Annotated in this window: 45 protein-coding genes and 1 rRNA gene; 22 read left to right on the forward strand and 24 right to left on the reverse strand. The window is 71.5% G+C overall.

Going from position 1 to position 57,671, the window contains the following annotated elements; genetic code table 11:
* Positions 1-88, forward strand: a 5S ribosomal RNA gene (gene rrf, locus ACIBK1_RS27470); the annotation flags it as partial.
* Positions 89-420: 332 nt separating this feature from the next.
* Here the strand turns inward: rrf and ACIBK1_RS27475 are convergent.
* Together ACIBK1_RS27475 and ACIBK1_RS27480 are read right to left on the reverse strand one after the other, a co-directional pair.
* The gene (locus ACIBK1_RS27475; protein WP_396738609.1) at positions 421-2,832 is read right to left on the reverse strand and encodes an ABC transporter permease; all 2,412 of its coding nucleotides are present in this window, start codon (positions 2,830-2,832) and stop codon (positions 421-423) included.
* Positions 2,832-3,551: an ABC transporter ATP-binding protein gene (locus ACIBK1_RS27480; protein ID WP_396738611.1), complete on the reverse strand. Its 720-nt coding sequence runs from the start codon at positions 3,549-3,551 to the stop codon at positions 2,832-2,834. Before ACIBK1_RS27480 ends, ACIBK1_RS27475 begins: the two co-directional genes overlap by 1 nt.
* Before the next feature lie 87 nt (positions 3,552-3,638).
* Here ACIBK1_RS27480 and ACIBK1_RS27485 point away from each other — a divergent pair, with 87 nt between their 5' ends.
* The 3 genes from ACIBK1_RS27485 to ACIBK1_RS27495 are packed head-to-tail and all read left to right on the forward strand — an operon-like array spanning position 3,639 to position 6,174.
* Entirely contained in the window at positions 3,639-4,334 is a 696-nt protein-coding gene (locus ACIBK1_RS27485; protein ID WP_357322176.1) for a response regulator transcription factor, read from the forward strand.
* A gap of 10 nt (positions 4,335-4,344) precedes the next feature.
* Positions 4,345-5,457, forward strand: coding sequence for a sensor histidine kinase (locus ACIBK1_RS27490; protein ID WP_396738613.1), 1,113 nt, complete (start codon positions 4,345-4,347; stop codon positions 5,455-5,457).
* A 51-nt stretch (positions 5,458-5,508) separates the two neighbouring features.
* Complete coding sequence (locus ACIBK1_RS27495) at positions 5,509-6,174, forward strand: formylglycine-generating enzyme family protein (protein ID WP_051762705.1); 666 nt, start codon at positions 5,509-5,511, stop codon at positions 6,172-6,174.
* 83 nt (positions 6,175-6,257) lie between these two features.
* Here the strand turns inward: ACIBK1_RS27495 and ACIBK1_RS27500 are convergent, their stop codons facing one another.
* The gene (locus tag ACIBK1_RS27500; RefSeq protein WP_030512013.1) at positions 6,258-6,731 is read right to left on the reverse strand and encodes an Lrp/AsnC family transcriptional regulator; all 474 of its coding nucleotides are present in this window, start codon (positions 6,729-6,731) and stop codon (positions 6,258-6,260) included.
* Between the two features lie 131 nt (positions 6,732-6,862).
* Between ACIBK1_RS27500 and ACIBK1_RS27505 the strand changes: the two genes are divergently transcribed.
* On the forward strand, positions 6,863-7,753 hold the full coding sequence (locus ACIBK1_RS27505; protein ID WP_030512012.1) for a phenylalanine 4-monooxygenase: 891 nt from the start codon (positions 6,863-6,865) through the stop codon (positions 7,751-7,753).
* A gap of 42 nt (positions 7,754-7,795) precedes the next feature.
* Here ACIBK1_RS27505 and ACIBK1_RS27510 read toward each other — a convergent pair whose 3' ends face one another.
* The 4 genes from ACIBK1_RS27510 to ACIBK1_RS27525 form a co-directional block, all read right to left on the reverse strand.
* Complete coding sequence (locus ACIBK1_RS27510) at positions 7,796-9,265, reverse strand: phosphodiester glycosidase family protein (RefSeq protein WP_030512011.1); 1,470 nt, start codon at positions 9,263-9,265, stop codon at positions 7,796-7,798.
* A gap of 132 nt (positions 9,266-9,397) precedes the next feature.
* The gene (locus ACIBK1_RS27515; RefSeq protein WP_076441269.1) at positions 9,398-9,601 is read right to left on the reverse strand and encodes a hypothetical protein; all 204 of its coding nucleotides are present in this window, start codon (positions 9,599-9,601) and stop codon (positions 9,398-9,400) included.
* Between the two features lie 236 nt (positions 9,602-9,837).
* Complete coding sequence (locus tag ACIBK1_RS27520) at positions 9,838-11,448, reverse strand: PucR family transcriptional regulator (protein ID WP_030512010.1); 1,611 nt, start codon at positions 11,446-11,448, stop codon at positions 9,838-9,840.
* Between the two features lie 63 nt (positions 11,449-11,511).
* Entirely contained in the window at positions 11,512-12,234 is a 723-nt protein-coding gene (locus tag ACIBK1_RS27525; RefSeq protein ID WP_030512009.1) for a TetR/AcrR family transcriptional regulator C-terminal domain-containing protein, read from the reverse strand.
* Between the two features lie 83 nt (positions 12,235-12,317).
* Between ACIBK1_RS27525 and ACIBK1_RS27530 the strand changes: the two genes are divergently transcribed.
* From ACIBK1_RS27530 to ACIBK1_RS27545, 4 genes are all read left to right on the forward strand, one after another.
* Entirely contained in the window at positions 12,318-13,787 is a 1,470-nt protein-coding gene (locus ACIBK1_RS27530; RefSeq protein ID WP_396738616.1) for an MFS transporter, read from the forward strand.
* Between the two features lie 69 nt (positions 13,788-13,856).
* Complete coding sequence (locus tag ACIBK1_RS27535) at positions 13,857-15,152, forward strand: aspartate aminotransferase family protein (protein ID WP_076441275.1); 1,296 nt, start codon at positions 13,857-13,859, stop codon at positions 15,150-15,152.
* The gene (locus ACIBK1_RS27540; protein ID WP_396738618.1) at positions 15,139-16,632 is read left to right on the forward strand and encodes a CoA-acylating methylmalonate-semialdehyde dehydrogenase; all 1,494 of its coding nucleotides are present in this window, start codon (positions 15,139-15,141) and stop codon (positions 16,630-16,632) included. The genes ACIBK1_RS27535 and ACIBK1_RS27540 overlap by 14 nt, the downstream gene beginning before the upstream one ends.
* 79 nt (positions 16,633-16,711) lie before the next feature.
* A complete protein-coding gene (locus ACIBK1_RS27545; protein WP_396738620.1) occupies positions 16,712-17,908 on the forward strand; it encodes an extracellular solute-binding protein in 1,197 nt (398 codons plus the stop codon).
* Positions 17,909-17,956: 48 nt separating this feature from the next.
* On the opposite strand, the gene ACIBK1_RS27550 is transcribed toward ACIBK1_RS27545, so the two are convergent.
* The gene (locus ACIBK1_RS27550; protein WP_396738622.1) at positions 17,957-18,583 is read right to left on the reverse strand and encodes a hypothetical protein; all 627 of its coding nucleotides are present in this window, start codon (positions 18,581-18,583) and stop codon (positions 17,957-17,959) included.
* 86 nt (positions 18,584-18,669) lie between these two features.
* On the opposite strand from ACIBK1_RS27550, the gene ACIBK1_RS27555 reads away from it, so the two are divergent.
* A complete protein-coding gene (locus tag ACIBK1_RS27555) occupies positions 18,670-19,260 on the forward strand; it encodes a TetR/AcrR family transcriptional regulator (RefSeq protein ID WP_030512003.1) in 591 nt (196 codons plus the stop codon).
* Positions 19,261-19,679: 419 nt separating this feature from the next.
* Positions 19,680-22,550 (forward strand): lectin, encoded by a 2,871-nt coding sequence (locus ACIBK1_RS27560; protein ID WP_396738624.1) that lies wholly within the window; start codon positions 19,680-19,682, stop codon positions 22,548-22,550.
* Between the two features lie 158 nt (positions 22,551-22,708).
* On the opposite strand, the gene ACIBK1_RS27565 is transcribed toward ACIBK1_RS27560, so the two are convergent.
* Both ACIBK1_RS27565 and gabT read right to left on the reverse strand, forming a co-directional pair.
* Positions 22,709-22,957: a hypothetical protein gene (locus ACIBK1_RS27565; RefSeq protein ID WP_030512001.1), complete on the reverse strand. Its 249-nt coding sequence runs from the start codon at positions 22,955-22,957 to the stop codon at positions 22,709-22,711.
* Positions 22,958-23,118: 161 nt separating this feature from the next.
* Positions 23,119-24,477 carry a 4-aminobutyrate--2-oxoglutarate transaminase gene (gene gabT, locus ACIBK1_RS27570; RefSeq protein ID WP_030512000.1) on the reverse strand — a complete coding sequence of 453 codons (1,359 nt, stop codon included), beginning with the start codon at positions 24,475-24,477 and terminating at the stop codon, positions 23,119-23,121.
* A gap of 129 nt (positions 24,478-24,606) precedes the next feature.
* On the opposite strand from gabT, the gene ACIBK1_RS27575 reads away from it, so the two are divergent.
* Positions 24,607-26,397 (forward strand): PucR family transcriptional regulator, encoded by a 1,791-nt coding sequence (locus ACIBK1_RS27575; RefSeq protein ID WP_396738626.1) that lies wholly within the window; start codon positions 24,607-24,609, stop codon positions 26,395-26,397.
* Between the two features lie 28 nt (positions 26,398-26,425).
* On the opposite strand, the gene ACIBK1_RS27580 is transcribed toward ACIBK1_RS27575, so the two are convergent.
* Positions 26,426-27,055 carry a TetR/AcrR family transcriptional regulator gene (locus tag ACIBK1_RS27580; RefSeq protein ID WP_396726699.1) on the reverse strand — a complete coding sequence of 210 codons (630 nt, stop codon included), beginning with the start codon at positions 27,053-27,055 and terminating at the stop codon, positions 26,426-26,428.
* Positions 27,056-27,273: 218 nt separating this feature from the next.
* Here ACIBK1_RS27580 and ACIBK1_RS27585 point away from each other — a divergent pair, with 218 nt between their 5' ends.
* Positions 27,274-28,719: an aldehyde dehydrogenase family protein gene (locus ACIBK1_RS27585; protein WP_030511997.1), complete on the forward strand. Its 1,446-nt coding sequence runs from the start codon at positions 27,274-27,276 to the stop codon at positions 28,717-28,719.
* A gap of 24 nt (positions 28,720-28,743) precedes the next feature.
* Here the strand turns inward: ACIBK1_RS27585 and ACIBK1_RS27590 are convergent, their stop codons facing one another.
* Complete coding sequence (locus ACIBK1_RS27590; RefSeq protein ID WP_396738628.1) at positions 28,744-30,099, reverse strand: S41 family peptidase; 1,356 nt, start codon at positions 30,097-30,099, stop codon at positions 28,744-28,746.
* Between the two features lie 87 nt (positions 30,100-30,186).
* Here ACIBK1_RS27590 and ACIBK1_RS27595 point away from each other — a divergent pair, with 87 nt between their 5' ends.
* The gene (locus ACIBK1_RS27595; protein WP_030511995.1) at positions 30,187-30,840 is read left to right on the forward strand and encodes a response regulator transcription factor; all 654 of its coding nucleotides are present in this window, start codon (positions 30,187-30,189) and stop codon (positions 30,838-30,840) included.
* Positions 30,837-31,931: a HAMP domain-containing sensor histidine kinase gene (locus tag ACIBK1_RS27600; protein ID WP_396738630.1), complete on the forward strand. Its 1,095-nt coding sequence runs from the start codon at positions 30,837-30,839 to the stop codon at positions 31,929-31,931. Before ACIBK1_RS27595 ends, ACIBK1_RS27600 begins: the two co-directional genes overlap by 4 nt.
* Here the strand turns inward: ACIBK1_RS27600 and ACIBK1_RS27605 are convergent.
* A complete protein-coding gene (locus ACIBK1_RS27605) occupies positions 31,928-32,500 on the reverse strand; it encodes a TetR/AcrR family transcriptional regulator (RefSeq protein WP_396738632.1) in 573 nt (190 codons plus the stop codon). The genes ACIBK1_RS27600 and ACIBK1_RS27605 overlap by 4 nt on opposite strands.
* A 95-nt stretch (positions 32,501-32,595) precedes the next feature.
* On the opposite strand from ACIBK1_RS27605, the gene ACIBK1_RS27610 reads away from it, so the two are divergent.
* Both ACIBK1_RS27610 and ppk2 read left to right on the forward strand, forming a co-directional pair.
* A complete protein-coding gene (locus ACIBK1_RS27610; RefSeq protein ID WP_396738634.1) occupies positions 32,596-33,561 on the forward strand; it encodes an aldo/keto reductase in 966 nt (321 codons plus the stop codon).
* Between the two features lie 92 nt (positions 33,562-33,653).
* Entirely contained in the window at positions 33,654-34,592 is a 939-nt protein-coding gene (ppk2, locus tag ACIBK1_RS27615; protein WP_081904006.1) for a polyphosphate kinase 2, read from the forward strand.
* A 52-nt stretch (positions 34,593-34,644) separates the two neighbouring features.
* On the opposite strand, the gene ACIBK1_RS27620 is transcribed toward ppk2, so the two are convergent.
* Both ACIBK1_RS27620 and ACIBK1_RS27625 read right to left on the reverse strand, forming a co-directional pair.
* Positions 34,645-35,760 (reverse strand): trypsin-like serine peptidase, encoded by a 1,116-nt coding sequence (locus ACIBK1_RS27620; protein ID WP_030511990.1) that lies wholly within the window; start codon positions 35,758-35,760, stop codon positions 34,645-34,647.
* 51 nt (positions 35,761-35,811) lie between these two features.
* Positions 35,812-36,981: a trypsin-like serine peptidase gene (locus tag ACIBK1_RS27625; protein ID WP_030511989.1), complete on the reverse strand. Its 1,170-nt coding sequence runs from the start codon at positions 36,979-36,981 to the stop codon at positions 35,812-35,814.
* 224 nt (positions 36,982-37,205) lie between these two features.
* Between ACIBK1_RS27625 and dxr the strand changes: the two genes are divergently transcribed.
* Positions 37,206-38,393, forward strand: a complete 1,188-nt coding sequence (gene dxr / locus ACIBK1_RS27630) for a 1-deoxy-D-xylulose-5-phosphate reductoisomerase (protein ID WP_030511988.1) — start codon at positions 37,206-37,208, stop codon at positions 38,391-38,393.
* Between the two features lie 48 nt (positions 38,394-38,441).
* Here dxr and ACIBK1_RS27635 read toward each other — a convergent pair whose 3' ends face one another.
* Positions 38,442-39,602 carry a lytic polysaccharide monooxygenase gene (locus ACIBK1_RS27635; RefSeq protein WP_208865592.1) on the reverse strand — a complete coding sequence of 387 codons (1,161 nt, stop codon included), beginning with the start codon at positions 39,600-39,602 and terminating at the stop codon, positions 38,442-38,444.
* Between the two features lie 336 nt (positions 39,603-39,938).
* Between ACIBK1_RS27635 and ispG the strand changes: the two genes are divergently transcribed.
* The 3 genes from ispG (at position 39,939) to ACIBK1_RS27650 (ending at position 43,808) form a co-directional block, all read left to right on the forward strand.
* Positions 39,939-41,105 (forward strand): flavodoxin-dependent (E)-4-hydroxy-3-methylbut-2-enyl-diphosphate synthase, encoded by a 1,167-nt coding sequence (gene ispG, locus ACIBK1_RS27640; protein ID WP_030511986.1) that lies wholly within the window; start codon positions 39,939-39,941, stop codon positions 41,103-41,105.
* A gap of 124 nt (positions 41,106-41,229) precedes the next feature.
* Entirely contained in the window at positions 41,230-42,909 is a 1,680-nt protein-coding gene (locus ACIBK1_RS27645) for an alpha/beta hydrolase (protein ID WP_081904009.1), read from the forward strand.
* Between the two features lie 56 nt (positions 42,910-42,965).
* Positions 42,966-43,808: a GNAT family N-acetyltransferase gene (locus ACIBK1_RS27650; protein WP_030511984.1), complete on the forward strand. Its 843-nt coding sequence runs from the start codon at positions 42,966-42,968 to the stop codon at positions 43,806-43,808.
* Here ACIBK1_RS27650 and ACIBK1_RS27655 read toward each other — a convergent pair.
* The 6 genes from ACIBK1_RS27655 to ACIBK1_RS27680 form a co-directional block, all read right to left on the reverse strand.
* Positions 43,789-44,220: a DUF3037 domain-containing protein gene (locus tag ACIBK1_RS27655; RefSeq protein ID WP_051762697.1), complete on the reverse strand. Its 432-nt coding sequence runs from the start codon at positions 44,218-44,220 to the stop codon at positions 43,789-43,791. The two genes, ACIBK1_RS27650 and ACIBK1_RS27655, sit on opposite strands and share 20 nt — an antisense overlap.
* Positions 44,217-45,056, reverse strand: a complete 840-nt coding sequence (locus ACIBK1_RS27660; protein WP_030511982.1) for a HipA family kinase — start codon at positions 45,054-45,056, stop codon at positions 44,217-44,219. The genes ACIBK1_RS27655 and ACIBK1_RS27660 overlap by 4 nt, the downstream gene beginning before the upstream one ends.
* 67 nt (positions 45,057-45,123) lie before the next feature.
* A complete protein-coding gene (locus ACIBK1_RS27665) occupies positions 45,124-46,446 on the reverse strand; it encodes an alkyl sulfatase dimerization domain-containing protein (protein WP_051762695.1) in 1,323 nt (440 codons plus the stop codon).
* A gap of 258 nt (positions 46,447-46,704) precedes the next feature.
* Positions 46,705-49,254: a DUF222 domain-containing protein gene (locus ACIBK1_RS27670; RefSeq protein WP_396738639.1), complete on the reverse strand. Its 2,550-nt coding sequence runs from the start codon at positions 49,252-49,254 to the stop codon at positions 46,705-46,707.
* A gap of 338 nt (positions 49,255-49,592) precedes the next feature.
* Positions 49,593-52,199 (reverse strand): AAA family ATPase, encoded by a 2,607-nt coding sequence (locus ACIBK1_RS27675; protein ID WP_396738641.1) that lies wholly within the window; start codon positions 52,197-52,199, stop codon positions 49,593-49,595.
* Positions 52,200-52,318: 119 nt separating this feature from the next.
* Entirely contained in the window at positions 52,319-52,858 is a 540-nt protein-coding gene (locus ACIBK1_RS27680) for a TetR/AcrR family transcriptional regulator (RefSeq protein WP_076441052.1), read from the reverse strand.
* A gap of 80 nt (positions 52,859-52,938) precedes the next feature.
* Between ACIBK1_RS27680 and ACIBK1_RS27685 the strand changes: the two genes are divergently transcribed.
* Positions 52,939-53,577: an MMPL family transporter gene (locus tag ACIBK1_RS27685; RefSeq protein ID WP_396738643.1), complete on the forward strand. Its 639-nt coding sequence runs from the start codon at positions 52,939-52,941 to the stop codon at positions 53,575-53,577.
* 26 nt (positions 53,578-53,603) lie between these two features.
* Here ACIBK1_RS27685 and ACIBK1_RS27690 read toward each other — a convergent pair whose 3' ends face one another.
* Together ACIBK1_RS27690 and ACIBK1_RS27695 are read right to left on the reverse strand one after the other, a co-directional pair.
* Entirely contained in the window at positions 53,604-54,938 is a 1,335-nt protein-coding gene (locus ACIBK1_RS27690; protein WP_396738645.1) for a cellulose binding domain-containing protein, read from the reverse strand.
* A gap of 391 nt (positions 54,939-55,329) precedes the next feature.
* Positions 55,330-57,594: a serine/threonine-protein kinase gene (locus ACIBK1_RS27695; RefSeq protein WP_396738647.1), complete on the reverse strand. Its 2,265-nt coding sequence runs from the start codon at positions 57,592-57,594 to the stop codon at positions 55,330-55,332.
* Positions 57,595-57,671 lie beyond the last annotated feature (77 nt).

The raw sequence follows: 57,671 nt of genomic DNA on the forward strand, positions 1-57,671 counted from the left end.
CGGTTACATTCCGAACCCGGAAGTTAAGCCTGCCAGCGCCGATGGTACTGCACCGGGGACGGTGTGGGAGAGTAGGACGCCGCCGGACAATCTTTGGTATGTGGGAGGGCCATCCTTTGTGGGTGGCCCTTCCGCATTTCCGGGGGTGTTTCTTTTCTCTGGGTTCCCGTGGTGGGTGTTTCGCTGGCGGGTTTTTTTCCCGCGCCTGCTGGGGTGGGTGGCGTTTGGTGGGTGGTGCCCCGGTCGTGTTGGCCGGGGCTTTCGCATGTCCAGGGCCCGTTTTGCGGGGTGTCGGCGGCGTTGCTGAGGTGTGCTGAGGTGTTCCGGGACGCCGCGGGGAATGGTGCGGGAGGACCGGAGCTTCCAGCCGGCGCAGTGACGTCCCGACCCTAACCACCGGGCAGACGCTTGACGAGGTCATCAAGGCAGGGACAGCCCTGCGGCTGGAGTCACCCGGGCGGCTCGGCGCGCCGGGAGGACAGCGGCGAGGAGTCCGGCAAGGGCGGCGACAAGGACGACGATGCCGAGGGACAACCACGGGACGTGCGTGGTGGCGTCGCTGAGAGCCCGCTTCACGATCGTCTCGTAGCCGACCCAGGCGAACCCGACGCCGATTACGGTGCCGAGCAGGGTGGCCGCCACTGACAGCAGCACCGCCTCGATCGCCAGCATCCGCCGTAGCTGTCTGCGGGTGAGCCCGAGTGCGCGCAGCATCGCGTGTTCGCGGGCGCGTTCGAGCACGGAGAGCCCCAGGGTGTTGGCGATCCCGATCAGGGCGATCACGACGGCGATGCCGAGCAGGCCGAGCGCCGACCAGGTGTAGATTCCCAGCTGCTGGTCCAGCGACTGCCAGGTCCGCAACCCGCTCTCGGTGGTCGCGCCGACCGGATCCGCCAGCTCGTCCAGGGCGACACCGACCCGAGCCGGGTCGGCTCCGGAGGAGGCGCGAATCCAGATGACACGAGGTTCGGCGGCGTCGGTGAGCGTCGCCAGCGTCTCCGGCGCGACCACACCGGCTGGGCCCCAGCCGGTGCCGACGGCGACCTGTAACCGGGCTCGCCGGTCGCCGACGCGAACGGTGACCCGGTCGCCTGCCCGAAGACTCAGGTTCTTGCCGAAGGCCTCGGAGTCGATTCTGATCTTTCCCGGTTCGACCCGGGCGAACGCCCCGCCGTCGCGGGCCACCTGTGCCGCGGCCGGTGCGGCGACGACCGGGATCGGGTTGTCGAGTCCGGCCACTCGGGCCACGGCGCCGTCGACGGCAATGGCCTGGTCCACACCGGGAGTGTGACGTACTCGTTCGAGGAGGTCGGTGGTGACCGGCTCCTTAGGCGAGGTGAGCGTGACATCGACGGGGTGGTCCCTGCCGATCTGCTCGTCCAGCGACGAACGCCACGTGGCCATCCCGGTGAGCACGGCGGTCGTCAGGGTGATGCCGACCAGCAGGGAGGCAGTGGTGGTGGCGGTCCGCCGCGGATTGCGCACGGCGTTCTTGGTCGCCAGCGTCCCGGCGGGACCGAGCAACGCGCCGATGATCCGAACCAGGCGGGGAACGAGCACCGGTCCGAAGATGAGCACGCCGGCGAACACCGCTCCGCCGCCTGCCACCATGACCGGCGTACTGCCCAGGGCCATCGCCACCCCGAGCAGGACCAGCCCGACGACCAGGAGGATCGCGGCGAGTGCCGGCCGCACCAGGCCGGTGGCCGTCCGCACGTCGACCGGAGCATCCGGGCGCAGCGCCGCCAGAGGGCTCACCCGCACCACCCGCCGGGTCGGCAACCAGGACGCGACCATGGTGACCACCAGACCGATGGCGAACCCCCCGAGCAGCCAGGGCGTGGGCAGTGCGGCGGCGCCCATCGGAATGGCGGGCGTGAAGGCGTTGATCAGGGCGACCAGGCCGTACCCGAGACCGATACCGATCAGTGTCCCGGCCAGCGACGCGAGCACCCCGACGACGGCCGCCTCGCGGCGTACTGAACGCACCACCTGCCGCCGGGTCGAGCCGATGCAGCGCAGCAGTGCGAAGTCGCGGAGGCGTTGCGCGAACAGGATGGAGAACGTGTTCGCGATGACCAGGACCGAGACGAAGATCGCGATGCCGGCGGACAACAGCAGCATCACCGACAGGCTGTCCACCCGGTTCTGGACATAGGTCAGCCGCTCCGCGGCGAACCCGTCCGGCGACTGCGCCTTGGCGCCTTCCGGGAGCCGGCCCACCTCCCCGCGCACCGCCACCGCGCTCACGTGGAGGTGGTCGCGCCACTGCAGCAGCTGCGTCCAGGTGACGTACATCGAGGCCTGGGCCGGAGGCGAGGGCGACTCCACGAGACCGACCACTCGTACGTCGCGAGCGGCGGCGCCCTCGCCGATCCGAACCCGGTCGCCGACCTCGACATTCTCGGCCAGCGCGAAATACACGTCCGCCACCGCCTCGCCCATCGCTGCCGGGAAGCGGCCCGAGCTGCGCTTCTGCCAGCGCCATTCCTCCGAGGTGGCGATCGGCCCGACGGTCGTTTCGGAGAGCCGCCGGCCGTTCGCGCGGGCCGGCAGCGTCGCCCGGCCTGTCGCGGCCGCGTTCTCACCGTGTTGCTCGGTGTAGGCGATCGCGGTCTTCGGGTCCAGCTCGTTCGATGGCCACCCCGCCGCCGAGACCACGTGGTCGGCATTGCGGTACGGCGCCCCCAGGCCGTCCATGAGTCCGCTGTGTGCCCCGGACGTGAGCACGCCGACCACGACGACGAAGGCGACCGCGACGGCGACCGCGACGGCCGCTGCCACGTACCTGCGGATGTAGGTGCGCAGCGACGCGAGGAAGACGGTACGCATCAGACGATCCGCCCGTCCTGCATGGTGACCACGTAGTCGGCGTACGCCGCCGCGTCCCGCTCGTGCGTGACCATCACGACGGTCTGGCCGAGCTCGCGCGCCGACCGGCGCAGGTGATTAAGCACCTCCGCCGACGTGGTGCTGTCCAGGTTTCCGGTGGGCTCGTCGGCGAACAGCAGGTCCGGCTGGGTGATCAGGGCCCTGGCGATCGCGACCCGCTGCTGCTGACCGCCGGACAGCTCCGCGGGCCGGTGGCCGAGCCTGCCGGCCACGCCGAGGATGTCGGCGAGCATGTGCGCCCGCTCCCGTGCCGCGTCGTCGACCCGGCGACCGCCCAGTTCGAGCGGGAGCATGACATTCTCGCCCGCGGTGAGCATCGGCAGCAGGTTGAACGACTGGAACACGAAGCCGATGTGCTCGCGGCGGAAGACCGTGAGCGCGTCGTCGTCGAGAGATCCGAGGTCGGTGCCGGCCACGGTGACGGTGCCGCCGCTGGGCTGGTCGAGTCCGGCCAGGCAGTGCATCAGCGTGGACTTGCCCGACCCGCTCGGCCCCATGATCGCGATGAACCTGCCTCGCGGGAGGTCGAGGTCGGTGCCCCTCAGTGCATGCACCTCGGCGTCGCCTTGGCCGTAGGTCTTGGTCAGGTTCCGCGCGCTGGCGGCCACGGTGCCCTGAGTGGCTTGCCCGCTGGTGGCCGTCATGGGGCTGTAGGTCATGCCTGCAGTCAAGGCATCGTGGGGTTGCCGGCGCGTATGCGGTTTTCGATATGCCGAGGATATGTTCCGGCTCGTAGCCTCGAGAGCATGCGTGTGTTGATCGTCGAGGACGAGCCCTACCTGGCAGAAGCCGTCCGCGACGGCCTGCGCCTGGAAGCGATCGCCGCCGACATCGCCGGTGACGGCGACACCGCTCTCGAACTGCTGACCGTCAACGCCTACGACATCGCCGTCCTCGACCGCGATGTCCCCGGCCCCTCCGGGGACGAGATAGCCAAGCGCATCGTCGCCTCCGGCAGCGGCATGCCCATCCTCATGCTCACCGCCGCCGACCGGCTCGACGACAAGGCCTCCGGGTTCGGGCTCGGCGCCGACGACTACCTCACGAAGCCCTTCGCACTCAAAGAACTCGTGCTCCGTCTCAGAGCACTCGACCGCAGGCGTGCCCACAACAGACCACCCGTACGCGAGATGGCAGGGCTGCGTCTGGATCCGTTCCGCCGTGAGGTCTTCCGCGACGGCCGCTTCGTCGCGCTCACCCGGAAACAGTTCGCCGTGCTCGAAGTCCTCGTGGCCGCCGACGGCGGTGTCGTCAGCGCCGAAGAACTCTTGGAGCGGGCATGGGACGAGAACGCCGACCCTTTCACGAACGCTGTGCGCATCACTGTCTCGGCACTGCGTAAACGGCTCGGCGAACCCGGGATCATCGCCACCGTGCCCGGCGTCGGCTACCGCATCCACACGAAACCCGACGCCGGGCGTGAGGAACGGGACCGTGGATAGGGCGCCTGGGTTGAGCGTTCGCATCAAACTCACCCTCAGCTACGCCGGGTTCCTCATGCTTGCCGGCGCCTTGCTGCTCGCTGCCGTGTGGATGTTCCTGCTGCGCTACGTACCCGACGGTTGGCCCGGCCTTCTCGGCGTAACACCCAACCGGTACCTCCTCCTGGTCACCTTCGCGCCGGCCGCGGCCATCGTGTTGGCGTTCCTGCTGGTGTTCGGCCTCGTGGGAGGGTGGATTCTCGCCGGCCGCATGCTCGCTCCGCTGACCCGCATCACGGACGCGACACGCGTGGCCGCGAGCGGGTCGCTCTCCCACCGCATCCACTTGGAAGGCCGCAGGGACGAGTTCCGCGAACTCGCCGACGCCTTCGACGCCATGCTCGCGCGGCTCGAAGCACACGTCGCCGAGCAACAGAGATTCGCGGCCAACGCCTCGCACGAATTGCGCACCCCGCTGGCGATCTCGCAGTCACTTCTCGACGTGGCCCGCAGCGATCCGGAACACGATCACGGCGAACTCGTCGGCCGCCTTCACGCCGTCAACGCTCGAGCGATCGCCCTCACGGAGGCGCTACTCCTGCTCAGCCGCCCTCACCAGGAGTCCGTCGCCCGAGAGCCCGTCGACCTGTCCCTACTCGGGGAAGAGGCCGCCGAGACACTGCTCCCGCTCGCCGAGAAGCGCGGTGTCACGATCGAGACCTCCGGTGAGATCACCATGGTCGGCGGATCGCATGCGCTCCTGCTGCAGATGACGACGAACCTCCTGCACAATGCGATCGTGCACAACCTGCCCGAACGGGGCAGCGTGCGGCTCACGACCAGCGTCCGCCCCGAGACCGCGGTGCTCACCGTCGAAAACAGCGGCGAGAGACTGTCTCCAGACTTGGTCTCGACGCTCACCGAACCGTTCCAGCGGGGCACCGGAAGAGTACGCGACGACCACACAGGCGTCGGTCTCGGCCTGGCGATCGTCAAGAGGATCACCCAGGTACACGGCGGATCCCTCACCGTCGTCCCCCGCCCCGCGGGCGGACTCCGTGTCGTCGTCGAGCTGCCCGCACCACCATCGAATGCGGGCGAACAGTCAGGCACGCGAATTGACACCGGTCAGCAGCGGGGATAGGACCTGACGGTGAGCCGTGGATCGACGCCGCCCGAGGTGACCGCTGAGCGAATGGTCCGGGTCCCCGCAGGGAGGATTCTCCTTCGGGACGAGGGGACGCAGACGAACTGGGTGGCGGAGGTCGAGGAGTTCCTGCTCGCGCCCTATCCGGTGACCGCCGAGCTGTATCGATGCATCACGAACGAGACTCCGTCGAACTCAGGGGAGCCGCTGACGCCGGTGACCGAGGTCTCGTGGAACGACGCCGTTCGGTTCTGCAACCTCCTCTCGGAGACGGCGGGGATGACTCCGTGCTACTCGATCGGGGGAGACGTCAACGCCCAGGACGTGATCTGCGACTGGGATGCCGACGGCTACCGGCTGCCGTCCGAGGCGGAGTGGGAGTACGCGTGCCGGGCCGGAACGACCGGCGTGCGGTACGGGGAGCTTGACGAGATCGCCTGGTATCGGGAGAACTCGGGCGGGCGGGTGCACGACGTCGGGTCCAAGGAGCCGAACGCGTGGGGCCTGTACGACATGATCGGAAACGTGTGGGAATGGTGCTGGGACGTCTACGACGCCACGGTGTACGGCCCCTACCGCGTGTTCCGCGGGGGAGGAGCGCATGACCTGCCTCGGGGATGCCGGGCGTCGTGCCGCCGCAAGAGCCACCCGACGTTCCGCATCGACGACCTCGGCTTCCGCCTCGCCCGATCGGTCCGAAGCCCATCTGTCTGAACCGCTCTGTCTGAGCTGACTCTGGCTGAACCGGCTCCGTCCGAATCTGCTCTGTCTCGCTGCGCTCCGCCGGAGCGCGGCCGTTACGCCGGGGGCGGCGTGACCGCGGCCTTCAGCAGGGGCTCGATGCGGAAGGGGATCTGGGTCGACAGGGCGATCGTGGTGTCGGTCCGCTGGATGGCGGGCGAGGCGAGGATCCGGGCGATGATCTCCTGAAGGTGCGGGGTGCTGCGCGCGGCCACGCGGCACAGCAGGTCGGCCTGGCCGCTGGTGCCGTACACCTCGAGGATCTCCGGGACGTCGGTCAGCCACTGCACGGCCTCGGTCAGCCGGCCCTGGGCGATCTGCAGGGACGCGAAGGCGAGGATCGGGTAGCCGATCTGCTCCGTCCCGATCGTCGGGCCGAAGTCGCTGATGACGCCGCGCGCGGTGAGCTTGTCGAGCCGCGCCTGCACCGTGCCGCGGGCCACGCCGAGGAGGCGGGCCAGTTCGGTGAGCCCGATTCGGGGGTGGGCCCGCATGGTGGTCAGCAGGCGGCTGTCGAGCGCGTCGAGCATGCGCCGAGGGTACGCCTCGACTGAGCGGATCGACCAGTGTTACCCACCACAAACGCACCGTTTTGAGTGTTTCGCACACCTCGACTGGTCACTCTTGCCAGCCAAACGATTACTTGCTGTCCTATGGGAGTATGTTCGAAGAAGCGCAGTATTTCGCCCCGGTGGCGACGGCGGATGACGGGTCCGTCGTCGTCGAGTTGGCCACGAGCCACCCCGGTTTCGCGGACGCCGTCTACCGCCAGCGGCGCAACGCGATCGCGGCGCTGGCGCTCGGTCACACCCCCGGTGATCCCATCCCCATGGCCGAGTACACCGACGAGGAGCACCACGTGTGGGCGCTCGTCACCAAGGAACTGGCGGTCAAGCACCAGAAGTACGCGGTGCGCGAGTTCCTCGACGCGGCCAAGCGGCTCGGCCTGCCGGAGGACCGCATTCCGCAACTCCAGGAGGTCGGCGACCTCCTTGAACCGCTGACCGGGTTCCGCTACCTGCCGGCGGCCGGGCTGGTTCCGCTCCGTGAGTTCTACGGCGTCCTGGCGGACGGCCTGTTCCACTCCACCCAGTACATCCGGCACCATTCCGTGCCCTTCTACACCCCCGAGCCGGATGTCATCCACGAGGTGATCGGGCACGCGAACACCCTGGCCTCGCCCCGCTTCGCCGCGCTGTACCGGGCCGCGGGCCGGGCGGCGCGTCGGATGGAGACCGACGAGGCGCTGGAGTTCGTGTCCAAGGTGTTCTGGTTCACCATGGAGTTCGGCGTCATGCGGGAGGACGGCGAACTCAGGGCGTACGGCGCGGGGATCCTCAGCTCGTACGGCGAGATCGAGGAGTTCCGCGGGATGGACATCCGCCCGCTCGACCTCGCCGCGATGGGGACCACCCACTACGACATCACGAAATACCAGGAGGTGCTCTTCGAGGCGGCCTCGTTCGACCACCTCGAAGACACGGTCGGGACGTTCTGGGACACCTGCGACGACAACACGATCGCCCGTCTGCTCGCTACGTCCTCGGCGTGAGCAGACCCGGGAGCAGGCTCGTTAGCAGGCCCGGGAGCAGGTTCAGCGCGCGCCGACGATCAGCAGGGCGTCGCCGACTCCCCGCTCGGCGCCGTCGGACGGACGGTTGACCACCTTCTTGCCGATGACCATGGTGGTCGACCCGCCGCCGTCCAGGTTGATCGCGTCGCGCGCGCCGAGCCAGCGCATGAGCTCGGCGGCCTCGAAGAACGAGGCGCCGATCGTGCTGCCCGGCGCGCGGCCGTCGACGACCGCGATGAGGAGCTTGCCGTCGCGGGTGACGCCCGCGAGCGTGCGCGGGTGGCGCCGCAGGATCATGTTGGTGTTGGCCATGCCGTCCCGCGCCGCGGTGATGGAGGTCCTGCCGTTCCGGACCAGGCCGATCGCGCCGCCGATGATGTTGGTCTCCGGGGTCAGCGGGATCGCCTTGTTCGTCCGCAGGTCGGTGACCCGGGTCGTGACCGTGATGGTCGTGCCTTCGCCCGCGTGCTGCGCCAGCCAGCCGGCGGCGGCTCCGACGCCGTGCAGCACACGGGTGCCGGGCTTCACGGGACCGCCGGACCCGCGGACGGCGGTCACCCTGCCGGCGGCGTCGAGGACCACCTCGGTCCCGTCGTCCTGCGGGGTGTCCCGTCCGAGTTCCTCGGTGTACATGACCAGTTCGTCCGGCTTCGGCACGCGGTTGAGGCCGGTCACCTCGGCCGTGGCCCCGTCGGCGGCCCGGGCGGCGACCGAGGACGACAGCTCGGTGACGCGGGCCGTACGGCCCCGCAGGACCAGGCCCACGCGGCCGGCGACGGCCTCGCTGAGCAGCTTGCCGCCGACGACGGAGATGCCGGTGGGATCGCCGCGGAAGGCCGGCAGTGTGTGGATGTCGAAGAAGCCGCCGTTCACGGCGGCGAGCGCCTTGGCGGCGGAGGCCATGGCCGAGACCTTCTCCCGCGTGGCGACGCTCGTGCCCAGGGACGCCCGGTAGGAGCCGCGGAACGTGCGCGGGTCGACGACGATGACCCGCACGCTCCACGGGCCGGTGGTGACGAAGCCGTCGTCGCCCTGGAAGTCGACCTTCGCGCTCACCCCGGCGTCCTTGAGCTGCTTGACGACCTCGGCGGCCTCGGCCTTCCGGTCGAGCGGCCAGCTGCCCACCCGCACCATGAAGTAGTCGCCGGCGGGGTGGTCCGCGACGGCGGGCCGGGTGAACTTCACGATGACGGGTTCGAGACCGGCCATCTGTACGGCCGTCGCCTGGGCCTGCGCGTTGGCCTCCGACATGAAGTCCTTGCCCTTGACGACGACGCTGACTGTGTATCCGTCCTGCGGCGTGCCGTGGTGGAGGGTGAAGTAACCGACTCCGGGGGCCAGGCTCTTGGCCGCCGACTTCGGGATCCCGGGCTCGCCGAGCGGGAAGCTCGTCGTCGGCAGCCCAGCGACGGGCTCGGCGGCGGCCGGAACCGAAGGGATGGTCGTCGTCAGGGCCAGTACGGCGGCCCCGACGACAAGGCGGCGTCTCATGCGATTACTCCCCATTGCTGATCCTTGCGGGACCATCGTGGCGACAATCACCAATCGAGACGAGCGAAACGCGGCAAAGCGCATGAAATTCCCAACAACAAACGGGCACTAGGGGACATAGGCCCATAAATGTCAGGGAGTGGCGGAGTCGATCTCCCGGGCCCGCTGGACGAACTCCTGCGCGGACCGGGCCTCGATGTGGACGAGCAGCCCGTCGCGCCGCCGGGACATGCCCCAGTAGTGGGCGGTGGCCTCGCCCCACCAGATGGTCCATTTGGGGAAACGCGCGGACAGAGCCCGAACCACGACCGTCGGGCTGATTTTGGGTTCGCTCATCGTGGGCACGTTTTGAGGTAAGCACGATTCAGGCAGTGAGCGCGAGTATACGAAGAGTAGTCAGGTGCGATAGGACTTACACCCGGGACGACATACCTACCTTCCGGGTGTCGGCATCTCCGCAAGGAGCCGCCCATCGAGCCCTGTAACGGTCAAATCGTCTGCTCAGGTCATCGTCTCCGCCGCGACGAGCGCGTTGACGACGGCCTCCCGGCCGGAACGACGGCCCTTCTCGATCAGGTGGTCTCGCGGCGGAAGGTCTCCAGGGCCAGCAGCGCGACGTGCAGCGACAGGCACGACTCGACGTCGTCGAGGTCGGTGTCGAGGACCCGCTCCAGCCGCCGCAGGCGGTCGTAGAACGCGGGCCGGGACAGGTGGGCCTTCTGCGCGGCCACCGCCTTGTTGCGTCCCGCGTCGAGATAGATGCGCAGGATCCTGGTCAGGTCGCCGTGCCGCTGGGCGTCGTAGGCCAGCAGGGGACCCAGCTCGCGCTCGGCGAAGGTCTGCAGCCGGGCGTCGTCGCGGAGCAGGTGCAGCAGGCCGCGCAGCCGCAGGTCGGGCAGGCGGTAGAACGGCCGCCCGTCGGGCTGGCGCACCGCGACCTCCGCCACCTGCTCGGCCTCCAGGAAGCCGCGCCGTACGTCCTTGATCGACTCCACGACCGAGCCGGCCGCCAGCACGAACGGCGTGGCGAAGTTCGCCCGCAGGCGTTCGGCCAGCGCGCCGAGCGCGGTCTCGGCGGTCATGCGGGGCGGCAGCGGCAGCAGCACTCCGACGCGGCTCTGGTCCAGCGCCCCGACCAGGGCGGGCAGCTTGGCCTCGCGGCAGGCGGCGGCGCCGGCCTCGGCGAGCTCGCCCAGCCTGGCCTGCTCGCCCAGCGCGGTGCCGGCGGGCGCGGTCAGCCGGATGACGGCGCCGACGAGCCTGCGGCCGGTGAGCGGGACCCCGACGGCGCGGGCGCGGGCGGCGGCCTCGTCGGGGTCGGCGTACGCGTGGGTGAGAATGCCGGTCAGTATGGTCCCGTGCGCCTGCCGTTCCAGGGACTCCTGGTGCCGCTCCAGCAGGCGGCCCAGCGCGAGCGTGGTCGCCGCGCGTTCGGCGAGCACGATGTCACGAGGGCTGGGCTGGCCGTCGCACAACAGGATGAGCCGTCCCCAGTCCTGTCCGCGGGCGCCGACCATGGTCACCAGCCAGCCGGCCGCGGCGTCGTACGCGGTCCGCTCGGAGGGCATGACCGCGCGCGACCTGGTCTCCCAGTTGGCCAGCACGCTCCCGGTGTCGCCCCCGGCCGCGTCGCACGCCAGGACCTGGTGGGCGAGGTTCTCCAGCAGCACCGGGTGGCCGGAGAAGCGGGCGACCTGGTTGAGCACCTCGGCCGGGGACGCGCCCTCGACCGACAGCTCGGTGAACACCTCGTGCAGCTGCTCGGAGGCCCGCAGCTCCTGGAGCTGGATGTCGATGATGCGCGCGTGGACCGACTCGGTGATCTGGACGAAGGGCGTCTCACGGGAGAGCGTGATCAGCGGCAGCCCGTGCTCCTCCGCGGCCTTGACCACCGCTCTCGGCAGCTCGCGGACGAACCGCCGGCCGAGCTCGACGATCAGGCCCGAGGCGCCGACGGCGGCCAGCTCGCCGATGTAGTCGGCCAGCTTGTCGGGCTCGCTCGGCAGCGCCACCCCGGTCGTGAGGACCAGCTCGCCGCCGCGTAACAGATGGGCGATGTCGTGGACCTCGCCCACGTGGACCCACCGGACCCGGGTGTCCAGCCGGTCGTCGCCCGCCACCACCCGGGGGCTGCCGCGCCGGACGGTGTCCAGTGCGAGCACGTCCGCGACCGTGGGGAGCATGTTTCAGAGGCTACCTGATCATTATGTAAGGATGACCCCCCACTGGCTGACAGTGTGGAGGTCTCAACCGGGCACTCCGCGTATGCGTGTGCCGAGACCGTCGAGGAGGGCCATCAGCCCGAACTCGAAGGCGAGCCGCCGGGCCACGAGCGGGTCGAAGTCCTGCTGGGCGTAGGACTGGTAGCGCTCCAGCAGGTTGGGCCGGTCGGAGGCCAGCTTGGTCATGACCGGGTCCACCGCGGCCTGCAGCTCCGTCATGCTCGTGCCGCTCGCCTTCAGCGAGCTGATGAAGGCGACCTCGGGGATCGTGGCGCCCAGCGTGTACGACACGACGGCCGTCATGGCGTAGTCCACGTCGATGCCCTCGAACCCCGCGCGGACGAAGGCGCCCATCAGCCGGTCGGACGCGGTGAGCGCGTTCGGCCCGAGCGCGGGGACCACGCCGATGAGGCTCGCGCTCCAGGGATGGTCGAAGACCGCCTGGCGCATGGCGTAGGCGAAGACGCTCGCCGCCTCCCGCCAGCCGGCCGCCTCGGGCACCACGACGCCCGAGTAGACCTCGTCCATCACGAGCTCGATCAGCTCGTCCTTGTTGGCCACGTGCCAGTAGAGGCTGGTCGCCCCCGCGCCGAGCCGGGCGCCGAGCTTGCGCATGCTGAGCGCGTCGAGGCCTTCGGCGTCGAGCAGCTCCACGGCCGCCCGGACGATCTGGTCGCGGCTGAGGCCCTGCTCGCGCCCTCCCTTGCGCGCGCGGGTCCAGACCGAGGAGAACGGCTTCGCTGACACGGCCTCACAATATTCGCTCGCACGGTGTTCGATTGAGTCGTACAGTGTCCGACACTACTCGCACACTGTTCGAGGTGACCTTCATGTCCCATCCCCGACGCTGGTGGATCCTCGGCGTCCTCTGCCTGAGCCTGCTGACCCTGGTCGTGGACAACACCGTCCTGAACCTGGCCATCCCGTCTCTCATGCGCGACCTCGGCGCCACGCCGTCCGACGTGCAGTGGGTCATCGACGCCTACGTCCTGGTCTTCGCGGGACTGCTGCTCACCGCGGGCAGCCTGTCCGACCGGTACGGCAGGCGGCGCATGCTCGTGATCGGCCTGGCGTTCTTCGGCAGCGCCTCGCTGGTGGCCACGCTCGCCACCGAGCCCTGGCAGCTCATCGCGGCCCGCGCGCTGATGGGCGTCGGCGGCTCCTGCGTGATGCCGTCGACCCTGTCGATCCTGATCACCGTGTTCGACGAGAGCGAGCGGCGCAAGGCCATCGCCGCGTGGAGCTCGGTCGCCATGGTCGGCGTCATCGCCGGCCCGACGGTCGGCGGGTTCCTGCTCCAGCACTACTACTGGGGGTCGGTCTTCCTGCTCAACGTGCCGATCGCGGTGCTGGCGATCGTCGCGGCCTTCGCGCTCATGCCGGAGACGTACGGCGAGACGCGGCGGGCCGACCCGCTCGGGGTGATCCTGTCCACGGCCGGGATGGGCGGGCTGGTCTGGGCCGTCATCTCGGCGCCCGGCGGGCACTTCAACCCTCTCGCGGTGGCGCTCTCGGCGGCCGCACTGCTGGCGTTCGTGCTGTGGGAGCGCCGCACCCCCCACTCGATGCTGCCGCTCGGCCTGTTCCGGGACCGGTCGTTCAGCGGGGCGTGCTTCTCCATCGTGCTGCTGTCGTTCGGCGCGGGCGCGCTCATGCTGGCCATCACGCAGTATCTGCAGTTCGTCCTGGGCTACGACCCGCTGAAGGCCGGGTTCGCCCTGCTGCCCTACGTGGTGGCGGCGATGGTGTTCAACGGCCTGGGCGCGTCGCTCGGCAAGAAGGTGAGCAACCGCGTGCTCATCGTCTCCGGCCTGGTCGTGATGGCCGCCGGATTCGTCCTGCTGTCCACGCTCACCGGCGGATACGGCACGCTGATCGCCGGTCTGATGGTCATGGGCGTGGGCGGCGGCCTGGCCGGCCCCGCGGCGTACGCGACGCTGATGGGCGCGGTGCCGCCCGAGCGCGCCGGGGTCGGCTCCGCGCTCAACGACACCGTGCAGCAGGTCGGCATGGCGCTGAGCGTGGCCGTCCTCGGCAGCGTGCTCGCCGCCGCGTACACCGCGGCCATGCCGGAGTCGGCGCCGCCGGCGGCCCGCGAGTCGATCGGCGTCGCGGTGACCCTGGGCGACCCCGTCGTGGCCGCCGCCGGACGCGAGGCGTTCGTGTCGGCGATGTCCGTCGGCTCGTGGGTGGGCGCGGGCTGCTCGCTCGCGGCGGCCCTGGTCGCGCTGCTGGTCCTGCGGCGCAAGGCCGCAGCGCCGGCTCCCGGGCAGGAATCCGCAGAGCCCAGCACTGTGTAACTGGCGTTCGAGGTATCCCATACAGGCTGACAGGTGAGTCGGTCGCCCGTCAGCCGGGATACTCGGAGCATGTCGGACCTTCTCGCACGCCATCGCGCGGTCATGCCGAACTGGATGGCCCTCTATTACAACGAGCCGATCGAAATCGTCGGCGGCAAGGGGAACCGCGTCGTCGACGCGAACGGGAAGAGCTATCTGGACTTCTTCGCCGGGATCCTCACCAACATGATCGGGTACGACGTGCCCGAGGTGCGCGACGCCGTCGAGCGCCAGCTCGCCACCGGCGTCGTCCACACCTCGACGCTGTACCTCATCCGCAGCCAGGTCGAGCTGGCCGAGAAGATCGCCCGCCTGTCGGGCATCCCGGACGCCAAGGTCTTCTTCACCAACTCCGGCACCGAGGCCAACGAGACGGCCCTGCTGCTGGCCACCTACGCCCGCGGGTCCGACCAGGTGCTCGCCATGCGGCAGAGCTACCACGGCCGGTCGTTCGGCGCGATCAGCGTGACCTCCAACCGGTCGTGGAAGAACAACTCGCTGTCGCCGCTCAACGTGCACTTCCTGCACGGCGCCGACCGGCACCTGACGCAGTTCCGCGGCATGTCGGACGCCGATTACATCGCGGCCTGCGTGGACGACCTACGCCATGTGCTCGCCACGGCCGTCAGCAAGGACGTCGCCGCCCTGATCGCCGAGCCGATCCAGGGCGTGGGCGGCTTCACCATGGCCCCCGACGGGCTGTTCGCCGCCTACAAGGAGGTCCTCGACGAGGAGGGCATCCTGTTCGTCTCCGACGAGGTGCAGACCGGTTGGGGCCGTACGGGCTCGGCGTTCTTCGGGATCCAGAACCACGGCGTGACGCCCGACATGATGACCTTCGCCAAGGGGCTCGGCAACGGCTTCGCCGTCGGCGGGATCGTGGCGCGCGGCGACCTCATGGACGGCCCGCACGCCGTGGGACTGTCCACCTTCGGCGGCAACCCGATCTCGATGGCGGCGGCCAACGCGACGCTCGACTACGTGCTCGACCACGACCTGCAGGCCAACGCGGCGCGCACCGGCGAGATCATCATCTCCGGGCTGCGCGAGGCCGCCGGGCGGCTGCCCGTCGTGGGGGAGGTGCGGGGCAAGGGCCTGATGTTCGCGATCGAGCTGGTCGATCCCGCCACCGGCGCGCCCGCCCCCGCGCTGGCCGCCCGCTTCATGGAGGAGACCAAGAGGCTCGGCCTGCTCGCGGGCAAGGGCGGGCTGTACGGCAGCACGCTGCGCATGGCTCCGCCGCTCACGCTCACCGAGGACGAGGCCCGCGAGGGCCTGGGCATCCTCGTCACCGCTCTGGAGGCCGTCAACGATGAAGCACGTTAACCACTGGATCGGCGGCGAGATCGTCGAGGGCGCCGGCCGTACAGCCGAGGTGTTCGACCCGGCGACCGGCGAGGTGAGCGGGCAGGTGTCGCTCGCCACGGCCGAGGAGGTCGACGCGGCGGTCGAGGCCGCCGCGCGGGCATACCCCGCCTGGCGCGACGCCTCGCTGGTGAAGCGCGCCGCGGTCCTGTTCCGGTTCCGCGAGCTGCTCGACGCGCACCGCGACGACCTGGCCGCGCTGATCACGGCCGAGCACGGCAAGGTGCACTCCGACGCGCTGGGGGAGGTGGCCCGCGGCCTGGAGGTCGTGGAGTTCGCCTGCGGCATCCCCCACCTGCTCAAGGGCGGCTATTCGGAGAACGTCTCGACCCGGGTCGACTCCTACTCGATCCGCCAGCCGCTCGGCGTGGTGGCGGGCATCACGCCGTTCAACTTCCCGGCGATGGTGCCGATGTGGATGTTCCCGGTGGCGATCGCCTGCGGGAACACATTCGTGCTCAAGCCCTCCGAGCGTGACCCCTCCGCCTCCCTGCTCCTCGCCGAGCTGTGGCAGCGGGCCGGCCTGCCGGACGGCGTGTTCAACGTGGTGCAGGGCGACAAGGCGGCGGTGGACCGGCTGCTGGAGCACCCGTCCGTACGGGCCGTGTCGTTCGTCGGCTCCACGCCGATCGCGCGGTACGTGTACGAGACCGGCACGGCTCACGGCAAGCGGGTGCAGGCGCTCGGCGGGGCCAAGAACCACATGCTCGTGCTGCCCGACGCCGACCTCGACCTGGTCGCCGACTCGGCCGTCTCGGCGGGCTTCGGCTCGGCGGGGGAGCGGTGCATGGCGATCTCCGTGGTGCTCGCGGTCGACCCGATCGGCGACGAGCTGGTCGAGAAGATCGTGTCGCGGGTGCGGGAGCTCCAGATCGGTCCCGGAGACGACCCCGAGTCGCAGATGGGCCCGCTCGTCACCGCCGCCCACCGCGACAAGGTGGCGTTCTACCTCGACCTCGGCGTCGAGGAGGGGGCCAAGCTCGTGGTCGACGGCAGGGAGACCCCCGTGCGCGGCGGCCGGGAGAAGGGCTTCTGGCTCGGCCCGACCGTCCTCGACCACGTGCCGCCGAACTCCCGCGTCCACCGCGAGGAGATCTTCGGCCCGGTGCTGTCGATCGTGCGCGTCCGCTCGTACGAGGAGGGCCTGGAGCTGATCAACACCGGCGAGTACGGCAACGGCACGGCGATCTTCACCAACGACGGCGGCGCCGCCCGGCGCTTCCAGAACGAGGTGGAGGTCGGCATGGTCGGCGTCAACGTGCCGATCCCGGTGCCGATGGCCTTCTACAGCTTCGGCGGCTGGAAGGCCTCGCTGTTCGGCGACACCCACGTGCACGGCACCGAGGGGGTCCACTTCTACACCAGGGGCAAGGTCGTCACCTCGCGGTGGCTCGATCCCTCCCACGGCGGCGTGAACCTGGGCTTCCCGACCAACGCCTGACGGCGCAGGCGACGCCCCGAGCCGGCGGGGCCCAGTAGGCTCGGGGCGTCCGTCTTTTGTCAGGGCAGGGGGGTCGTGCGTGCGCCGTACACACCTGGTCGCGACGGTCGCGGCCGTGGGACTGCTCGCCGCCGCCTGCGCCGGCCGGCCCGCGCCCGCGACCGAGGTGGCCGCGCCGGGCGCCGTCGCGGCCGCCGCGACGACGTCCGCGGGCCCCAGCCCGTCGTCCCCCTCCTCGTCCGGCCCCACGCCCAGCCCGCTCGCGTCTGCCGGGCGCGGCGAGGGGACGGTCAGCGTGGTCGCGATCGACGGGTACGCCGAGTGGGGCGGCGTCGATCCCAAGGTCAAGTGGGTCGGCACGTTCGAGAAGGAGACCGGCTGCAAGGTCAGCCTGCGCTACTACGACCCGCGCCAGGAGGAGCGGCCGGGCGACTTCCCGCCGTCGTCGTTCGATGTGATCTCCGCGACGCCCGAGGTGGGCGGCCGGCTGATGGACGAGGGCAAGGCCGCCCCGCTCAACACCGGTCTGCTGGACGGCTACGACAAGATCCCCAAGCGGCTGCGCACGCTGCCGTCGGTCACCCGGGACGAGCAGGTCTACGGCGTGCCGTACGTGTGGGCGACCAACGAGATCCTCTACGACGCCGGCAAGGTCAGCCCCGACGGGCCGGAGTCGCTCTTCACCGACGAGGGGCCCGTGATGCTCCGGGACCGTCCGCTGTCGCTGGCCGACGCCGCGCTGGTGCTCAAGGCACAGGGCACGGACGTCGGCGAGGACATCAAGGACCCCTTCGACCTCACCGACGCCCAGCTCGACGCGGCTGCCGAGCTGTTCACGTCCGGCGACGACGGCCGCCGCGTCTTCTGGCGTGATCCCGTCGAGGTCGTCCAGGGCTTCGCGACCGGGTCCGTACGGCTCGCGCAGGCCACGCCGTACCACCTGGACGTGCTCAGGCGCGGGAACAAGCAGGTCAGAGCGCTGACGGACCGGCCGGTGACCGGATGGGCCGACGCGTGGATGATGTCGGCCGAGGCCCCGCATCCGTCGTGCGCGTACAAGTGGCTCGACTTCACGATGTCGGCGGACGTGCAGCGCAAGGTGTCCGCCTGGATGGGGCTTGCCCCGGCCAACCCGGAGGGGTGCACCGGCGCGGCCCGCCGGATCTGCGCGGACTACCGCGTCGGCACCTCCCAGGCGTTCCGGGGCGTCTACTTCGCGGTCCGCCCCAAGGACTACGACAAGTGGGCGGAGCGCTGGTCGCGCGTCGTGTCCTGACCCCTTGGGTGTCCTGATCCGGGTGTCCTGATCCGGCGAGGGCTACGGTCACTTCTGCTCGCCGGTGCCGTGCGAAACCCGGTCGGGGTGGGACCCGCGGGCATGGGGTGCTCGGGCATCCAGCGGCGGGCGGGCATCCAGCGGCGCGCGGGTGGGGAAGACCGTGCAGGCGAGCGGCCAGAACACCAGCCAGACCACCATGGCGAACGTCAGGCGGCCGGCCCATTCCAGGAGCGCCGCCGCGCGGTCGGAGTCGCCGACGACCACGACGCCGGCCAGCAGCAGGCCGCAGGCGACGGCCCAGCCGATCACGCCCTTGCCCCAGGCGCGCCATTCGTATCGGGCCCGCTCCCGGCCGTAACGCCTGCGCCGGTCAGGCGGCGGCCCTCCGGCGTAGCGGTGGGCGAACCTGACGTCGGCCCACCGCACCATGTCGTGGCCGAAGGCGACGGTGAAGCCCAGGTAGGCAGCGGCCAGCCCGTGCGTGAACTCCGCCCGGCCGCCGTCGCGGAGGTCGGCCACACTCGCGACGAGGAGGACCAGGTCGACCAGGGGGACGGCGAGCAGCAGCAGGCCGCCGAGCCGGCGCCTGCGCAGGAGATAACGCACGGCGAGCCCCGCGCCCAGCAGCACCCAGAACGCGACCTCGCAGGCGACGATCAGTCCGAACAGCATCCGGCCTCCTTTTTCGCACGGCGTGCTACAAACCTTTCTCGCCCATTGTGCTATAAAAAGCGCGCGGACGCGTGGTTGGAGGAGCTGTGCCGAAGATCGTGGACCACGGGGTGCGGCGCGAGGAGATCGCCGAGGCGTTGTGGCGGGTCGTGCGCAGGGACGGCGTGGCCGCCGCCACCGTCCGCAGCATCGCGGCGGAGGCCGGCTGGTCGCCGAGCGCGCTGCGGCACTACTTCTCCACCCAGGCGGAGCTGCTCGCCTTCGCGATGGAGCACGTCATCGCGCGGGCCCGCGCGCGTATCGAGACCACCGTCTACGACGGACCCGTCCGCGTCGCCGTACGCCGCCTGCTGGAGGAACTGCTGCCGATGGACGCGGAACGGCGCGCGGAGGCCGAGGTCTGGCTGCAGCTGGCCGCGCGCGCCCAGGGCGACCCGGCCGCCACCGACTGGTTGCGCCGCGCGGACGACGGGGTGGGGGAGGCGACGACCCTGGCCGTCCGCGCGCTCGCGGAGGAGGGGGAGCTCGCGGCCCATCGGGACGCCGAGTTCGAGGCGGCGCGGCTGCACGCCCTCATCGACGGTCTGACCGTGCACGTCCTGGCCCGGCCGGAGTCGATGTCTCCGGAGCGCATGAGCGCCGTGCTGGCCGCCCACCTGGACGATCTGGCGACCTGAGGAGGCGCACCAGGCCTTCCGTCGCGGCGCACCGTGCCTCCTGCTTTAGGCCACTATCGGCTGAAACTTTCCAGCTCTTACATCCCAGGTTTTCCGCCTTCTGGCGGAGCCGCCGCACCGTGAATTCCGTCCCCACCTGGCGATTCAACTGCGGCTTCTGCTCACTGTGCGGCGGCGATCCCAGGGTCTTCCACGGCGCACTGATCGGGTCTATTGACGGAGATCGTTGCGCTGAATAGCTTCCCGAGCAGGAAACGATCGGCATCGGTATCGGCAGCATCCCGGAAGTCACGGTGGGCCGCCTGAGGCGCAGTCCACCTCGGGCGCGTCATGTTAACGCTCACAAAACGAGGCGACGACACCGCTTGGCCGCCCCCGCGGTCACGCTCGGACCTTCAGGAGGATCGTTGCATTCCCCCATGCGCGTAAGCACGAAGGCGTGGCCGGCCGCGATGGCCGCCGCGATGGTGACGATGCTCGTGGCGGCGCTGGCATGGTCGGCGCCGGCGGAGGCGGCGGTGTCGTCGTTGGTCAGCGCCGCCTCGGGCCGGTGTCTGGACGTGGCGGGAAACAGCGACGCGCCGGGCACCGCCCTGCAGATCTGGGACTGCAACGGGCAGGCCAACCAGGCGTTCGAGTTCACCTCGGCCGGTGAGCTGCGGACGTTCACCGGCACACAATGTGTGGACGCCTACGGCGGAGGGACCTCGCCGGGCACGAAGGTGATCATCTGGTCGTGCAGCGGGCAGAACAACCAGAAGTGGCGGCAGAACGCCGACGGGTCGGTCACCGGCGTGCAGTCGGGTCTGTGCCTGGATGTGAACGGCAACGGCACGGCCAACGGGACCGCGGTCATCCTGTGGACCTGCAGCGGCCAGGCCAACCAGAGGTGGAGCACCGCCGGAGGCAGTCCCAGCCCGACGCCGTCCGCCTCCCCCACCCCGTCGCCGTCGCCGTCGCCGTCGCCTTCGCCGTCGAGCAGCCCGCCGACCGGTTCGAGCTCACGGCAGAAGGTCGACTTCGACCGGGGGTGGAAGTTCATCCGTTCGGATGTGACAGGGGCGCAGAACACCGGCTTCGACGATTCGCGATGGGTCCCCGTGGCGTTGCCGCACGACTTCGACGCCCCGTACAACGTGGGTGGCTCCACCGGCGGGCAGAACTTCTACGTGGGTGCGGGCTGGTATCGCAAGCACTTCACCGTTCCCTCGTCCTGGGGTGGCAAGCGCGTCGAGCTCGAGTTCGAGGGCGCGTTCTCGGTCACCGATGTGTGGGTCAACGGAACCAAGACAGGCACGCATCGGGGCGGCTATACGGGGTTCGCCTTCGACATCACCAACGCGATCCGGACCGGCGACAACGTGATAGCGGTGCGCGTGGACAACCGCTGGCAGCCGGACCTCGCCCCTCGGACGGGCGACCACCAGTTCAGCGGCGGCCTCTACCGTGACGTCTACCTGAACGTCACCGACAACGTCCACGTCACCTGGTACGGCACCTTCGTCACCACCCCGGCGCTCACCAACCCGGCCTGGGACACCGGCAACTCCGCGTACTACCGGAACATCGACCTGTCGCAGTATCCGAGCGAGACCGACCTGCGCGCGAACATCGCCGCCCGCCGTTCCAACGTCAGAGCGCAGACGGAGGTCCGCAACGACGGTTCCTCCGCGGTCGACGTGTACGCACGCCAGGAGGTGCGCAAGCAGGGATCGGCCGGCGTGCTGGCGACGTTCGACTCGCCCGTGCGGACGCTCGGCGCGGCGGCCACGACGACGCTCGACGCGCTGAGCGGATCCCTGGCGAACACCTCCGCCATGCTGCAGGGTCTCGACCTCTGGGCGCCGGACAACCCCGCGCTCTACACCGTGACCACATCGTTGGTGGTCGACCGCACCCCGGACGGGGCCGTCCACGACGGGGTCGTCGTCGACAGCTACGACACCACGTTCGGCTTCCGGAGCGCACAGTGGAAGGTGGACGGCTTCTATCTCAACGGTGTCAAGACGCTGCTCGTCGGGGCGGACGTGCACCAGGACCACGGCGGCTGGAGCAACGCCGTCACCAACTCGGGATTCGACCGCGACGTCCGCTACATCCGTGAGGCCGGGATGAACTTCATCCGGGGCTCGCACTACCCCCACGACCCGTCCTTCGCGGACTCCACGGACAGGCTCGGCGTCATGCTCTGGTCGGAGGCCACCTTCTGGGCGACCGCGACCGCCGGCAGGGAGCCCACGCCGAGCGGCACCGTCAACGACTACCAGGCGGACGGCTATCCGCAGAAGACGGCCGACCAGGCGGCCTTCGAGCAGAGCGCTATGGACGGCCTGCGCGACATGATCCGGGTCAACCGCAACCACCCCTCGATCATCAACTGGTCGATGGGAAACGAGGTGTTCTTCACCTCCTCATCCACGTTGAGCAACGCCAAGGCGCTGGTGAGCAAGATGCGCGACTACTCCCACCAGCTCGATCCGACGCGCAAGGCCGGGCTGGGTGGCGTGCAACGCAGCTCACTCGACCAGCTCTCGGTCTCTGACGTCGCCGGGTACAACGGCGACGGGGGGAAGATCACCAATACGTGGATGCCGAACGTCGTCTCGGAGTACGGGTCGTACACCTCCGATCGGCCCGGCACCTACGGTCCCACGTACGGTGACGTGGCGGATCCGTCCGACGGCACCAGGTTCAGGCTCACGACCGGAAGCGCCGGACTGGCCATCTGGGCGGGCTTCGACCATGGCACGATCATGAGCGCCGCCTTCGCCCGGATGGGCATGATCGACTACTACCGGCTACCGAAAGACCAGTGGTACTGGTACCGGGCCAACAAGTCGAGGTGGACAGGCATCACCGATGTCGCCGACCCCACGCCCGTGGCCCGCGAACAGTCCACGAGCGGGACGGCGACCCGGATGACGCTGGAGGCGGGGAAGTACTCCCCGACGACGATCACCGACGACGGCACCACGGACACCCAGCTCGTGGTGACGATGCGGAACTCGTCGGGCGCCTGGGTCAACGACACCCGCACCGTCACGCTGACCGTCACCAGCGGCCCGGGAATCCTGCCCGGCGGCAAGTCGTACACCTTCACCCCGAACGTCTCGGCCTTCAACGGGAAGGCGGCGATCGAGTTCCGTTCCTCCTACGCCGGCACGACCACCGTCACGGCGAAGTCGGCGGGACTGCCCGACGCCACCATCACGATCACGACCGTCGACACGGCCGGAGCGGCGGGTGAGACCGAGCCCGCCGGCTTCGGCAACTCGGCCCTCTGGGGCTGAACCGTCGCTCATCGCGCCTGTCGCGCTGCTCTGCGGCGGAGCGGCGGGGGGAGCGGCGGGGGTGGGCTGGGCGTCCAGCCGTGCCTGCTGGAGGATCGCCGTGGCCACGACGAGTCGGTGCTCATCGTCGGCCACGGCCCTCCGCCCGCGAACCGGGGTCAGGACATGGCCGCCCGGGAGCGGCGGGGCAGCGGCACCTTGCCCTCGGGGGCGGGCAACAGGGCTTCGGCGCAGTCGTCGCAGGCGTGGACGGGGGCGTTGTCGGGCAGCGTGCCGACCTTGATCCGGGGGCGGGGCCACTTCTTGTGGCAGACGACGCAGGCGTCGCCGTCGCGCTGCGTGATGGTGAGGCCGGCAGGGTCGAACGTCAGCATGAGCCGCTCGGCGCCGTTCGGGTTCCAGCCCATCAAAGTCCCCCCTCGATCGCCTATCGGAACCGTTATAACGCGGTTACCCTTCGTGATCGGCGCGAGTCGGGCCAAGCGATGGTTAAATCGAGGCATAACGCAAGCCGTACAACAACAAAAGGGACACCTCGGAACAGACCGGGTGCCCCTTTTGGTGTTTGTTAAACGTTCTGGTCCACGTTGAGCGCCTTTTCCAGAATGGTGAGGCCCTCCTCCAGCAGGTGGTCCGGGATCACCAGCGGCGGCAGGAAGCGCAGCACGTTGCCGTACGTGCCGGCGGTGAGCACGAGCAGGCCCTGCTCGTGGCACCTGCGCGCGATCTCCGCGGCCGGATAGGGCTCCTTGGTCCCCGGGACGACGAGCTCGACCGCGATCATCGCGCCGCGCCCGCGCACGTCCCCGACGATCGGGTTGTGCTCCTGGATGGCGCGCAGGCGGGGCAGCATGGTCTCGCCGATGTGCCGGGCGCGCTCGACGAGCTTGTCCTGCTCGATGGTCTCCAGCACGCCCAGGGCCGCCTCGCAGGCGAGCGGGTTGCCGCCGTACGTGCCGCCGAGACCGCCGCTGTGGACGTGGTCGAGCAGGTCGGCCCTGCCTGTCACGGCCGCCAGCGGAAGACCGCCCGCGATGCCCTTGGCGGTGGTGATGATGTCCGGGACGATGCCCTCGTCCTCGCAGGCGAACATGTGGCCGGTGCGGGCGAAGCCCGTCTGCACCTCGTCGGCGATGAAGACGATGCCGTTGGCGCGGCAGAATTCGACGATCTTCGGCAGGAAGCCGCGGGCCGGCTCGATGAAGCCGCCCTCGCCTGCGATCGGCTCGATGAGCACCGCCGCCACGTTCTCCGCGCCGATCTGCTTGCTGATCATGTCGATCGCCTGGGCCGCGGCCTCCTCGGCGCAGTTGTCCGGGCCGGTCGGCCAGCGGAACGGGTAGGCGAGCGGCACCCGGTACACCTCGGGCGCGAACGGCCCGAACCCGTGCTTGTACGGCATGCTCTTGGCCGTCAGCGTCATCGTCAGCAGCGTGCGGCCGTGGTAGCCGTGGTCGAAGACGACGACCGCCTGCCGTCCGGTGGCGTGCCGGGCGACCTTGACCGCGTTCTCGACGGCCTCGGCGCCGCTGTTGACCAGGAACGTCCGCTTCTCGTGGTCGCCGGGCGTGAGCGCGTTGAGCTTCTCGCACACCGTGACGTACGACTCGTACGGGGCGACCATGAAACAGGTGTGGGTGAAGTCGGCGACCTGCTTCTGCACGCGCTCGACGACCCGGGGGGCGGCGTTGCCGACGTTGGTGACGGCGATGCCGGAGCCGAAGTCGATCAGCGAGTTGCCGTCCGCGTCGACGATCACACCGCCGCCCGCGTGGGTCACGAAGACGGGCAGCGTGGTGCCGATGCCCGGAGGCACAGCGGACTGCTTGCGCGCGAACAGCTCGCGCGACCGCGGGCCGGGGATCTCGGTGACGAGGCGGCGCTCCTGCGGAAGCTGCGGGCCGCCGTGCGTGGTGGCAGTGCTCATATCTCCGACGGTACGGCCGTCACCGCCATCAGCCGATATGCCGCTATGTCAGAATGAAGGCGTACTTTTGGCCGGTGAGGACAAGCCGGCTGTCCGGGGAGAAAGACCGGCTGTTCGGGGGGAAGAGCAGTGCCACCCACGCTGCGCCGGATCACCGCGATCGTACCGCTCCACCTGGAGGTTCTCGCCGGGCGGGACGCTCTCGACCGCCCCGTCCGCTGGGTCGCGGTGAGCGAGCTGGAGGACCCCACGCCGTTCCTCGAGGGTGGCGAGCTGGTGCTCACGACCGGCATGCGCCTGTCCGGCGGCGACGCCGTGCCGTACGTGTCCCGGCTCGTGGCCCGCGGCGTCACCGGGCTGGGGTTCGGGGTGGGGCTGAGCCACGACGCCGTGCCGCCCGCCTTCGCCGAGGCGGCCGAGGCCGCCGGGCTGCCGCTGGTCGAGGTGCCGAGGGCCACCCCCTTCATCGCGATCGGCAAGGCCGTCAGCGACCTGCTCGCGGGAGAGCAGTACGAGGAGATCAGCCGCGCGTTCGCGGCGCAGGGCAGGCTCACCCGCGCCGCCCTCCAGCGGCAGGGGCCGGTGGCCGTGGTGGACCGGCTGGCCAGGGAGATCGGCGGGTGGGCGCTGCTGCTCGATCCCGCGGGCGCCGTACGGCACGCCGCCGACGCGACCGGCCGTCATGCCGGCCCCGGTGACAGGCACGCGGGCCCGGGTGACAGGCGGGCAGGACCCGGTGACAGGCGCGGCGCGGCGGGGGACTGGGCGGGCGAGGCGGCCCGGTCGCTCGCGCCCGAGATCGCCCGGCTGCGGAGCGCGCCGTCCCTGGCGAGCCTCGCCTTGTCGACCCCGGACGAGCACGTCGTGGTCCAGCCGCTGGGCCGGAGGGGGTTCTTCGCGGTGGGGTCGCCCCGGCCGTTCACGCCCGTCGCGCACACGGTCGTCAACGCCGCCGGGTCCCTGCTGACACTGGCGCTGGAACAGGGCAGGGAGCAGCGGTCGGCGGCGGCGCGGGTGCGGTCGGCGGTGCTCCGGCTGCTGCTGGCCGGTGAGACACGGGCGGCAGCGGAGACGCTGGCGGCCCTGGGCCTGCGGCTGCCGGGGGAGCCGGTCACGGTCCTCGCCTGCGACACCTCCGATCCCGAGGCGCTGACCGAGGCTCTGACCGGCGCGGCGCCCGGCCCGCGCGGCGCCTCCGCGGCCGTGACGACCTTCACCGCGTCCTGGGACGAGCTGCTCGTCGTGCTGGCCCCGGACGCGCACGCCGACGAGGTCGTCGCGCTGGCCGCACAGCACGGCCGGGTGGGTGTCAGCGTGCCCGGTGTGGAGATCGTCCGTTCCGAGAGCCGCGTGGACAGCCGCGTGGACAGCCGTGTGGAACCTGCCGCGGCCGGACCGGCGGACCGGGGCACGTCCCGCCCGCTTCCCGCCACCGGACCCGACCGCGTCTCCGATCGTGTTTCCGATCGCGTCTCCGACCGTGCCTTCGATCGGGGCCCCGACCGTCTCTCCGATCGCATCCCCGATCGCGGCCCCGACCGTGTCCCGGATAAGGCGCTCGCCGCCACCCTCGACCGGGCCCTCGACCAGGCGCGGCGGGCGCTCGTCTCGGCGTCGCCGGTGGCGCGCTTCAGCGAGCTCGCCGGGCGCGGGTTGTTGTCGCTGCTCGATCCCGCCGCCGCCGCGTCGTTCGCGGCGGCGATCCTCGCGCCGCTCCGCGAGTACGGCTCGCGCGCCGACCTGGTCGAGTCGCTGCGCGCCTACCTGGCCAGCAACGGCCACTGGGACGCCGCCGCCCAGCGCCTGGGCGTGCACCGGCACACGCTGCGATACCGGATGAAGCGGGTGAGCGAGCTGCTCGGGCGTGATCTGGACGATCCCGCGGTCCGGGCCGAGCTGTGGATCGCGCTGTGTCTGTGACGCCGGCCAGGTGTGCCTGGGACGCGGGTCAGGCCGAGGGGCGCGCGAGGAAGGCGCGGATGGCGGCCTCGGTGACGATCTCGTACGTCTTGCCGTCGGGCAGATGCCCGGCACGTTCCAGGCTGAGCGCGCCCTGAGCCGCGGCCCACAGGGTATCGGCGATCTTCCTCGGCTGGGTGGGCACGAGGTGACCTGCGGAGATGCAGTCGGCGATCACCCGGTCGACGATGTTGAGCGCGGCCCTCGCGAGCGTGCGGGCGCGCTCGCTCGGCACGAAGCCGGGGATGGCCCGCTCGAACATGAGGCTGTAGTAGCCGGGCTCGGCCAGCGCCGCCTCCCGGTAGGCCGGACCGAGCAGGCTCAGGTGCTCCAGCGGGTCGTTGCGCTGCGGCACGGCCTCCAGCCTGCGCCGGAACCGCTCGAAGCCCTCCAGGTAGAGCGCCTCGGCCAGGCCCTCCTTGCTGCCGAACATCGTGTAGATGACCTGGGTGGAGCAGCCCGCCTCGGCAGCGATCCTGCGCACGGTGAGGCTCTCCGGCCCGGCCCTGGTGAGCAGGTCGTTGGCGACGTCGAGGAGACGGGTGCGCAGCTCGTCGTAGTTGCTGCGATGGCCGCGTGCGTAGGCACCCTGAAGCCCGAGCGGCGCCGGCGTACCCATCAGCGACGAGCCCTTCTCATATTGGGGGTCCCGCGACAGACCCGGATGATGACTTAACCATGCCGCTCGACTTTCAAACCGCGATGAAACAGAAAACATCATGAAATTGCCGCGCATCTGTGACATCTGGGAAGTTGTCCATGATGGCGTGACGGGGGGCAGCGATTGGCCTGTCCGGAGTAGCGACCGGCTCGCACCAGGGGGCATAGCGTGAAGACATGGACGTAGGCCGCACTTCCGAACCCCGCCCCTTCTGGCTCGCCGGGCGTCCCGCGACGGGAGACGCCGAGCAGGCCGTGACCAATCCTCACGACGGCCGGGTCGTCGGCGTCCACTCGGTGCCGACCCCCGAGCAGGTCGAGCAGGCGGTGGCCGCCGCGGACGCCGTGCGCAAGCAGGCCGCCGCGCTGCCCATCCACGTACGCGCCGAGGCGCTGGCCCACGTCGCCCGGCGGCTGACCGAGCGCGCCGAGGAGATCGCCCGCCTGATCAGCGCGGAGAACGGCAAGCCGATCTTCTGGGCGCGCGGCGAGGTGGGCCGTGCGATCTCGACGTTCCGCTTCGGCGCCGAGGAGGCCCGCCGCTTCAGCGGCGAGGTGCAGCGGCTCGACACCGAGCCCGCGGCGCAGGGGCGCCTCGCCTACGTCTCGCGCGTGCCGTACGGCCCGGTGCTGGCGATCACGCCGTTCAACTTCCCGCTCAACCTGGTGGCCCACAAGGTCGCTCCCGCGATCGCCGTGGGCGCGCCCATCGTGGTCAAGCCCGCGCCCGCGACCCCGCTGTCGGCGCTCGTCCTCGGCGACATCCTGGCCGAGACCGATCTGCCCGAGGGCATGTTCTCCGTGCTGCCGGTGCCGAACGACCGGGCGTCCGCCCTGGTGGAGGACCCGAGGCTGCCGGTCGTCTCCTTCACCGGCTCCGGCCCGGTCGGCTACTCGATCATGGACAGCGTGCCGCGCAAGCACGTCACGCTCGAACTCGGCGGCAACGCCGCCGCGGTCGTGCTGGCCGACGCCGATCTCGACTGGGCGGCGAGCCGGGTGGCGCTGTTCTCCAACTACCAGGCAGGCCAGAGCTGCATCGCGGTGCAGCGGGTGATCGTGGAGGACGCGGTCGCCGACGCGTTCACCGACAAGCTCGTCGCCGCCGTCGGCTCGCTCGTGATCGGCGACCCCGCGGACGACAAGACGCAGGTCGGTCCCCTCGTCAGCGAGGCCGCCGCGATCCGCGTCGAGAGCTGGGTCGACGAGGCCGTCTCGGCCGGGGCGCGCCTGCTGGCGGGCGGCACCAGAGAAGGCTCGACCGTCGCCCCCACCGTGCTGGCCGACGTGCCCTCTGGCGCCAAGGTGGCCTGCGAGGAGGTCTTCGGGCCCGTCATGATCGTGCAGCGGGTCGCCTCGGTCGACGAGGCGTTCGCCGCGGTCAACGACTCCCGGTACGGCCTGCAGGCCGGGGTCTTCACCCGCAGCCTGGACGTCGCCTTCCGGGCCAACCGCGAGCTCGAGGTCGGCGGCGTCATCATCGGCGACGTGCCGTCCTACCGGGCCGACCAGATGCCGTACGGCGGAGTGAAGGAGTCGGGCGTGGGTCGCGAGGGGCTGCGCTCGGCCATGGAGGACTTCACCTACGAGAAGGTCATGGTGCTCACCGGACTCACGCTGTAGAACCAAGCGTCCGAGGGGCCCCGTTCAGAGGAGACTCAGCGCCTTGGCGAGGCCGGGGTCGCGGCCCTTGGCCAGGTCGAGGGCCGACATGGGGGCGTAGTGGTCGACGGGGACGCCGACGGTGTCGATGAGCTCCCGGGCCGGGCCGAGGTGCCGGACCCTGGGCAGCAGAAGCACGCTGTTGTCGTCGAGAAGGTAGGCCTCGGCCGGCCCGGAGACGGCCCCCGCGGTGCGGGTCCCGACCAGAGTGCCCAGGTCGTTGTCCTTCACGGCCGCGCTGAAGTCCTCGCAGGCCGAGGCGCACGCGCGGTCGGTGAGCACGACCAGGCGCAGCCCGAGCAGCGGGACCGAGTCGTCGGTGCGGTTGGCCGTGCAGTCGCCCCTCAGCGGGCAGAAGTAGCTCGTGACCTTGCCGTGCGCGAACGCGCCGAGCAGCCGGGTCACCTCGCGCGGCGACCCGCCGCCGTTGCCGCGCAGGTCGATGATCGCGGTCGTGGACGTGTCCTTCAGCGCGGCGATGACCTGGTCGGCCGCGCCCTCGAAGAAGCCGGGCACCTTGACGTAGGTGACGCCGCCGGGGAGCGCCTTCGACGTCACCGCCCGCTCCTGCTCTTCGAGGGGACCCTCCGTGAGTTTCACGGTGCGGACCCGTCCCGTCGTGGGCCGCTTCAGCGTGAGCCGTACGGTGCCGGAGGCGAACGCGTCGACGAGGCTCTGGTTCACCTTGTCCCCGATGAACGCCGGTATGCCGTCGACCTTCTCGACGATGTCGCCGGGCCGGACGCCGGCCCTGTCCGCCGGGCTGCCGGGCAGGACGCGGGTGATGAACAGGGGCGGCCGGGCGGCCGGATCCAATCGTGGGCCCTGCGCGGCCGACAGGCCGGCGATGCCCGTCCCCACCGGTCCGTCGCCCGACGGGGGAGTGATGCGCTCCACCCTGGCGTGGTCGTCGTGGAGCCCCGCGACCATGCCGGTGATCGCGGCGCGCAGCGCGTCCGGGTCGCCGGCGCCGACCATGCCGGCGAACGCGGCCCAGTCGGCGTCGCGGTTCCCCGTCAGCGCGGGCAGGCGGAGGCCGGGCCTGTCGGCCCCGCGCCGCATCAGCTCCTGGGTGTAGGCGGCGAGGGCGTCCCGCAGCAGGACCTTCGAGTCCAGCGTGGGCCCGCTGTAGTAGTTGTCCAGCACGCACTCGTACGCCTGCCGGAGCGTGTTCACCGACGTCGGCGGCGCGGACTCGGGCGGCGGCGCGGTTATCCGCGCACACGCGCCGCCCGTCGTGGCGTGCAGTGGCATGGTGCCGGCCCGCGCGGCGGGGGCCGGGAGGGAGGCGGACAGGGGGACGGCCGTCAGCAGGACGGCGGCGCAGAGAGCTCTGATCATGTCGGTCAGCGTGGCCGCCGGCGGGTTGCGCGGCCGTGAACGACACCGTTAACGCCGCTGTTACCCCGCTTCGGGTACCACGATCGCATGCGGATTCTCGTGGCCGAAGACGAGCGCGATCTGGCCGACCTCGTCGCGATGGGCCTGCGCCGCCAGGCCATGGCCGTCGACGTCGTGTACGACGGGGCGGCGGCGGCAGAGCGGCTGGCGGTGAGCGACTACGACGTCCTCGTGCTCGACCGCGACCTGCCCGGGCTGCACGGCGACCTCGTGTGCCGTGAGCTGGTGGCGCGCGGGAGCCGTACGCGGATCCTGATGATGACGGCGGCGTCGTCGGTGCCGGAGCGGGTCGCCGGGCTCGGCATGGGAGCCGACGACTACCTGCCCAAGCCCTTCGACTTCACCGAACTGGTCGCGCGGGTGCGGGCACTGGGACGGCGCAGCCGGGACCAGGTGCCCCCGGTGCTGACCCGGCACGGGATCGTGCTCGACACGCATCGGCTCCAGGCGTCCAGGGACGGCAGGCATCTGCATCTGTCGCTCAAGGAGTTCGCCGTCCTGGAGGTGCTGATGCGGGCGGAAGGCGCCGTGGTGAGCGCCGAGCGGCTCCTGGAGGAGGCGTGGGACGAGAACGCCGACCCCTTCACGACCGTGGTGCGGGTCGTGGTGAGTCGCCTGCGCGCGAAGCTGGGCGACCCGCCGTGCGTCCAGACCGTCCCCGGCGCCGGATACCTGCTGTGACGACGGTCCGGGTACGGCTGACGCTGATCTACTCGGGGCTCTTCCTGCTCACCTCCGTCGTGCTGCTGGTCATCGTCAACTCGCTGTTGCGGCTGGCGCTGCACGCGCGGATCGAGCGCTTCTCCCCGCCTCCCGTGGGAGAGGCCCCGGCGGCCCCGGCCGCCCCGCTCCTCGGGTCGGAGGTGGAGCGGCTCCCGCCCCTGTCCGAGCTGGCACGGGACCTGATCCACTATCAGTGGGACGTGAGCGCGCTGGCGATCGGAGCCCTGACCCTGGTGTCGGTGGTCGTGGGATGGGTGGTCGCGGGGCGGATCCTGCGGCCTGTCCACCGGATCACCGCCACCGCGCAGCGGCTGTCCCTGTCCACTCTGCACGAGCGGATCGCCCTCACCGGGCCGCGCGACGAGCTGAAGGACCTGGCGGACACCTTCGACGCCATGCTCGACCGGCTGGAGCGTTCCGTCGAGGGGCAGCGGAGGTTCATCGCGAACGCCTCCCACGAACTGCGGACTCCGCTGGCCGTGCAGCGGACGGCGATCGAGGTCGGCCTCCCCGAGGACGTCGGGGAGATCCGCGACACGCTCCTGCTCCACAACCACCGCATCGAGGGCCTCATCGACGCCCTGCTGGTCCTCTCCCAGGCCGAGCACGGCCTGGAGAGGCGGAGCCCGGTGGCCCTGGACGAGGTCGTACGGCTGGTCCTGGCGGAGGCGGACCGCGGCGAGGTGACCGTCACGGCGCGGATCGAACCGTTCACCGTCCACGGCGACCCGGTCCTGCTCAGTCGGCTCGTCACCAACCTGGTCGACAACGCCGTGCGCTACAACCACCCCGGCGGCGCCGTCGAGGTGACGCTCGCCGGAGGCGTGCTGACGGTCCGCAACACCGGTCCCGAGGTGCCGGCCGAACGCTTCGGCGATCTCTTCGCGCCCTTCCGGCGCCTGCACACGACGCGAGGGCAGGGCGCCGGGCTCGGGCTGTCGATCGTCGCGTCGATCGCGACGGCGCACGGGGCGGCCGTCCGGGCGCGTCCGAATCCCGGCGGCGGCCTCGAGGTGGCCGTTACGTTCCCGGCGGGCGTCACATGCTAGGACAAGGGGCGGGGGCGCAGGCCGTCGAAGAGGACGTCGAGGGCGCGACGGCGCAGTTCGTCGCTCCACTCGTCGCGTTCGGCCGCCAGGCACACCCCGCACAGCAGGGCCAGCAGTTCGGGCGTCCGGAGGTCGGGCCGCACCGCGCCCGCCTCCTGCGCGGCCGTGAGCAGCCGCCCGATCGCCTGCCGCATGTCGCGGCTGACGTCGGCCGTCCCGGCCTTGGGGTCGACGCCGGCCTCGGAGAGCAGGTCGGCGGCGGTCTTCTTCTGGGCCGCGTGCACCACGATCCGCTCGAGGAACGTGAAGAAGGCCGTGCCCGGATCCGGCGACGGCCTGTCCGCCTCCGCGAGGAGCCGTCGCGTACGGTCGACGATCACCGCCTGGTAGAGCGCCTCCTGGGTGGGGAAGTGCCGGTAGATCGTGCCGAGCCCCACCCCTGCCTCCCCGGCGACCGCGCGCACGGACGCGGATGTCCCTTCGCGGGCCAGCACGGCTTCGGCCGCCTCCAGGATGCGCTCCCGGTTGCGCTGCGCGTCCGCACGCCGGGGCCTCACTTCGCCGGTCATCGTCCTCCTCGTCGCGTTTGACACCCGGAACACGTGTTCCGTATCGTCCCGAATCAACCGGAACAGATGTTCCTGATACTACGGGAGGATACGTGATGGAGTACGCAACGCTCGGCCGGTCGGGACTTCGGGTCTCCACGGCGGGCCTCGGCACGATGAACTTCGGCGCCCCCGGAGGCTGCGACGAGACGGAGGCCACCCTCATCGTGGACGCCTTCCTTGAGGCGGGCGGGAACGTCATCGACACCGCCGACGCCTACACCGGCGGCGAGGCGGAGCGGATCGTCGGGCGGGCCGTGCGGGGAAGGCGGGACGAGGTGGTGCTCGCCACCAAGGCGTTCCTGCCGCAGGGGTCCGGTCCCAACGACCGCGGGCTGTCCCGGGCCCACCTCACCAGGGCGCTGGAGGACAGCCTGCGCCGGCTCGGGACCGACCACATCGACCTCTACCAATGCCACCATTGGGACGACTCGACTCCGATCGAGGAGACCATGGCGACTCTGGACGGATTCGTACGGTCGGGCAAGGTGCGGTACATCGGCTGCTCGAACTTCACCGCGGCCCAGATCGTGGAGGCCCAGTGGGCCGCGCAGCGTGTGGGCGGGACGCCGTTCGTCAGCCTCCAGCCGGAGTACTCGCTGGTGGCCAGGGGCATCGAGGTGGAGATCCTGCCCGTCTGCCTGCGGCACGGGCTCGGCACGCTCGTCTGGTCGCCCCTCGGCGGCGGCGTGCTCAGCGGTCGTTACCGCAGCGGTGAGACCCCCGGAGCCGACACCCGGCTGGGGCGGCTCATGGCGTCGCCCATCCCCGCGGCCCGTACCTGGGCCGAGGGCTTTCTGACCGAGTCCAACCTCGCGATCGCCGGGCACGTCGCCGACGCCGCCGCGGAGCTCGGCGTCGCCCCGGCGACCGTGGCGCTGGCGTGGGTGCGGAGCAGGCCGGAGGTGACCTCGGTCATCGTCGGCCCGCGCACGCTCGACCAGTTGCGCGGCAACCTCGCCGGGGTCGAGCTCGTCCTGCCGTCCGACGTCGCCGCCCATCTCGACGAGATCTCCCGCTGAGGGACGCGAACGGCGGCGCCGGGTGTACGAGACCCGGCGCGGGGCAGCGGGACGTCCGCGGACATGCTGGCCGAGTGAACGGGACGCCTGAGATGCCGGAAGTATCACCGCAGGTAGGGGAGCATCCCGACGGAGTCGAGCTGCTGCGCCGTACGCCGGGGCTGATGGTGCTGGACGACGATGACGACGATCCCGTCCTCGTGCGCGCCGACGGCGGCCCGGTGGACACCTGGCGCGAGCACTACCCGTACGACCACCGCATCTCCCGGCAGGAGTACGACCGGCACAAGCGGCTGCTGCAGATCGAGCTGCTGAAGCTGCAGTATTGGCTGAAGGACACCGGCGGCCGCCTGGTCATCCTGTTCGAGGGACGGGACGCGGCCGGCAAGGGCGGCACCATCAAGCGCTTCATGGAGCACCTCAACCCCCGAGGCGCGACCGTGGTGGCGCTGGAGAAGCCCAGCGAGCGCGAGCGTGGCCAGTGGTACTTCCAGCGGTACGTCGAGCACCTTCCGGCCGCCGGCGAGATCGTGCTGTTCGACCGGTCCTGGTACAACAGGGCCGGAGTCGAGCGGGTCATGGGCTTCTGCACTCCTGAGGAGTACATGGAGTTCATGTACCAGGCGCCGCTGTTCGAGCGGATGCTCGTGCGCGACGGCATCCGCCTCGTCAAACTGTGGTTCTCGGTGTCGCGGGCCGAGCAGCGCACCCGGTTCGTCATCCGCCAGGTGGACCCCGTGCGGCAGTGGAAGCTGTCGCCGATGGACATCGCCTCGCTGGACCTGTGGGACGAGTACACCCGGGCGAAGGAGGACATGTTCCTCAGCACCGACACCGAGGACGCCCCCTGGACGATCATCAAGAGCAACGACAAGAAGCGCGGCAGGCTGGAGGCGATGCGCTACGTCCTGTCCCTGTACGACTACGACGACAAGGACGCCTCCGTCGTGGGCGAGCCCGACCCTCTGATCGTCCGGTCCGCCGCCGACATCGTGGACGAGGACAACGCCGAGCCGCTGTCGCCGTTCTGACCCTCAGCCGGCCCTCCGTCGCGGGCGGGGGCCGGCCCCGGCCCGTCGTTCGTCATGCCCGCTCGGCGGTGCGGAACAGGTCGCGTACGGCGGAGCCGAAGTAGGGGCCGTACATCGTGCGGTGGTCGTTGCTGTACTTGAAGCTGCTGACGGACGTCAGCGTGCCCCTGCCGGAGGCCGGGTCGAAGCCGCTGAGCCAGGGCCCGCCGCTGGCCCCCGCCGTGAGGTCGCAGCGCAGGCCCTGGTCGCGGGTCTGTCTCTGCGGGTCGGCGTGGGGGACGCCCGCGCAGTACAGCAGCCGCTCGCCGTCGTAGGGGGGATCCGCGGGGAACCCGAAACCGTAGGTCCGGCGTGCACGGGGCGGGTCGAAGGCGATGGGCTGCCCGCCCACCAGGTCGGTCAGGTGCTGGCCGTCCAGGTCGTCCACGGCGACCATACCCACGTCGTAGTCGTCGTTCCCGGACCGCGACCAGGGCCCGGCGACGAACATCCGCCGTGCGGGGAAGGCGCCGTACGGCTGCCGCCCGTCGTCGTATCCGGGGACGAAGGTCCAGTTCTCCGCCCAGTCCCCGGCGCCGTCCTTGACGCAGTGCCCGGCGGTGACGACGAGGTCCCTGTTCGCGCTGCGCACGGCGCTGGCGGAGCAGGAGAAGTCCACGCCGTTCAGCGTGAGGAAGACCCTGCCGGTGGTCCTCGTCACGGAACCGCCCGCCGCCCAGCGCGTGCCGGTCGTGGTCGCCGGCATCGCCGCCGCCTGCCGGGTCCTGGCCGTCCTGCTCGTGTTACCTGTTGTGCTCGTCGTGGCCGTTCCGGTGGACCTGCGCGCCGCCTGGCCGGGGGCGAGGACCGCTCCGGCGGCCGGCAGCAGGGCGGCGTGAGCGACGGGCGGCAGGGCGGTCCGGGCGACGGGCGGCAGCACCGATCCCGAGGGAGCGGCCGGCGGCAGCACCGATGGGGCGCCGGGCCGGCCGGTCGTGATCTTCTGCAGGCCCCCCAGCAGCCCGATCGGGACCGCGCCCGCCATCCGCTGCGGCGTCCAGTAGGTGCCGGCGGCGTGCCCGGCGACGTGTTCCACGACGTCTCCCACCGGGGAGACCCCCCGGGCGGGGACTCCCGGGAGTCCGGTGAGGAGGGCGGTGACGGCAAGCAAGGGGAGGCTCGGAGTCATGGCTCCCGAGTGTGGACCACCTCGCGTGTTCTTGCGGCTACTTTCCGTGAATCAGGTGAGGGCGGTCTTCTGGGCCGTGTTGTAGACCGCCTCGGCCTCGGGGCCGAAGTAGGGCCCGAACATCCAGTAGGAGGCGAAGTTGTACTTGAAGCTGTTCACCGAGTTGAGCAGGCCGCTGCCGGTCCTCGTGTCGAACCTCACGAACCAGGGGCCGCCGCTGGCGCCGCCGGTCATGCCGCAGCTCAGCCCCTGGTCCTGGGAGCTGAGGTAGTCGTCGAACGTGCGCCCGCCGCAGTAGACCAGCCTCGATCCGTCGTACGGCGCGCCGGCGGGGTAGCCGAACGCGTACGTCTGCTGCCCGCGCGGCTGGTTGAACGCGACGCCCTGGCCGCCGACGACGTCGGTGAGGCTCTTGCCGCCCTGGGGCGCGACGACGGCGGCCGCGACGTCGTAGTTCATGTTCTCGCCGGAGTTCCACTGCGCGGTGGTGAGCAGGGTGGTCGCCGGCCAGGTGCCGTTCGGCCGGTCGCCCTGGTCGTAGCCGGGAACGAAGACCCAGTTGGCGTGGAAGGCGCCGTTCAGCTTCACGCAGTGCCCCGCGGTGATGACGACGCTCTTGTTGGCGCTGGTGACGGCGGTGCCCGAGCAGGAGGCGTTCCGCCCGGCGTCCGACCCGGCCGTGACCGTGAAGAACACCCTCCCCGTCGTCTTCGCCACCGTCCCGCCCGCCGTCCAGGACGAGCCCGAGGTCTGCGACGAGACGCGGGCCGCGGCGGCGGACGTCGAGGCGGACGTTGTGGCGGCGCTCAAGGTGGAGGCGCTCAGGGTGGAGGCGCTCAGGGTGGGGGCGACGATGGCGGGGCGCGCCGCCGAGGCGCTGGCCGACGCCGGGGCCGACGCCGTGGTCGGCGCCTCGGCGGGCGTGGATCCGGTCGCGGATCCGGTCGTCGATCCGGCCGCGGCGAAGTGCCGGTCGCCGGCGCCGGGGGCCTCCAGCGGCTCCGCGGCCTCCATGCGCGCGACGGTCCAGAACTTCTTCACCGTGCGCTGTTCCGTCGCCGTGTCGGCCGCCTCGTGCACGGCGGGCCTTGGGCCTGCGGCCGACCGCGCGGCGGTTCCTGTCGCGGTCGCCGCAGCGCCGTTTGCGGCGGGGAGCATCACCCCCGCCGCGGCGAGGGCGGGGACCGCGAGAACGGCGAGACGTCGTGCCCTGGGGTGCATGCCTGGCTACCTCCGTGTCGGGATGTCCTGACGCGGGAAAGTAGCGACGCCTTCAACCGGATTTCTCACGATCTGCCTATACGGTTATGGGCAGATTCGGGCATATATGTGCTTGTTTCTCCTCAGCATCTTTGTGCGCAGCGCCCGTCTCCCCGGCTCCGGCCGTTTCCCGTACGGGCGCGTGCCGTTGCGGGCCCGCGGGCCGTCTCGGAGACAATGAGGGGATGAGTTCCCAATCCCTGCCGCAGCCCCGGTCTGTCGTCGTGCTGGGTTCGACCGGCTCCATCGGCACCCAGGCTCTCGACGTCGTCGCCAACGCCCCCGGACGGTTCCGCGTGACCGCGCTCGCCGCGGGCGGCGGCCGGGTCGACCTGCTGGCGAGGCAGGCGGCCGACTTCGGCGCCGAGGCGGTGGCGGTCGCCGACCCGGCGGCCGTGCCGGCGCTGCGCGAGGCCCTGGCGGCGGCGGGCGCGCGGGCGAGGGTGCTGGCGGGCCCCGAGGGGGTGGCGGAGGTCGCGGCCTCACCCTGCGACATCGTGCTCAACGGCATCACCGGGGCCCTGGGGCTGACCTCCACGCTCGCCGCGCTGGAGGCGGGCCGGGTGCTCGCGCTGGCCAACAAGGAGTCGCTGATCGTGGGCGGTCCGCTGGTCAAGCGCCTGGCGGGGCCGGGGCAGATGATCCCCGTGGACTCCGAGCACTCCGCGCTCGCCCAGTGTCTGTGGGCGGCCGGACCGGGCGGGGCCGACCCGGCGGCCGTACGGCGGCTGGTGGTGACGGCGAGCGGCGGTCCGTTCCGGGGCAGGAGACGGGCCGAGCTGACGGACGTGACCCCCGAGATGGCGCTGAACCACCCGACCTGGAGCATGGGGCCGGTCATCACGGTGAACTCGGCGACGCTCGTGAACAAGGGCCTGGAGGTGATCGAGGCCCATCTGCTGTTCGACATCGGGTTCGACCGGATCGAGGTGGTGGTCCATCCGCAGTCGATCGTCCACTCGATGGTGGAGTTCGCCGACGGCTCGACGATCGCGCAGGCGAGCCCGCCCGACATGCGGCTGCCGATCTCGCTCGCGCTGGCCTACCCCGAGCGGGTGCCCGGCGCGGCGCGGGCGGTCGACTGGACCACGGCCCACACCTGGACCTTCGAGCCGCTCGACGACGAGGCGTTCCCGTCGGTCGCGCTGGCCCGTCACGTGGGCGCCCTGGGCGGCACCGCGCCGGCGGTCTACAACGCGGCGAACGAGGTGTGCGTGGAGGCGTTCCTGAAGGGCGCCCTGCCGTTCCTCGGCATCGTGGACACCGTGGAACGCGTGGTGGCCGCCCACACCCCCGGCCCGGCGGCGTCCGTGGAGGAGGTCCTCGCGGCGGACGCGTGGGCGAGGGCGCGGGCGGCCGAGCTGACGAGCTGAGCCCCTGGCGCGACCCGGGTCAGGCGGGCCGCGCCACGGGCGGACGGGTCAGGCCGTCGAGCAGCTCAGCGTCGGGGAACCGCTGCTCGATCCGTTGGCCAGGAAGCCGAACGTGGTCGAGGCGCCGGCGCCCACGCTGCCGTTGTAGCTCACGTTCCTCACACTGATCTCGCTGCCGGACTGGCTGAGCGTGCCGTTCCAGACCTGTGTGATCGTGCTGCCGCTCGGCTGGGTCCACCTGACCGCCCAGCTGCCGATGGACGAGGAGCCGGCCGTCACCGTCACCTCACCCTGGTATCCGCCGCCCCACGAGCTGACGACCTTGTAGGTGGCGGAGCAGGCTCCGCCGTTGCCGCCGGGGGTCGGGCTCGCCGAGGGGCTGACCCTCGGGCTCGGCGAGGTGTTGGGGGAGGTGCCGGGCGACGGAGAGACGCGCGGGCTGGGGGACGGGGAGACGCGCGGGCTGGGGGACGGGCTCGGGTTGCCCGTGCCGACGCCGGTCACCTCGCCGTTGCCGCCGTCGAAGACGACGTCGGAGCAGCTGTAGAACGTCTCGTTGCTGTCCGAGCGCTGCCACACGGTGTAGATGATGTGGCGGCCGCTCTTACCCGAGGGCAGGTGGGCGTTCCAGTAGTAGTGGCCGTCCTCGGTGCCCACCGAGCCGACGCTCGGCGGGTTGGTGACGCTGTCGAACGGCGTCGACTCCAGGTCGCTCCACGCCAGCGCGCGGGTCGGGCTCCAGGAGTCCTTGGTGATGTACGACCGGAACGTGCCGGGGTGCGCGGCCCACTTGTTGTACTTGAACTCGACGGTCGCCCCGGAGGTCAGGTGGGTGACCGGCCAGTCGTCGCGGGCGAGGTCGAAACCGCTGAAGTCGTAGACGACCGCGCCGCCGCTGCACAGCTGCCCGTCCGGGATGAAGCCGGACATCCGGCCCGCGCCGTCCGAGCGCAGCACGGCGAACCAGTTGTACAGCGCGTTGGTCCCGCCCTTGGCGACCGCGGCCGCGCAGGCGGGGTTCTTCGGCTGGATGGCTCCGCTTGAGGTCGTGCCGTCCTTCCAGCACAGGTAGGTGCGGCTGCCGGGCATCATCGGGGCGCCGTGCGCGGACGCCGGGGAGGCGATCACGACGGCGGAGACGAGGGCGGACAGCGCGGCGACGATCAGGCCGATCGTCGCTGTCGACAGTTTTCTTCGTGGTCTACCCACGGGCTACCCTTTCGCGTGGTCATGGCTGCCGCACTCGTGGTGCAGCACGGCACCGCCGACGGCGCGAGCACGTCGGCCCGGGGGGACAGCCGTTTGACTTACCGACCAGGTGGTGCGTAGAGCGCTCTCGCGATTCGGACTCTAGGTCGGCCTCCGCCGCCTGCCCACCCGGGCGACGGCCGCCGTGCCCGTCCTCGCAGGTGGCGGCTCTTCCTTCAGCCGCGGGTCATGAAACCTTCATTCCTCGTGAAAAGGTTTCGGGCCGCCCGGCGTCGCGGCACTCCTTAGACTGGGAGGGCCCCCCACCGGGCGTCGCCTATCAAACAAGGTGCAGAAATGTCTGTTGATCTCGGGATTCCCGCCGTACGGACCCAGCCGATCGCCAAGCGGCGGGTGTCACGTCAGATCATGGTCGGCTCGGTCCCCGTCGGCGGGGACGCGCCGGTCTCTGTGCAGTCCATGACCACCACGCTGACCGCCGACGTCAACGCCACCCTGCAGCAGATCGCCGAGCTCACCGCCACCGGCTGCCAGATCGTCCGCGTCGCGGTCCCCTCGCAGGACGACGCCGACGCGCTGCCGGCCATCGCGAGGAAGTCCAAGATCCCGGTCATCGCGGACATCCATTTCCAGCCCAAATACGTCTTCGCGGCGATCGACGCCGGATGCGCGGCGGTCCGGGTGAACCCCGGGAACATCAAGAAGTTCGACGACAAGGTCGGCGAGATCGCCCGCGCGGCCTCCGACGCCGGCGTGCCGATCAGGATCGGGGTCAACGCCGGCTCCCTCGACCCGCGCCTGCTGCAGAAGTACGGCAAGGCCACCCCGGAGGCCCTGGTCGAGTCGGCGCTGTGGGAGTGCTCCCTGTTCGAGGAGCACGGTTTCCGCGACATCAAGATCTCGGTCAAGCACAACGACCCGGTCGTGATGATCCAGGCCTACCGGCTGCTCGCCCAGCGCTGCGACTACCCGCTGCACCTCGGTGTGACCGAGGCGGGGCCGGCCTTCCAGGGCACGATCAAGTCCGCCGTGGCGTTCGGCGCGCTGCTGGCGGAGGGGATCGGCGACACCATCCGGGTGTCGCTGTCGGCGCCTCCGGTCGAGGAGGTCAAGGTCGGCACGCAGATCCTGGAGTCGCTCGGCCTGCGCGAGCGCGGCCTGGAGATCGTCTCCTGTCCGTCCTGCGGCCGTGCCCAGGTCGACGTGTACACCCTCGCCGAGCAGGTGCAGGCCGGGCTGACCGGGCTCAAGGTGCCGCTGCGCGTGGCCGTGATGGGCTGCGTGGTCAACGGCCCGGGCGAGGCGAGGGAGGCCGACCTCGGCGTCGCCTCCGGCAACGGCAAGGGCCAGATCTTCGTGAAGGGCGAGGTCATCAAGACCGTTCCTGAGTCGCAGATCGTCGAGACCCTCATCGAGGAGGCCCTGCGCCTCGCCGAGGAGATGGGCGTCGACGTGGATCTCGACGACGACGAGGCCGCCGGTCCCGAGGTCGTCGTCCGCTGACCCCGGCATTACAGTTCGCAATGCTCTGACTACACAATGGCAATGAACGGGTAGTACGGACCGTACTCGGTCGATCACATGGCGAAGCTGTCCTCTGCTGTTCGGAAGCAGAGGAGCAATGCCGGTGAAGCGGGTCGTTGGTGTGGTCGCGGGCGTGGCGACGCTGGTCGCCGGGCTGGTCGGGCCGGAAGGGGCTGCCGCCGGGTCGGACCGGCCGGGGCACTGGGGGCCGCCGCAGCGTCCGCTCGAATGGAAGCAGTGCCCGTCCGAGACCAAGTCGGCCTCAGGCGGCCTGCTCGGGCTCGGCTCGGCCCGGCGGGTCGAGCCGGCCGAGCCGGCCCGGCGGGCCGATCGGCGGGAGCCCGTGCAGGAGTGTGCGGAGCTGCGCGTCCCGCTCGACTACCGCGAGCCGTACGGCCAGCAGATCACGCTGGCGCTCAACCGCGTCAGGGGCACCGTCTCACGTGACGGCAACCACCTCGGCGCGCTGCTGGTGAACCCCGGCGGACCGGGCGGCGAGGGCCTCAGCCTGGCCAGGTATGTCGCGGCGCGGCTGCCCAAGGAGGTCGCGGCCCGATACGACATCATCGGTTTCGCGCCCCGCGGGGTCGCGCCCAGCCAGCCCGCCATGTCGTGCGTGGACCCGGCCCGCTTCTACGCGGCGCCCCGCCCCGACAACGTGCCGAAGAACGACGCCGAGGAGCAGGTGCTGGTCGGCAGGGCCAAGCAGTACGCCGAGGGGTGCGGCAACCGCTGGGCCTGGTTCCTGCCCTACCTGACCACCGAGAACTCCGCGCGGGACATGGACGCGGTGCGCGCGGCGCTCGGCGAGGAGAAGATCAGCTACCTCGGCTACTCGTACGGCACCTACCTGGGAGCGGTCTACGCCACCCTGTTCCCGCAGCGCGTGCGCCGCCTCGTCCTCGACAGCGTGGTGGACCCCGGCGGCGTCTGGTACGCGGCCAACATCGCCCAGGACCACAGCTTCGACCGGCGGCACCGCGACTTCCTCGCCTGGGTGGCCGAGCACGACGACGTCTACAAGCTGGGCGCGACGCAGGCGGCGGTGTCCTTCGCGTGGTACTCCATGCGCTCCCGCCTGCGCGGCAGACCCGCGGGCGGGGTCGTGGGCCCGAGCGAACTGGACGACGTCTTCTCCAACGGCGCCTACAGCGACCGGCTCTGGCCCTACCTGGGCTCCGCCTTCTCGTCGTACGTCCGCAACGGCGACGCCTCGGTCCTGGTGAAACTGTTCCACGCGGAGGCCGAGATCGACGCGGAGGAGGAGAACTCCTACGCGGTCTACCTGGGCGTGGAGTGCCGCGACGCGGCCTGGCCCCGGTCGTGGGACCGCTGGCGGACCGACACGCGCCAGGCGCACGCCGAGGCGCCGTTCATGGCCTGGCCCAACGCCGTCTACAACGCGCCGTGCGCCTTCTGGCCGGAGAAGGGCGGCACCCCGGTCAAGGTGGGCACGTCGCATCTGCCGCCCGTCCTGCTGATCCAGGCCGAGCGCGACGCCGCCACGCCGTACGAGGGGGCGGTGCGCATGCGCGGCCTGTTCCCGACCGCGCGCCTGCTCACCTCGGGCGGCGGCAACCATGGAGTGTCGCTCGCCGGCAACGCCTGCGTCGACCGGCAACTGGCGGCCTACCTGCGCGACGCGGCGCTGTCGCCGCAGCGCAGAGGCAGGCGGGGCGCCGACGCGACCTGCCCGGGCCAGCCGGAGCCGCGTGCCACGCTGATGAAGGTCACGACGGGTGCGCCGGGAACGACGTCCCACGTCTCCGCCACACGGCGGTGAGCCCGGCCGGGCCGATACCTCCCAAACGGGAACCGTTCGCGTAGGCTGGGCCCGTGATGCTGCGAACATCGGCGTCGCGCGTGCTCGACGACAGCGATCGTGAAGAGGTGCTGGCACTCCTCGACACCGATCCGGTCGCCAATGTGTTCGTAGCGGCCCGGGTCAGGGCCGTCGGCCTCAGCCCTTCACGGCTCGGCGGCCAGATGTGGGGCTACGGCCCCCGCGGAGGGCTGGTGTCCCTGTGCTACGCGGGCGCCAACCTGGTGCCCGTGAACGCCACCCGCGAGGCCGTCCACGCCTTCGCCGACCGGGCGCGCAAGCAGGGCCGTCGCTGCTCGTCCATCGTGGGCCCGGCCGGCGCCGTGGAGCAGCTCTGGGAGCGGCTGGAGCCGCACTGGGGCGGCGCCCGGGCGATCCGGTGGGCCCAGCCGGTCATGGCCACGAGTTCCGCGCCCGCCGTCGAGCCGGACCCGCTCGTACGGAGGGTCCGTCCCGAGGAGTTCGGCATCCTGCTGCCCGCCTGCGTGGCGATGTTCACCGAAGAGGTGGGCGTGTCGCCGGACAACGGCGACGGCGGAGCGCTCTACCGGTCGAGGGTCGCCGAGCTCATCCGCATCGGACGGTCGTACGCGCGGATCGACGACGGCCAGGTGGTCTTCAAGGCCGAGATCGGCGCGGTGACGCCGCAGGCGTGCCAGATCCAGGGCGTGTGGGTCCACCCCGGCCTGCGCGGGCGCGGCCACGCCGCGGCGGGCATGGCCGCCGTGGTCGAGCAGGCGCTGAAGTACTTCGCCCCGGTCGTCACCCTCTACGTGAACGACTTCAACCTCCCGGCCAGGGCCGTCTACCGCAAGGTGGGCTTCCAGGAGGTCGACACGTTCATGTCCGTGCTGTTCTAGCCGGGTTCCCGCCCGCGCCGAGGCCGGCCTGCGCCGGCCGCACCAGCCGGGTCAGCAGATGGTCCAGCTCGGCCGCCGGGTCGCCGGTCAGGCCGGCGTGCACCGGCCCGGTCTGCACGACCGTGCTGCGCGGCGCGGTCAGCCAGCGGAACCGGGCGCCCAGCGGCTCCCCGCACAGGGGGCCCGCCTCCTCGCCGCACGCCCGCTCGTAGGCGGCCAGGGCCAGCCGTACGCCGGGCAGGTCCACCGGCACGCCCAGCGCCAGCAGCCTGGCCTCGTCCAGCTCCACCCGTGCGCACAGGTAGCCGCGCGGCTGGCAGTAGAGGATGACCCCCGCGTTGACCAGTTCGCCCCGCTCCACGCTGGGCACCACGCGGATCACCGCGTACTCGTAGACGTCCAAGTCGCTCATCGGCCGCCCTCTCGCGCCGCACGCCAGAAGCCGCCGATCGTCGCGCCCGGCCGGCCCCGGTGCGGAGCGGGAGCGGCGGCGCCGGCGGTGTCGGTGTCGGGCAGCCAGTCGCGGGGCCCGGCGACCCGCGCGAGCAGGTGCTCGGTGTAGGCCCGCCGTACGGCGTGCGCGTCCGCGAAGCCCGGCTCGTCCTCCAGCCACTCGTCCGGCACCAGCGCGGTCACCTCGTCGAGCAGCGGCCGGGTGACGAGCGCGGCCAGCTCGTCGTCGGCCTGCCGCAGTTTCGTCGCGAACGGCGCGAGCACGTGGTCGCGGCCGTCGAACCGGCGGCGCGGGTCGGCCGTCGGCCAGTTGTGGTGGAACCACAGGGCGGCGCCGTGGTCGATCAGCCACACCCCGCCGTGCCAGACGAGCAGGTTCGGGTTGCGCCAGCTCCGGTCCACGTTGTGGACGAACGCGTCGAACCACAGCACCCGGGAGGCGAAGTCGGCGTCGGGCTCCCAGGCGAGCGGGTCGAAGCCGAGCGCTCCGGGCAGAAAATCGATCGCGAGGTTGTGTCCGGCGCTCGCCGTGAGCAGGTCCTGGATCTCCTCGTCGGGCTCGCGGACGCCGAGCTGCGGATCGAGGTCGATGACCTTGAGCTCGGGCGTGGCGAAGCCGAGCCGCCTGGCGAGTTCGGCGCAGACGATCTCGGCCACGAGCACCCGCCGGCCCTGTCCCGCACCGCGGAACTTCACGACGTACGTGCCGAGGTCGTCGGCTTCGACGACTCCGGGCAGCGACCCGCCCTCGCGCAGGGGCGCGACATACCGGGTCGCCGTGATCTGTTCGAGCACGGAAGGAAGGCTACCGGCAGGGCCGGCGGGCGCTCCCCTCCCCGCGCCCGCCGGCCGCCCGGCCGGCTCAGTTGGCCTTGCTGGGCAGCCACCACATCCGGCCCTCCGCGACGTCGTGGTAGACGTCGAGCAGGTCCATTCCGGTGATCTTGCTGCGTGATTCGGCGGCGGCCCAGGCGTACACGCCGCGTGCGATCGAGCCGCGCTCCTGCTGGACCCGCATCGCGTAGACGAGGGCCCTGATCTCGTGCACCTTCCGGTTCTCCGGCTCGGCCTGCGCGGCGAGCTCCGCGAGCTGGCAGGCCAGGCGCAGGTCGCCGTCGGCCGCCGCGGCGACGGCCCGGCCCGCGACCGACGCCGCCCCCGCCGACAGCTCGGCGACCGCGCGGGCGAACACGGCAGCCGGTGCGGGCTTGAGGTTGGCGGGGTTGCCGTCGTGCCAGCCGCCGTGCAGCCGCCAGATGTTGCGCACGATGAACTCGGGCTCGTCGTGGCGCTCACGCAGGTAGGGCCGTCCGGCGAGCGCGGGCGGCGGCTTGACCGAGTGCAGGACCTCGTCCAGGCGCGCGCCGGCGTTCATCAGGTCGAGCGTCTGCTCGACGAGGCTGTCGAGATAGTCGGCCGTGTCGTTGAGCGCCCGGCGCACCCTGGCCGGCCCGCGGATCGGCAGCCCACGCCCGGGGAGCAGCAGGTCGGCGTCGAGCGCGGCCATGGCCCTCAGCGCCACCGACCAGTCGTCCGGATAGCGCTGGATCCGCTGTGGGTGGCCCGCCCCGGGGACCGTCCACGCGAACAGGTCACCGGTCAGCAGCACGCCCCGCTCCGGCAGGAACGCCCAGGTGGCGTCGTCGGTGTCGCCGCAGGCGTGGTTGAGCTGGAAGGTGACGTCTCCCAGCGACAGGGACAGCCGCTCGCGGTAGGTCAGGTCGGGGAACCGCTGCGGCGGCGGCCAGACCAGCCGGGGGAGGCCCTGCTCACGCAGGTCGACGATCGCGTTGTACCCGGCCGTCCTGCCCTGCTGGGCGAGCCTGCGGGCCAGCCCCTCCTGCGCCACCACCAGCGGGTGAGGGCCCGGCTCGGCGTCGAACTCCTCCATCCCCGCCAGCCGGTCGGCCCGACTGCGGGAGAAGATCGCGTATTTGAGCGGCTCCGACGACCACTTCCTGATCGCGCGGTACGACTGCTCGGCCTCACGGGCGTCGCCCGTGTCGAAGAGACCCAGCCCGTCCTCGCCACGGACCACGTACACGTTGCCGCACGCCGGCCACATCGCCACGCCGTAGGCGATCTCCTGCACTCCGTCGCGGCGCAGCTCCGCGTAGGGCACGTCCTCGGGGCGCACCGAACCACGCCAGACCTCGTCGGCGTACGAAAGGATCGGCGATTCCATGGTCAGAGCCTGATCCTCGGGGCGGACGGTGCACAGTAGGGAGATCCCTAATGTCCATGCGCACCCGCGCCGACCCGTACCGACTAGCGCCGTCCCGTGCCGACCTGCCGATCGTGCCGACCGTGCCGACTTGTGCTGACCAGCGCCGGTGTCGACCGTGGTGCCGATGCCGATGCCGATGCCGATTCGGTGGTCCGGCCCGGGAGCCGAGCCATCGACACCGGTGTCCCGAGGGCCGGTGCCAAAGACATGTGGCGTTCAATACGGCGGCACGTCGAGGTCGGTGTCGAAGGACGTCGCTACGGCCGCGCCGTCCGCCGCGCCGTCCGCCGCGCCGTTGGTCGTGCCGTCACGTCCGCTGCTGTGGGGCGGAGGAGGGCTTGGTGGAGCCATGATCGTGTCTGGTGCTCCGGCGGGGCCGGCGGGCGGGCGTCCGGGTGGGGCGTCGGGACAGTTGCGGGGCTGGGGTTCGGGGGCGGGTTGGATGATCTTCGGGAGCGGGCTGGGGTAGGTGTGTCCGAGCGGGCTGGTCCATACGATCAGTTGGGGGCCGGGCGAGGTGACCCGCCAGCCGCCGATGTGCCTGGCGCGGTGGTCGTGGCGGCAGGCCAGGTGCAGGTTGTCGGCGGTGGTGGCGCCGTTGTCGGCCCAGGGGTGGATGTGGTCCTGGTCGGTCCGGGTGGCGGGCATGCGGCAGCCCGGCCAGGAGCAGACCCGGCCGCGAATCTGGACATAGCGACGTAAGGCCGCTCCGGCATGCCGCCGACCGGCGGACTCATCGGACTGGATGGACTCGGACTCGGTGAACTCGCCGGGCTCGGACTCGCCGGGCTCGGCAGGCTGTGCGGACTCACCGGGCTGAGTGGGCTGGGTGGGTTGGGTGGGCTGGGCGGCTTGGGGGGGCTGGGTGGGTTGGGTGGGCGGGGCTGCGTCGGGCGGATGAGTGCGGGGGCGGCCGTTTTGCGATTGTCGGGTCTCGGCGTGCTGGGCGTTGCGGGCCAGGTCGGCGATCAGCGGGGCCCAGACGCCGGTGGCGGTGGGGGTCGCGGCCAGTTCGCGGAGTCGTGTGAGGGTGATTTGGAGCTCGACGATGCCGCCGCGTCGTGTATCGCGTGCGGGTCGTTGCGCGGGCGGGCAGGGGCGTCGCCCGGTGATGCCGGTCAGCAGCAGATGCCCGTTGTCGGCGCAGACGGCATAGCGCCATTGCCCGGTGAGCATGGAGGCGACGATCCGGCGGGCCTGAGCGGCGTGGACCATGCCCCAGCCGGGCAGCTGGGCCGGGTGCTCGTCGAGGCCGAGCAGGGTGGTCAGCTCCACCCGTATCTCCCGCACCGACCACGCGCGCACTGACCACGCCCACGACGGCTGGCCTGAGGACGTCTGCGCTGACCGCGCCTGCGCCGACGACGTCTGTGCCGACTGTGCCTGTGCCGACTGTGTCTGTGCCGATGACGGCTGCGTCGTCGGCGTCTGCTCCGGGAAGGGTCGCCCATCGGCATGTCCAAGCCGCTGCCGCAGTCCCTGCCCGTGACCGTGTCCCCGGTCGTGTCGGGGTTTCTGCCTGGGCTCGGCTCCGTATTGCCGTGGGCGGTCTTGCCCAGCCCCTCCGCATGTCTCGTCGGGTGCCGCGCCGCCCGCTTCGCTGTGGGGTCGAGCACCGGTCGAGTCGCCGGCCTCACTGCGAGGCTCAGGGCGTGTCTGGCTTCGGGTCTCAGGGCGTCTCGCGCTGCGGGGCTCGTCAGGGATCTCGCCGCTGGCTGCGTCATCGGCCGTGCCATGGGCCTTGGCCGCGTGATCGGGATCGTCATCGGGCCCGTAAGCCGCGCTGTCGACTGGCTCGGTGGTGGGCTCGGCGGTGGTGTTGGTATCCGTGTCCTCGGTCGCGGTGTCGGCGGCCGTGTCATCGGAGGCGGCGGTGGGCTCGGCGGTGGTGTCGGTGGCGTTGGTGGTGTCGTCTGCAGGCCGGAGGTCGGTGGTGTCGGCTGGGGCGTCGGAGGGGGTGGCGTCCACGAAAGGGTGGGTGCGGACGTGGGTGACGATCTCGGCGTCGGACAGGCCCTCGAAGCTGCCGTCCAGGCTGCCGAGGAAGAGATCGGCCCGGATGTGGTCGACGGGACGGTGGTCTCCCGCGCGTTTGCAGGCGCGGGCCAGCTCGTCGATACGCTCGCAGCCGGCCACCGCCCGATCAAGCGGCAGATCCAGCCCCGAAACCGTCGCGGTGCCGTCGTCGGTGCGCATGCCGACCACGCGGCGTCTGCGCACCGCCTCCCGGTAGCGCTTTTCCGCCCAATCAGGGTCGATGGCCAGCACCAGACGCTGGATGTGCTCGATCAGCTGCCCCACCGTCCAGGCCGGAGCACGACCGATCAGGTGCTCGCAGACCCAGCCGGCCTGGGCGTCGGTCAGACCACCCGTCCAGCGGATGAAGGCCGCCGCCCGCGGCTCGTCCAGCTCTCCGGCCAGCATGGCCTCCCCGAGAACGGGAAGGCGGCGGTGCAGGTTCCACGCCAGATCGAACGCCGAGTCCGCCCGGCGGCGCGACCACACCAGCGCCGCCCGCGCCTCATCGGGAGCGAACTCATCGGGCACTTCCAGACGGACCACGCGGTCGCCGGTGAACTGCTCGCGCAACCCGACCTCCAGCAGCGCGTACAGGAAACGCGCCCGCTCATGGCAGGACTGGCGATAGGCGGCCTTGAGCACCTCGACGGTGTCGAACCCCGACACCCGCCCCACATCGATACCGGCCAGCACCCGGGCGAGCTCGGCCCCCGGCGGCATCGCCGCCAGCCCTGCAGGAATCGCCACCGGCGCCCCGCCCACCCGGCACGAAGACGACCCCCCGGCACCAGACGACGAACCCGGCCCCCACCCAGACGCCCACACAGACGCCGACACAGGCGTGGATATAGACGCGGACACAGACGCGGACACGGTGCGGGACCCCCGGAAGCGGAGACGAAGGCGACTGAACGGCTCCCGGCCGCCCGGACCGGGACTTCCTTCACGCAGACTCGGCTCAACACACGGCGTACGGCCACCGAGGGCCCGCCCACTAGGCTCACCTGTAACGGCTGCCCCAAGACTATCTCGAACACACTATCGATCCAAGCCCCCACCAGCACAAACGTGGAGTCACAACCGCTTCACAGCTCGCCGCGTTCGACGGCCAGGGCGAGTTCGACGCGTGACCGCAGGCCCGTCTTCGCGTAGACGCGGGTGAGATAGACCTCCACGGTCTTGCGGCTGTAGTGCAGCTCCTCCGCGATCTGGGGGTTGCTCAGCCCGTCGGCGACCAGTTCGATGACGCGGCGCTCGCCGGGGGTGAGGCGGTTCGCCGGTTCGGGGACCAGCCCGGCCTCCCGCAGGCGGCGTTCGGACAGCGCCGTCCAGGGCGCCGCGCCGAGGCGGACGAAGATCGCGTGCGCGCGGGAGAGCTGCGCGGTGTCGCCGAGCGCGCCGAGGACCAGCCGGGCCCGCGCCTCCTCGAACGGCAGGCCGTCGGCGCGGGCCCGCTCCAGCGCCGCGCCGGCCCGCGCGCGATCCCGGAACGTGTAGCCCATCGCCAGGTCGGCGGCGAGCCGAGCGCGGGGGGTGCCGTTCCCGGACCGCTCGTCCAGGCAGGTGGCCGCCGCCCGGCGGCTCGCGTCGTCGCCCGCCGCTCCCGTCACCAGCACCTTGATCGCCAGGGCCCGGTGCACCACCTCGGGCACCTCGTACGCGAGGGCGTGGTCGAGCTCGCGCCGCGCGGCGGCGATGTCACCCCGCCCGAGCACCAGGCGCGCGCGGAGCACGCATCGCATTCCCCGGTGCAGCGCGGAGCCGGGCGGCGGCTCGGCGAGGACCCGGGCGGCCTCGTCGAACCTGCCCTGGTCGAGCAGGATGTCCAGCTCCATGTTGCGCAGCAGGGCGAGGTTCTCCAGCAGGCCCGCCTCGGCCAGTGCCCGGCTCGCGACCGCGATCTCCTCCAGCGCCCGCGCCCATTCGCCGCCCATCCGCCGGATGACCGCCATGGTCCGTACGTGCTGTCCGGCGATGTCGTGCCAGCCGAGTCCGCGGTGGATCTGCTCGGCCTGGCCGAGCACCTCGACGGCGCGGGAGCGCAGCCCGGCGATCGCCAGCACGTGCGCCGCCGACTCCAGCGACGCGAGCCGGGCGCCCGGCGGCAGCGCGGCGGCGAAGGTGAGCAGGTCGTCGACGGCCCTTTGCGTCTCGGTCCAGTCGCCCCGCACGAGCGCGTGGATGGCCAGATAGCCGACCGTGATCGCGCGGTCCTGTGGCGGGCAGTCGGACAGGCCGTCCCAGGCCCGCCGGGCGGCCTCCCCGCTGGGCAGGCCCATCTCCGCGCTGACCAGCGCCTGCTGGGCCAGCAGCGCCGATGCGTCGTCGGCCTTGGGGATCTGGCGGCGGGCCACGTCGAGGGCGACCTCGTACCATCCCATCACGTGGGCCGCGCCGACCGCGGTGTAGGCGGCGCGGGTGCGGCGGCGCCCGGAGGGCAGCACGGCGATCGCGCGCTGGGCCGAGTTCAGCGCCAGCGCGGGCCGCGAGCCCTTCCAGTAGGCGAGAGCCTGCCTGGCCAGCAGCTCGCCGGGCTCGGGGGACAGCTCGGCGGCCTTGCCGTACCAGTGCGCGGCCGACAGCGGCGCGGTCCAGCGGGTCAGCTCGGCGGCGCGCAGCACCGCGGGCAGGGCCTCGGCGGGCGGCCCGGCCTCGGCCATGTGGGTGGCCCACTCCAGGACGCGCCTGGTCCCGGTCAGCCCCTCCCGTTCGAGCATGTCGGCGATGCGGCGGTGCACCTCGCGGCGGCCGGAGGCGCCGAGGTCGTCGTAGAGCGCCTCGGCCACCAACGGGTGCGCGAGCGCGTAGCCGTCGCCGTTCCTGCTGACGACGCCGTCCCTGACCAGCGCGTCGAAGGCGCGCTCGGCCTGGTCGGGGGTGAGCGCGGCGAGTTGGGCGAGCGCGGGGAGATCGGCGGCCTCCCGCGTCCGCGACAGCGTGGCCAGCACGCGGGCGAGGTCGCGTCCGCCCCTGTCGCGCTGGAACAGCCGGCTGAGGATCGCACCGCGTCGTGCCCCCGGGTCCGCCGAGCGCACGGCGCCGCCCTGCACCAGGGCCAGCACGGCCTCCTGCACGAACCACGGATTGCCCCGGCTCGCGACGTGGATCCGCCGCAGGACGGTGTCGCTGGGCCGACGGCCGAGCAGCGTGGTGACGAGACGGGCGACCTCGCTCATCGTCAGCGGCTGAAGCCGGATCGACAGGTCCACGTCGAGCGCGGGAGGGTGGCGGGCGGTGCCGAGGATCGCGACGGCGTCGTGGCGGCGCGGCAGAGCCCGCAGCACGCTCAGCGTGTCCGCGTCGGCCAGGTGCAGGTCGTCGATCGCGAGGAGGGTGGGGCCGGGCAGCGACTCCATCAGCCGGGCGGCCATGGCCCCGGGCGCGGCGGCGGGATGGCCGAGCGCGGCCTGGTCGACCGCGTCGAGCAGGCCGGACAGCATGTCGGCCGCCTCGCCGCCCACTGCCTGGAACGCCTCGACGAGCGGGGCGTAGGCGCGCCCGCCGTCCAGTTCGCGGGCCTGGCCGCGCAGCACGCGGAAGCCCTTCAGCCGCGCCGCGGCCTCACCGATCAGATGAGTCTTGCCGATGCCGGGCTCGCCATGGACGAGGACGGTGCGCGGCGTCTTCGACAGGGCCGAGACCACCTGGCCGAGCGCCCCCGCGCGGCCCTCCCCGACGGCCGGTACGTCCACGGCTGGCCGTCACTCCCTTCGCATCGGTCCCGCTGGTGTCACCTAGGACGCGGCGGAAAGGTTGAACGTTCACACGAAATGTGACGCTCTCCGAGCGTGATCGCAAGGGGATAGGTATATCAAGATTCGAACACGGCCACGGCGGCGGCGGTCAGCGTCTCCTCGACCACCTCGGCGGGCACGTCCGTCGTCTTCACCACACCGGACTGCACCGCGCCGAGGGCGGCCCAGGCGCGTACCCGGGTGCCGGGGGAGGGATCGGGGCCTGCCAGGCGGAGGAACAGCTCCCGGCCGAACTCCCTGATCGCCTCGCCGGGAGATCCGGGAGGGGCGCTGTCGGCGCCGCCGATGTCCTCGGTGAGCAGCCGGATCACCGCCCGGTGCCGCACGGCGAACGCGGTGAAAGAACGCAGGAACTCCCGGTGGCCGGAGAACTCGCTGCCGAGCAGCGCGAGCAGGTCGTCAGCGGCCGGGGCGATGATCTCGGTCGCCAGCCGGTCCTTGGGGTGGAAGTGGTAGGCGACCGCCGTCTTCGTCAGGCCGACCGCCGCGGCGATGTCGGCGAGCGACACGGCGGCGTATCCCCGCTCGGCGAACAATTCGCGGGCCGCGGCCAGAATTCGGGAGCGGGTCGCGTTGCCCTGATCGAGTGTGGTCATCGTCTCAATTCCGGCCGCGCCGTTCGCGCGCCGCTCAATTCCTTTTACCCTCGTTTTGTACGGCCGTACAGGACGGTCGTGTGAGGACATGCTATCCGGGACGGACGGCGATCAAGGCGGCGGCGATGAACCTCGTCTCGCTGGGCGCCGCCTTCGGCGCCCTCGCCGTGGTGTTCTCCCAGGGCCTGGGCAGTCGCCTGGTCGGCATGGACCCCCCGCCCTCGGCCGAGGGGTCCCACCTCGCCACGTTGTTCTTCTCCGTGCCCATCGACACGTACGTGCCGCTCATGCTGTTCGCCGTGCTGTTCGGCCTGTCGATGGACTACGAGGTCTTCCTGCTGACCTCCGTACGGCAGGCCTACGCGCGCAGCGGGGACAACCGGAGCGCGGTGGCCGAGGGACTGGGGTCCACCGGCCGCGTCATCACCTCGGCCGCCCTGATCATGGTGGCGGTGTTCACCGCGTTCATCGCCTACCCCGACCCTCTGGTCAAGGTGTTCGGAGTCGGGCTGGCCGTGGCCGTCGCCGTCGACGCGACCCTCATCAGGGGCTTCCTCGTGCCCGCCACGATGGTGCTGCTCGACCGGCTCAACTGGTGGATCCCACGCTGGCTCGACCGGATCCTGCCGAACCTGTCGATCGAGGGCCACGAGGAGGACGGCGGACCCGCCGAGGCGGAGCCAGAACCGGTCGGCGTGGGCAGGCACGCCCGCGCCTGACGCGGTCGCCCGATCGGCGTACGGGATCAGAAGTTCTTGCTGCGGACCGTCCAGAAGGCCCTGGACGCGAGGCCCGAGGATCCCAGGATGTACGACCGCGCGGTGGCGTTGTCGTTGAGCGTCATGTCCAGGAACTGGACCACTGCGGTCATGCCCTCGCTCATCTGGGCGCCGGTGATGAACCCGACGTGACCGGCCTGCGACTGCTCGGCCAGCACGGCCGGCACCTGGGTCAGGTCGTAGTTGGCCCGGCTGTTGTCGTAGGCGATGTCGGAGGGCCCGCCGTCCAGGAACATCACCGGGGTGTGCAGCTTGGACAGTTCAGCGCGTGAGTATCCGAACGAGCCGTCGGCGAACAGCCCGCTGTCCAGCGAGACGACGCTCTTGACCCGCCGGTCCTGGCCGGCGATCAGTGCCTCCAGCCCGCCGCAGGAGTGCCCGGCCGTGGCGACCCTGGACAGGTCGAGGCGCTGGTAGAGCGGCGAGCCGGCGCGGGCGTTCTCCCGCTCGGCCCAGCTGATGCCGTCGGTGAGAAGCGACGGGATCGGGGACCCGCTCTGCACCCCGTTCGACGAGCCGTCGACCGACGCGGTGTCCACCACGACGAACCCGCGGGCCGCGATGAACGTCAGCGCCTGGATCACCTCGCTTCCGTTGGTGTGCGCGCAGGCCCCGTTGCCGAAGACCAGCACCGGCATGGCACGCCCCACGGCCGAGGGGTTCGACGGCCGGAACACCGTGTAGCGGTTGGTGCCGTACGCGCCCTCCCGCGTCACCGGGAAGTTGTTCTCGATGGCGGGCCGGTTCGGCGGCGTGGGACTGGCGCTCGGGGAGGGACTGGGGCTCGGCGAGGGCGAATGCGTGGGAGAAGGCGTGGGGGAGGGAGACGGCGAGGGCGAGAGAGTGGGAGACGGGGTGGGAGACGGGGAGGCGACGTCGCCGGTGCAGGTCACGCCGTTGAGGGCGAAGCTCGCCGGCACCGGGTTGGAGCCGTTCCAGCTCCCGTTGAACCCGAAGTCGGCGCCGCCGCCACCGGGGATAGCGCCGTTGTAGGAGGCGTTGGTGACCGTGACCTGCGCGCCGGACTGGGTGAAGGAGCCGTTCCACAGCTGGGTGACGGCCTGCCCGGCCGGGAACGACCAGGTCAGCCTCCATCCGTTGATCGCGTCGCCGAGGTTGCGAACGCGGACGCTTGCGCCGAAGCCGCCGGGCCACTCGCTGGTCACCGTGTAGTCGACCTCGCATCCGGCCGTGGCCGCCGACGCGACATGGGCCGCCGTCACCGTGACGCCGGTCGTCAGCAGCACGGCGGCGGCAGCCGCCAGCCTCGGCCGTCGGCGGAAAGAACTGTCAAGTCGCACGGGCTTTTCCCTCTCGACAAGGTGTTATCGCTAACATCTTCAGGACGCCGATGTCGACGGGTGGTGCGTTCCTGGAGTCGGGAGTCAATCCCGGCACAAAGCGCTATGTCAAGGAACTTGATATATCGGCTGTTTTCCTCGTGCCGCGGAATCTCCGGGTGAGCAGGCGCTTCGGGACACGCCCGGAAGACCCGCCGTCAGGACGGCGGTGAATATTTCACTTGCCTGCTCGTGGTCGCAGGCTCAGGAGCTCACCGGCCGTCCTGCGGGTCGAGGCTCTTCGGCCCCCGGGCCGAGCGGCCCGGAACGTGGATCATGAGTTCCTCGTCGCCGGTGACGCCTGCGGTTCGGGACTGCGTGATCCGGCGCTGTCTGATCCGGCACTGTGTGATCACGCGCTGTGCGCTCCGGCACTGCGCAACTCGGGACTGCGCAAGTCGGAACTGTGCGATTCGGGACTGCGCGGTTCGGGACTGTGCGGCTCCGGATCCTTCGGTTCGGGGCTGCGGGACGCGGGCGGCTCGGGGCTCGTCGCCGGGCCCGGGTCCTTCGCCGGGCCCGGACTCTCCTTCGCCGGGCCCGGACTCTCCTGCGCCGGTTCCGAGGGCGATTCCTGCGGCTTCGGGCACCGGGGACCGGCGACCCGCACCTCGGCCCGGCGGGGCCCGCCGGGATCGGCCGGCTCGGTCGTGACGCGCACCCCGAACACGGCCCTCTTCCCGCACTCCACGACGCCGAGGCCGGCGGCAACCGTGAACGAGTAGGACGTGCGGCCCGAGAGCGTGCGGGTGTCGGCTGTCGCCTCGCGGCCGTCGCGGGTGAAGACGCTGGAGACCCTGACCGGGCCCCTGCCGGAGGTCCGCACCGTCAGGGCCGCCGTCCTGCCGTCCCAGTCGTCGATCGCCACGCCCTCGACCGCGGGGGCCGGGCAGGGCGGCCCGGTGAGCCTCCGCGTGCGCGTACGGGTGCCTCCCTGCGCGGCGGGGACCGTGGACACCTCGACCCGCCGATAGACGACGGTGCCGCAGGCCGGGGAGGGGAAGGGCTGCTGCAGCCCGATGTGATAGGACGTCGCGCCCCGCAACCCGACCGTCTGCGCGGGCGCGGCGGCCAGCGCGTCCGGCGAAGGCCCGGAGGCGAAACGCGCGGTGAGCAGGACCCTGGCCGTGGTGCTCGCCCGTACGTCGGCCGTGACCGCCTGGCCGTCGAACTCCGCGATGCCGAGATCGGTCACCCGCGCAGGCGACGGCGACGCGGTCGCGCCCATGTGGGAGGGAGTGGCGCTCCCCGGGCCGGAAGGTCCCGGCGGCACGGCCGGCCCGGTGGACACCGATGACACCGGCGTGCCGGACAGGTCGGGCGGCGTCGTCCCGGCGTTCTCGTCCGGACCCGCACCGGAGGATCCCGCAGTGTCCGGTCCCGCAGTGTCCGGTCCCGCAGTGTCCGGTCCCGCAGTGTCCGGCCCCGCATCGGACGGTCCTGCAGCGTCCGGTCCCGCATCAGACGGCCCTGAGGCGGCATCCGACGACTTGTCCGGCGCCGTCTCACCGGGTGCTGCCTCGCCGGGCACGGCAGGCGGGGGAAGCGCCGCCGGGGCGCTGTGCGGCGGCGGGGTGAGCAGGGTGTCCCGAGCCATCGGGGTCTGCCTGTTGGCCGCGACCACCGCCGCGATCACGACGGCCGACAGCACGGCCGCGCCGATGGCGAACCGGGGCGCGAAGCGCGACAGCCGCTCGGACAGCACGGTCTTGGCCAAGGACGTGGACGCCTCGACCGGCTCGGCCGGGGCGGCCAGGGGAAACGTCAGGGCCAGCAGGGTGGCGAGTTCGGCCAGGTGCCGGCGGCCCCGCTGCTCCCAGTCGGACCCGTACGCGGCGGTCGCGGCGGTCTCCAGGTCGGCCATGAACGCCCGTGCGGTGGGCGGCCGGTCCGCCGGGTTCTTGGCCATGCCGCGTGTGACGAGGCCCCGCACCGAGCCGGGCACGTCGGTCGCGGGGATGGGGGCGCTGCGGTGCAGCATGCGCAGCGCCGTCAGGTCGTCGGCCCGATATGGCCGGCGCCCGGTGAGGCACTCGTAGAAGACGCAGGTGGCGGCGTAGACGTCGGCGGCCGGACCGGCGGGCCCGCCGTACCACTGCTCGGGGGCCATGTAGGGAGGCGTGCCCGCGGGGGTCTCCGGCGAGCCGCTGGGCGTCGCGATGCCGAAGTCCGACAGCTTGCTGTTGCCGTCGGCCTGGATCAGCACGTTCTCCGGTTTGTAGTCCCGGTGCACGATGCCCGCGGCGTGCGCGGCCGACAGGCCCGCCAGCGAGCCCTTCAGCACGACCAGCGCCGCCTCCGGGCTGGTCGAGCCGTGCTCGCCGAGGATCCTGCGCAGCGAGACCCCGTCGACGAGTTCCATGACGATCGCCGCGCCCTCGCGGGCCTCGACGTACTCGTACAGGCGCACGATGCTGGGATCGTTCAGCTCCACCATGATCCGGGCCTCGTGCCGGAACCCGGCGAGGAAACGCCGATCCTGCCGCAGCTCCTCGCGCAGGTACTTGATCGCGACGTAGGCGCCGGTGGTCACGTAGGTCGCCAGCACGACCCGCCCGGCGCCGCCCGCGCCGAGTTCACGCACCTCGCGGTAGCCCGGTACCGACCAGGCGTTCATGACGCCGCCCCCTCGGATCAGGTCGTCTCTGACCACTCAAGCCCTGCCGCGCAGGCGGCGCCTCGCTGCGTTGCCGC

The sequence above is a fragment of the Microbispora rosea genome, assembly GCF_044460045.1.
Lineage (GTDB): Bacteria > Actinomycetota > Actinomycetes > Streptosporangiales > Streptosporangiaceae > Microbispora > Microbispora rosea.

Bases quoted from the DNA above. Each gene is read 5' to 3' on its own strand.
- ACIBK1_RS27560 (WP_396738624.1), top strand. From the start codon at position 19,680: ATGCGCGTAAGCACGAAGGCGTGGCCGGCCGCGATGGCCGCCGCGATG.
- ACIBK1_RS27520 (WP_030512010.1), bottom strand. From the start codon at position 11,448: ATGCTCCCCACGGTCGCGGACGTGCTCGCACTGGACACCGTCCGGCGC.
- gabT (WP_030512000.1), bottom strand. From the start codon at position 24,477: ATGAGCACTGCCACCACGCACGGCGGCCCGCAGCTTCCGCAGGAGCGC.
- ACIBK1_RS27590 (WP_396738628.1), bottom strand. From the start codon at position 30,099: ATGATCAGAGCTCTCTGCGCCGCCGTCCTGCTGACGGCCGTCCCCCTG.
- ACIBK1_RS27485 (WP_357322176.1), top strand. From the start codon at position 3,639: ATGCGTGTGTTGATCGTCGAGGACGAGCCCTACCTGGCAGAAGCCGTC.
- ACIBK1_RS27535 (WP_076441275.1), top strand. From the start codon at position 13,857: ATGTCGGACCTTCTCGCACGCCATCGCGCGGTCATGCCGAACTGGATG.
- ACIBK1_RS27620 (WP_030511990.1), bottom strand. From the start codon at position 35,760: ATGACTCCGAGCCTCCCCTTGCTTGCCGTCACCGCCCTCCTCACCGGA.
- ACIBK1_RS27505 (WP_030512012.1), top strand. From the start codon at position 6,863: ATGTTCGAAGAAGCGCAGTATTTCGCCCCGGTGGCGACGGCGGATGAC.
- ACIBK1_RS27680 (WP_076441052.1), bottom strand. From the start codon at position 52,858: ATGACCACACTCGATCAGGGCAACGCGACCCGCTCCCGAATTCTGGCC.
- ACIBK1_RS27650 (WP_030511984.1), top strand. From the start codon at position 42,966: ATGCTGCGAACATCGGCGTCGCGCGTGCTCGACGACAGCGATCGTGAA.
- ACIBK1_RS27595 (WP_030511995.1), top strand. From the start codon at position 30,187: ATGCGGATTCTCGTGGCCGAAGACGAGCGCGATCTGGCCGACCTCGTC.
- ACIBK1_RS27495 (WP_051762705.1), top strand. From the start codon at position 5,509: ATGGTCCGGGTCCCCGCAGGGAGGATTCTCCTTCGGGACGAGGGGACG.
- ACIBK1_RS27530 (WP_396738616.1), top strand. From the start codon at position 12,318: ATGTCCCATCCCCGACGCTGGTGGATCCTCGGCGTCCTCTGCCTGAGC.
- ppk2 (WP_081904006.1), top strand. From the start codon at position 33,654: ATGCCGGAAGTATCACCGCAGGTAGGGGAGCATCCCGACGGAGTCGAG.
- ACIBK1_RS27580 (WP_396726699.1), bottom strand. From the start codon at position 27,055: ATGGGTACGCCGGCGCCGCTCGGGCTTCAGGGTGCCTACGCACGCGGC.
- ACIBK1_RS27585 (WP_030511997.1), top strand. From the start codon at position 27,274: ATGGACGTAGGCCGCACTTCCGAACCCCGCCCCTTCTGGCTCGCCGGG.
- dxr (WP_030511988.1), top strand. From the start codon at position 37,206: ATGAGTTCCCAATCCCTGCCGCAGCCCCGGTCTGTCGTCGTGCTGGGT.
- ACIBK1_RS27610 (WP_396738634.1), top strand. From the start codon at position 32,596: ATGGAGTACGCAACGCTCGGCCGGTCGGGACTTCGGGTCTCCACGGCG.
- ispG (WP_030511986.1), top strand. From the start codon at position 39,939: ATGTCTGTTGATCTCGGGATTCCCGCCGTACGGACCCAGCCGATCGCC.
- ACIBK1_RS27515 (WP_076441269.1), bottom strand. From the start codon at position 9,601: ATGAGCGAACCCAAAATCAGCCCGACGGTCGTGGTTCGGGCTCTGTCC.
- ACIBK1_RS27695 (WP_396738647.1), bottom strand. From the start codon at position 57,594: ATGAACGCCTGGTCGGTACCGGGCTACCGCGAGGTGCGTGAACTCGGC.
- ACIBK1_RS27605 (WP_396738632.1), bottom strand. From the start codon at position 32,500: ATGACCGGCGAAGTGAGGCCCCGGCGTGCGGACGCGCAGCGCAACCGG.
- ACIBK1_RS27665 (WP_051762695.1), bottom strand. From the start codon at position 46,446: ATGGAATCGCCGATCCTTTCGTACGCCGACGAGGTCTGGCGTGGTTCG.
- ACIBK1_RS27475 (WP_396738609.1), bottom strand. From the start codon at position 2,832: ATGCGTACCGTCTTCCTCGCGTCGCTGCGCACCTACATCCGCAGGTAC.
- ACIBK1_RS27550 (WP_396738622.1), bottom strand. From the start codon at position 18,583: ATGCTGTTCGGACTGATCGTCGCCTGCGAGGTCGCGTTCTGGGTGCTG.
- ACIBK1_RS27625 (WP_030511989.1), bottom strand. From the start codon at position 36,981: ATGCACCCCAGGGCACGACGTCTCGCCGTTCTCGCGGTCCCCGCCCTC.
- ACIBK1_RS27500 (WP_030512013.1), bottom strand. From the start codon at position 6,731: ATGCTCGACGCGCTCGACAGCCGCCTGCTGACCACCATGCGGGCCCAC.
- ACIBK1_RS27480 (WP_396738611.1), bottom strand. From the start codon at position 3,551: ATGACCTACAGCCCCATGACGGCCACCAGCGGGCAAGCCACTCAGGGC.
- ACIBK1_RS27565 (WP_030512001.1), bottom strand. From the start codon at position 22,957: ATGGGCTGGAACCCGAACGGCGCCGAGCGGCTCATGCTGACGTTCGAC.
- ACIBK1_RS27540 (WP_396738618.1), top strand. From the start codon at position 15,139: ATGAAGCACGTTAACCACTGGATCGGCGGCGAGATCGTCGAGGGCGCC.
- ACIBK1_RS27655 (WP_051762697.1), bottom strand. From the start codon at position 44,220: ATGAGCGACTTGGACGTCTACGAGTACGCGGTGATCCGCGTGGTGCCC.
- ACIBK1_RS27510 (WP_030512011.1), bottom strand. From the start codon at position 9,265: ATGAGACGCCGCCTTGTCGTCGGGGCCGCCGTACTGGCCCTGACGACG.